Origin of the sequence: Rhodococcus sp. 05-2255-1e (assembly GCF_002259025.1) — a bacterium.
GTDB classification, from domain to species: Bacteria; Actinomycetota; Actinomycetes; order Mycobacteriales; family Mycobacteriaceae; genus Rhodococcoides; species Rhodococcoides fascians.
In genome coordinates this window covers 115,344-173,014 of sequence record NZ_NOZE01000009.1, presented here as the reverse complement: position 1 = coordinate 173,014, position 57,671 = coordinate 115,344, and the positions used below count along the sequence as shown (strand labels likewise).

At 64.7% G+C, this 57,671-nt stretch carries 46 protein-coding genes and 2 pseudogenes (2 of these 48 cut by a window edge); 25 read left to right on the top strand and 23 right to left on the bottom strand.

Going from position 1 to position 57,671, the window contains the following annotated elements:
- Positions 1 to 1,325, bottom strand: the 5' portion of a protein-coding gene (locus CH262_RS04075) for an ATP-binding protein (RefSeq protein ID WP_094716972.1). It extends 1,051 nt beyond the left edge of the window; only the first 1,325 of its 2,376 coding nucleotides appear in the window; its start codon is at positions 1,323 to 1,325; its stop codon lies off the left edge, out of view.
- Positions 1,326 to 1,447: 122 nt separating this feature from the next.
- Here CH262_RS04075 and glgX point away from each other — a divergent pair, with 122 nt between their 5' ends.
- The gene (gene glgX, locus CH262_RS04070) at positions 1,448 to 3,490 is read left to right on the top strand and encodes a glycogen debranching protein GlgX (RefSeq protein ID WP_032373525.1); all 2,043 of its coding nucleotides are present in this window, start codon (positions 1,448 to 1,450) and stop codon (positions 3,488 to 3,490) included.
- Here glgX and CH262_RS04065 read toward each other — a convergent pair.
- Positions 3,421 to 4,887 carry an FAD-dependent monooxygenase gene (locus tag CH262_RS04065; RefSeq protein WP_094716970.1) on the bottom strand — a complete coding sequence of 489 codons (1,467 nt, stop codon included), beginning with the start codon at positions 4,885 to 4,887 and terminating at the stop codon, positions 3,421 to 3,423. The two genes, glgX and CH262_RS04065, sit on opposite strands and share 70 nt — an antisense overlap.
- 103 nt (positions 4,888 to 4,990) lie before the next feature.
- Here CH262_RS04065 and CH262_RS04060 point away from each other — a divergent pair, with 103 nt between their 5' ends.
- Positions 4,991 to 5,548, top strand: a complete 558-nt coding sequence (locus CH262_RS04060) for a TetR/AcrR family transcriptional regulator (RefSeq protein WP_032367856.1) — start codon at positions 4,991 to 4,993, stop codon at positions 5,546 to 5,548.
- Positions 5,549 to 5,565: 17 nt separating this feature from the next.
- On the opposite strand, the gene CH262_RS04055 is transcribed toward CH262_RS04060, so the two are convergent.
- From CH262_RS04055 to CH262_RS04040, 4 genes are all read right to left on the bottom strand, one after another.
- Positions 5,566 to 7,080, bottom strand: coding sequence for an alkaline phosphatase D family protein (locus CH262_RS04055; RefSeq protein WP_094716968.1), 1,515 nt, complete (start codon positions 7,078 to 7,080; stop codon positions 5,566 to 5,568).
- Positions 7,081 to 7,247: 167 nt separating this feature from the next.
- A complete protein-coding gene (locus CH262_RS04050; RefSeq protein WP_094716966.1) occupies positions 7,248 to 8,954 on the bottom strand; it encodes a glycerol-3-phosphate dehydrogenase/oxidase in 1,707 nt (568 codons plus the stop codon).
- Positions 8,951 to 10,468 carry a glycerol kinase GlpK gene (glpK, locus tag CH262_RS04045; protein ID WP_032392883.1) on the bottom strand — a complete coding sequence of 506 codons (1,518 nt, stop codon included), beginning with the start codon at positions 10,466 to 10,468 and terminating at the stop codon, positions 8,951 to 8,953. Before glpK ends, CH262_RS04050 begins: the two co-directional genes overlap by 4 nt.
- Positions 10,465 to 11,319 carry an MIP/aquaporin family protein gene (locus tag CH262_RS04040; protein ID WP_027494674.1) on the bottom strand — a complete coding sequence of 285 codons (855 nt, stop codon included), beginning with the start codon at positions 11,317 to 11,319 and terminating at the stop codon, positions 10,465 to 10,467. Before CH262_RS04040 ends, glpK begins: the two co-directional genes overlap by 4 nt.
- Positions 11,320 to 11,440: 121 nt before the next feature.
- Between CH262_RS04040 and CH262_RS04035 the strand changes: the two genes are divergently transcribed.
- The 5 genes and pseudogenes from CH262_RS04035 to CH262_RS04015 all read left to right on the top strand — a co-directional run bounded on the left by CH262_RS04035 (position 11,441) and on the right by CH262_RS04015 (position 16,220).
- Positions 11,441 to 12,421 carry a sugar-binding transcriptional regulator gene (locus tag CH262_RS04035; RefSeq protein WP_027494675.1) on the top strand — a complete coding sequence of 327 codons (981 nt, stop codon included), beginning with the start codon at positions 11,441 to 11,443 and terminating at the stop codon, positions 12,419 to 12,421.
- 141 nt (positions 12,422 to 12,562) lie between these two features.
- Complete coding sequence (locus CH262_RS04030; protein WP_094716962.1) at positions 12,563 to 13,810, top strand: DUF6745 domain-containing protein; 1,248 nt, start codon at positions 12,563 to 12,565, stop codon at positions 13,808 to 13,810.
- Positions 13,811 to 13,861: 51 nt separating this feature from the next.
- Positions 13,862 to 14,322 (top strand): annotated as a pseudogene (locus CH262_RS04025) (hypothetical protein).
- A gap of 139 nt (positions 14,323 to 14,461) precedes the next feature.
- The gene (locus CH262_RS04020) at positions 14,462 to 15,793 is read left to right on the top strand and encodes an MCE family protein (RefSeq protein ID WP_032373529.1); all 1,332 of its coding nucleotides are present in this window, start codon (positions 14,462 to 14,464) and stop codon (positions 15,791 to 15,793) included.
- A 67-nt stretch (positions 15,794 to 15,860) separates the two neighbouring features.
- Complete coding sequence (locus CH262_RS04015) at positions 15,861 to 16,220, top strand: STAS domain-containing protein (protein ID WP_032368699.1); 360 nt, start codon at positions 15,861 to 15,863, stop codon at positions 16,218 to 16,220.
- Here CH262_RS04015 and CH262_RS04010 read toward each other — a convergent pair.
- Positions 16,197 to 17,354, bottom strand: coding sequence for a PP2C family protein-serine/threonine phosphatase (locus CH262_RS04010; RefSeq protein WP_373453767.1), 1,158 nt, complete (start codon positions 17,352 to 17,354; stop codon positions 16,197 to 16,199). The genes CH262_RS04015 and CH262_RS04010 overlap by 24 nt on opposite strands.
- Complete coding sequence (locus CH262_RS04005) at positions 17,354 to 18,154, bottom strand: alpha/beta fold hydrolase (protein ID WP_032368041.1); 801 nt, start codon at positions 18,152 to 18,154, stop codon at positions 17,354 to 17,356. Before CH262_RS04005 ends, CH262_RS04010 begins: the two co-directional genes overlap by 1 nt.
- Before the next feature lie 56 nt (positions 18,155 to 18,210).
- Between CH262_RS04005 and CH262_RS04000 the strand changes: the two genes are divergently transcribed.
- Positions 18,211 to 19,293 carry an NAD(P)H-binding protein gene (locus tag CH262_RS04000; RefSeq protein ID WP_051364916.1) on the top strand — a complete coding sequence of 361 codons (1,083 nt, stop codon included), beginning with the start codon at positions 18,211 to 18,213 and terminating at the stop codon, positions 19,291 to 19,293.
- 32 nt (positions 19,294 to 19,325) lie between these two features.
- Here CH262_RS04000 and CH262_RS03995 read toward each other — a convergent pair whose 3' ends face one another.
- A complete protein-coding gene (locus tag CH262_RS03995) occupies positions 19,326 to 20,810 on the bottom strand; it encodes an amidase (protein WP_094651593.1) in 1,485 nt (494 codons plus the stop codon).
- A gap of 141 nt (positions 20,811 to 20,951) precedes the next feature.
- Here CH262_RS03995 and CH262_RS03990 point away from each other — a divergent pair, with 141 nt between their 5' ends.
- On the top strand, positions 20,952 to 22,097 hold the full coding sequence (locus tag CH262_RS03990; protein ID WP_094716960.1) for an SGNH/GDSL hydrolase family protein: 1,146 nt from the start codon (positions 20,952 to 20,954) through the stop codon (positions 22,095 to 22,097).
- Between the two features lie 51 nt (positions 22,098 to 22,148).
- Here the strand turns inward: CH262_RS03990 and catC are convergent, their stop codons facing one another.
- From catC to CH262_RS03970, 4 genes are read right to left on the bottom strand one after another with little or no spacing between them, the layout of a single operon-like run.
- Positions 22,149 to 22,433: a muconolactone Delta-isomerase gene (gene catC / locus CH262_RS03985; protein WP_032368702.1), complete on the bottom strand. Its 285-nt coding sequence runs from the start codon at positions 22,431 to 22,433 to the stop codon at positions 22,149 to 22,151.
- A gap of 5 nt (positions 22,434 to 22,438) precedes the next feature.
- The gene (gene catA / locus CH262_RS03980) at positions 22,439 to 23,305 is read right to left on the bottom strand and encodes a catechol 1,2-dioxygenase (RefSeq protein ID WP_094716959.1); all 867 of its coding nucleotides are present in this window, start codon (positions 23,303 to 23,305) and stop codon (positions 22,439 to 22,441) included.
- A 43-nt stretch (positions 23,306 to 23,348) separates the two neighbouring features.
- Complete coding sequence (locus CH262_RS03975; RefSeq protein ID WP_094716958.1) at positions 23,349 to 24,452, bottom strand: mandelate racemase/muconate lactonizing enzyme family protein; 1,104 nt, start codon at positions 24,450 to 24,452, stop codon at positions 23,349 to 23,351.
- Positions 24,449 to 25,378, bottom strand: coding sequence for a LysR family transcriptional regulator (locus CH262_RS03970; protein WP_094716957.1), 930 nt, complete (start codon positions 25,376 to 25,378; stop codon positions 24,449 to 24,451). The genes CH262_RS03975 and CH262_RS03970 overlap by 4 nt, the downstream gene beginning before the upstream one ends.
- 207 nt (positions 25,379 to 25,585) lie before the next feature.
- Between CH262_RS03970 and benA the strand changes: the two genes are divergently transcribed.
- The 6 genes from benA to CH262_RS03940 all read left to right on the top strand — a co-directional run bounded on the left by benA (position 25,586) and on the right by CH262_RS03940 (position 35,767).
- Positions 25,586 to 26,971 carry a benzoate 1,2-dioxygenase large subunit gene (gene benA / locus CH262_RS03965; protein ID WP_094716956.1) on the top strand — a complete coding sequence of 462 codons (1,386 nt, stop codon included), beginning with the start codon at positions 25,586 to 25,588 and terminating at the stop codon, positions 26,969 to 26,971.
- 1 nt (position 26,972) lies between these two features.
- The gene (gene benB / locus CH262_RS03960; protein ID WP_094716955.1) at positions 26,973 to 27,512 is read left to right on the top strand and encodes a benzoate 1,2-dioxygenase small subunit; all 540 of its coding nucleotides are present in this window, start codon (positions 26,973 to 26,975) and stop codon (positions 27,510 to 27,512) included.
- 31 nt (positions 27,513 to 27,543) lie between these two features.
- A complete protein-coding gene (benC, locus tag CH262_RS03955) occupies positions 27,544 to 30,258 on the top strand; it encodes a benzoate 1,2-dioxygenase electron transfer component BenC (RefSeq protein WP_094716954.1) in 2,715 nt (904 codons plus the stop codon).
- 60 nt (positions 30,259 to 30,318) lie between these two features.
- Positions 30,319 to 33,021, top strand: a complete 2,703-nt coding sequence (locus CH262_RS03950; RefSeq protein ID WP_094717351.1) for a helix-turn-helix transcriptional regulator — start codon at positions 30,319 to 30,321, stop codon at positions 33,019 to 33,021.
- A gap of 152 nt (positions 33,022 to 33,173) precedes the next feature.
- Complete coding sequence (locus CH262_RS03945) at positions 33,174 to 34,523, top strand: MFS transporter (protein WP_094716953.1); 1,350 nt, start codon at positions 33,174 to 33,176, stop codon at positions 34,521 to 34,523.
- On the top strand, positions 34,520 to 35,767 hold the full coding sequence (locus CH262_RS03940) for a benzoate/H(+) symporter BenE family transporter (protein ID WP_094716952.1): 1,248 nt from the start codon (positions 34,520 to 34,522) through the stop codon (positions 35,765 to 35,767). Before CH262_RS03945 ends, CH262_RS03940 begins: the two co-directional genes overlap by 4 nt.
- A gap of 76 nt (positions 35,768 to 35,843) precedes the next feature.
- On the opposite strand, the gene CH262_RS03935 is transcribed toward CH262_RS03940, so the two are convergent.
- The 5 genes from CH262_RS03935 to CH262_RS03915 all read right to left on the bottom strand — a co-directional run bounded on the left by CH262_RS03935 (position 35,844) and on the right by CH262_RS03915 (position 42,135).
- Positions 35,844 to 37,019 (bottom strand): 4-hydroxybenzoate 3-monooxygenase, encoded by a 1,176-nt coding sequence (locus CH262_RS03935; RefSeq protein WP_094716951.1) that lies wholly within the window; start codon positions 37,017 to 37,019, stop codon positions 35,844 to 35,846.
- A 66-nt stretch (positions 37,020 to 37,085) separates the two neighbouring features.
- The gene (locus CH262_RS03930) at positions 37,086 to 37,835 is read right to left on the bottom strand and encodes an IclR family transcriptional regulator (protein ID WP_027494689.1); all 750 of its coding nucleotides are present in this window, start codon (positions 37,833 to 37,835) and stop codon (positions 37,086 to 37,088) included.
- Positions 37,836 to 37,930: 95 nt separating this feature from the next.
- Positions 37,931 to 39,433, bottom strand: a complete 1,503-nt coding sequence (locus CH262_RS03925; RefSeq protein WP_094716950.1) for a carboxyl transferase domain-containing protein — start codon at positions 39,431 to 39,433, stop codon at positions 37,931 to 37,933.
- Positions 39,430 to 40,629, bottom strand: coding sequence for a CaiB/BaiF CoA transferase family protein (locus CH262_RS03920; protein WP_094716949.1), 1,200 nt, complete (start codon positions 40,627 to 40,629; stop codon positions 39,430 to 39,432). Before CH262_RS03920 ends, CH262_RS03925 begins: the two co-directional genes overlap by 4 nt.
- A gap of 135 nt (positions 40,630 to 40,764) precedes the next feature.
- Positions 40,765 to 42,135, bottom strand: coding sequence for an SLC13 family permease (locus CH262_RS03915; protein WP_032367870.1), 1,371 nt, complete (start codon positions 42,133 to 42,135; stop codon positions 40,765 to 40,767).
- A gap of 192 nt (positions 42,136 to 42,327) precedes the next feature.
- Between CH262_RS03915 and CH262_RS03910 the strand changes: the two genes are divergently transcribed.
- Positions 42,328 to 43,026 carry a FadR/GntR family transcriptional regulator gene (locus tag CH262_RS03910; RefSeq protein WP_094716948.1) on the top strand — a complete coding sequence of 233 codons (699 nt, stop codon included), beginning with the start codon at positions 42,328 to 42,330 and terminating at the stop codon, positions 43,024 to 43,026.
- Here CH262_RS03910 and CH262_RS03905 read toward each other — a convergent pair.
- A complete protein-coding gene (locus CH262_RS03905) occupies positions 43,003 to 44,418 on the bottom strand; it encodes a hypothetical protein (RefSeq protein WP_143547061.1) in 1,416 nt (471 codons plus the stop codon). The genes CH262_RS03910 and CH262_RS03905 overlap by 24 nt on opposite strands.
- A gap of 87 nt (positions 44,419 to 44,505) precedes the next feature.
- Positions 44,506 to 45,117 carry a TetR/AcrR family transcriptional regulator gene (locus tag CH262_RS03900; protein WP_179274908.1) on the bottom strand — a complete coding sequence of 204 codons (612 nt, stop codon included), beginning with the start codon at positions 45,115 to 45,117 and terminating at the stop codon, positions 44,506 to 44,508.
- A 162-nt stretch (positions 45,118 to 45,279) separates the two neighbouring features.
- Between CH262_RS03900 and CH262_RS03895 the strand changes: the two genes are divergently transcribed.
- From CH262_RS03895 to CH262_RS03875, 5 genes are all read left to right on the top strand, one after another.
- Positions 45,280 to 46,440 carry an acyl-CoA dehydrogenase family protein gene (locus CH262_RS03895; protein WP_094716945.1) on the top strand — a complete coding sequence of 387 codons (1,161 nt, stop codon included), beginning with the start codon at positions 45,280 to 45,282 and terminating at the stop codon, positions 46,438 to 46,440.
- Positions 46,441 to 46,476: 36 nt separating this feature from the next.
- Positions 46,477 to 47,685 (top strand): acetyl-CoA C-acetyltransferase, encoded by a 1,209-nt coding sequence (locus tag CH262_RS03890; RefSeq protein WP_094716944.1) that lies wholly within the window; start codon positions 46,477 to 46,479, stop codon positions 47,683 to 47,685.
- A 35-nt stretch (positions 47,686 to 47,720) separates the two neighbouring features.
- Positions 47,721 to 49,895, top strand: a complete 2,175-nt coding sequence (locus tag CH262_RS03885; RefSeq protein WP_094717350.1) for a 3-hydroxyacyl-CoA dehydrogenase NAD-binding domain-containing protein — start codon at positions 47,721 to 47,723, stop codon at positions 49,893 to 49,895.
- A 28-nt stretch (positions 49,896 to 49,923) separates the two neighbouring features.
- Entirely contained in the window at positions 49,924 to 50,553 is a 630-nt protein-coding gene (locus tag CH262_RS03880) for a TetR/AcrR family transcriptional regulator (RefSeq protein WP_306436770.1), read from the top strand.
- A gap of 134 nt (positions 50,554 to 50,687) precedes the next feature.
- Positions 50,688 to 52,250 carry an acyl-CoA synthetase gene (locus tag CH262_RS03875; RefSeq protein WP_094716943.1) on the top strand — a complete coding sequence of 521 codons (1,563 nt, stop codon included), beginning with the start codon at positions 50,688 to 50,690 and terminating at the stop codon, positions 52,248 to 52,250.
- Between the two features lie 24 nt (positions 52,251 to 52,274).
- Here the strand turns inward: CH262_RS03875 and CH262_RS03870 are convergent, their stop codons facing one another.
- The 3 genes from CH262_RS03870 to CH262_RS03860 are packed head-to-tail and all read right to left on the bottom strand — an operon-like array spanning position 52,275 to position 54,824.
- Positions 52,275 to 53,162, bottom strand: coding sequence for a siderophore-interacting protein (locus CH262_RS03870; protein ID WP_094716942.1), 888 nt, complete (start codon positions 53,160 to 53,162; stop codon positions 52,275 to 52,277).
- 10 nt (positions 53,163 to 53,172) lie between these two features.
- Complete coding sequence (locus CH262_RS03865; protein ID WP_094716941.1) at positions 53,173 to 54,219, bottom strand: ABC transporter substrate-binding protein; 1,047 nt, start codon at positions 54,217 to 54,219, stop codon at positions 53,173 to 53,175.
- 23 nt (positions 54,220 to 54,242) lie between these two features.
- A complete protein-coding gene (locus CH262_RS03860) occupies positions 54,243 to 54,824 on the bottom strand; it encodes a TetR/AcrR family transcriptional regulator (RefSeq protein ID WP_032368713.1) in 582 nt (193 codons plus the stop codon).
- Between the two features lie 102 nt (positions 54,825 to 54,926).
- Between CH262_RS03860 and CH262_RS03855 the strand changes: the two genes are divergently transcribed.
- The 4 genes and pseudogenes from CH262_RS03855 to CH262_RS03845 all read left to right on the top strand — a co-directional run.
- The gene (locus CH262_RS03855; protein ID WP_094716940.1) at positions 54,927 to 55,841 is read left to right on the top strand and encodes a metal-dependent hydrolase; all 915 of its coding nucleotides are present in this window, start codon (positions 54,927 to 54,929) and stop codon (positions 55,839 to 55,841) included.
- Entirely contained in the window at positions 55,838 to 56,947 is a 1,110-nt protein-coding gene (locus tag CH262_RS03850; protein WP_256988702.1) for a PDR/VanB family oxidoreductase, read from the top strand. Before CH262_RS03855 ends, CH262_RS03850 begins: the two co-directional genes overlap by 4 nt.
- Before the next feature lie 15 nt (positions 56,948 to 56,962).
- Positions 56,963 to 57,148, top strand: a pseudogene (locus CH262_RS28060) (FAD-dependent oxidoreductase); the annotation flags it as partial.
- On the top strand, positions 57,109 to 57,671 hold the 5' end (the start) of the coding sequence (locus tag CH262_RS03845; protein ID WP_306436769.1) for a flavin-containing monooxygenase. The gene runs 814 nt beyond the window's last position; the window shows 563 of its 1,377 coding nt (coding positions 1-563); it begins with the start codon at positions 57,109 to 57,111; its stop codon lies beyond the right edge, outside the window. The pseudogene CH262_RS28060 and the gene CH262_RS03845, both read left to right, overlap by 40 nt.

Genomic DNA, 57,671 nt, shown 5'->3' with positions numbered 1-57,671 from the left:
TCGGCCGCATCCACGACGAGCTCGAGCCCCTGCGCCGACGCGACGGCCGAGAACATCGTCGCGCAATCGCGTGTCACCGAGCCGAGGTTCACCGGCTCGGGTCGAGAGACGAGTCGGCCGGCCTCGGCATTGACGATGTCGAGCAGGTCGTCCACCAACCTGCGCAGCCGCATCGACGCGCGATGAACGACGTCGAGTGATTCGCGGTCGTTCGCGTCCAGCACCGAAGCAGCGTTCTCGCGTACCGAATCGAGCGGGCCCGTCAGCAACGTCAGCGGGGTGCGGAATTCGTGCCCGACGTTCTCGAGCAGCCGGGTCTTCGCAGCATCGGCGTCGGCCAAGGCCGCCACCCGGCTGCGCTCCATCTCGAACGCGTGCGAGGCCGTCAGTGCGGTGGACAGGCGTTCGGCGACGACGACGCAGAACGAGGTGAAGGCATCGTCGATCACCCGATGGCTGCTCACTCCGATCAACAGCGCCCCGACCGGCTGTACCCGACCGGCCATCGTCAACGGCACGACGACGGCCTGCGGAACGTTGCCGTCCACCTGCACGGTCGCGCAGGTGACCGTACCGTCGGCAACTCGAGAGATGTCGGCGCACTCCCACGTCGCAGCCTGGTACCCGGCGTCGCCGCCGGTCACGACACACTCCACCGGGCCGTCCGCATTCAGATCTTCGCGGAGGTAACCGGCGACGAGGGGAAACTCCGATGCTTCGGCCGCGAGCACACCCACTGCCGCACGGCAGACGTCCACGGCACCGTCGGTGTCGTTGCCCGTCAGCGTGCCCAGGCTCAGCAACGCCTGCATGCGGCGTTCGCCGAGGAGCTGCTGGGTGACCTCCGACGTCGCGACGAACACGCCGAGGACCGCGCGCTCGGGACCGTGAATCGGACTGTACGAGAAGGTCCAGTACGTCTCTTCGAGGAACCCGTACCGATTCATCATGAACCGTTGGCGAGCACCGTGCACCGCAGTGCCGCCGTCGACGACCTGATGAGCCAATGCGCCGATCTCGTCCCAGATCTCTGCCCAGCAGTCCCTGGCCGGCTGCGCTGCGGCGGCGGGAAACTTGTCACCGAGAAAATCGGTGTACGAGTGGTTGAAGATCTGGACCAGGTGCGGCCCCCACCAGATCAACATCGGAATGGTCGACGGCATGACCGTGCGGATGGCCGCGATCAATTCGTACGGCCATTGCTCCACCGATCCCAGCTCCGTGGAGCTCCAATCCAGCTCGCGAAACCGAGCCTCGGTGGCATTGTCACCGGGAAACAGCTCGTCGAGCCGAGCCGAACCGGGATCGGGTACTGCGGGATTCATGGCCTCGTCCTTAGTCACATGCGGCCGTAGGTCAAGGACGGGCGCAATCTCCTCGTCGATTCTATCCGAGCGCCAGGTGGGCAAGCGTTTCGCTCACCTGCGCCGGGGGTAATCGGACGCTCATGCCCACCTCATCCAGTCTCCCGTATCCCCTGGGCGTCTCGCGTCTGTCCGACGACGGAGCCAACCTCGCCGTCTACTCCGAAACAGCCGACTCGGTGTCCGTCGTCGTGATGAACGAAGACGGAACAGAGCGCAGTACAACGCCGTTGACGCTTCGCACCGGTCACGTCTTCCACGATCTGGTGCCCGACGTCACCCCGGGAACGCGATACGGTCTCCGCGTCGACGGCCCGTGGGATCCCGCCTCGGGACTGCGCCACAACCCGGCGAAGCTACTGCTCGACCCATACGCCACGGCCATCACCGGCCAGGTCGACTGGAACGAGTCGGTGTTCTCGCATCTGCATGCGGAGCCGGAGACCCGCAACGACGAGGACTCCGCGCCGCACATGCCGTATTCCGTTGCAGTGCAATCGAACTTCGATTGGACCGGCGACGAGGCACCGCGCACTCCGCTGGACCGAACTGTCGTCTACGAGGTCCACGTGAAGGGCTTCACCGCCACCAATCCCGATGTCCCCGAGGACATTCGAGGAACATACGCCGGACTGGCCCACCCCGCCGCGATCGCGCACCTGAAGCGTATCGGCGTCACCGCAGTGGAGCTGTTGCCCATTCATCAGTTCGTCCAGGATTCGCACCTGCTCGAAGAGGGCCGCCGAAACTACTGGGGCTACAACTCCATCGGCTTCTTCGCCCCGCACAACGAGTACGCCAGCACCGGCGATACCGGCGGCCAGGTGGACGAATTCAAGGCACTGGTCAAGGCGATGCACGAGGCCGGTATCGAGGTCATCCTCGACGTCGTCTACAACCACACAGCCGAGGGCAACCACCTGGGACCGACGTTGTCGCTCAAAGGAATCGACAACGGCTCGCACTACCGACTCGTCGACGACGACCGCAGCGCCTACTACGACACCACCGGCACCGGCAACAGCCTCAACGTCGGACATCCCGCGGCGCTGGGCCTGATCATGGACTCCCTGCGGTACTGGGTCACGGAGATGCACGTCGACGGATTCCGTTTCGATCTCGCGAGCACCCTGACCCGTCAGGACTCCGGCCTCGACGTCCACAGCGCGTTCCTCGATCTCGTACATCAGGATCCGACGCTCGCACCGGTCAAACTGATCGCCGAGCCCTGGGACACCCAGGGCTACCAGGTGGGCGGGTTCCCGGCCCGGTGGTCGGAGTGGAACGGTAAGTTCCGCGACGACGTTCGTGACTTCTGGCGCGGCGAGGACGGCGCGTTGTCCGCTCTGGCGCAACGTGTCACCGGCAGCCCCGACGTGTACGAGAGCACCCGGCGCCCAACCTTGGCGAGTGTCAACTTCATCACCGCCCACGACGGCTTCACCCTGGCCGACCTCAACTCCTACGACGAGAAGCACAACGAGGAGAACGGCGAGGACAGCCAAGACGGCGAATCCGACAACCGTTCGTGGGGATGTGGTGCCGAGGGCCCGACCGACGACGAGGGCGTCAACGCACTCCGCGCCCGCCAGCAGCGTAATCACCTTGCCACACTGCTCCTTTCGGCCGGCGTCCCGATGATCCTCGGCGGCGACGAACTGGGCCGAACGCAGAACGGCAACAACAACGCGTACTGCCAGGACAACGAGGTCTCCTGGTTCGACTGGAGCACGGTCGATCAGGATCTCGTCGACTTCACCACCCATTTGATCTCGCTGCGCGACGAGCATCCGGCGTTGCGTCCCACCTGGTTCCGGCACGACAGCGATTCCGAGGAGGACGGGGCAGGACCCGATACGGTCGACTTCTACCGCGCCGACGGTCAAAAGATGGTCGACGAGGATTGGTCCGACGGCAACGCACACAGCATTCTGATCCTGATGCGTGCAGGCGAGGGAGACGCGGCGTTCGCCTGGATGGTCAACGCCTCACCTGCGACAGTCGAATTCACGCTGCCGGAGGGCAAGTGGAGTCAGTCGACGTCGAGTGATCCGGATCAGGCGTACGAGGCGGGCGGACCGTCCATTCTGATTCGCGAGCATTCGTTCACGTTGCTGCAGGGCTGATCGGTCCATTGTTCGAGAATCTGTAGCCACTCCTCCGATTCGGAGCGTCCGGCCCACGCGATGTATCCGTCGGGCCGGACGAGGACGGCGGGGCCGCTGTCGGTACGGCGGACGATGTCCGTTCGCTTGCAGTCGTTTTCGCCGATGATAAGGAACGACGCCTCGCGCAGTGCACTGGTGACCGTGCCCTCGGTCAGCGGAATCTGCACGGCTCGGGTGCCTACCAACGGGTGCTCGCCGCGCCGGTGACCGTACGAGATCCCGATGCCGGAGAACATGCCGGCAATCTTGCCGACGGCCCGTGGTCGCCGAAGCACCCGAGCCGAGATAGTGTTGCGCACCGAGCGTGCAATCGCCAAGCGCAGCAACAACATTCGCATCGTCGCGCCGCTGCTGCGCACGACCATCCGCCCCACCGGATGACGTTCGTCGTGGTAGGTGTCGAGGAGCGACTCGTCGGCACCGTTCAGAACGGCCGCCAGTTTCCAGCCGAGGTTCATCGCGTCCTGGATGCCGGTGTTCATTCCCTGCCCGCCGGCAGGTGAATGCACATGCGCCGCATCGCCGACCAGAAAGACCCGGCCCTCTCGATATCGCGATACCTGCCGTTCGTCGCAGGAGAATCGCGAGCTCCAGCGAATCTCACTCCAGCCGTAGTCGGTGCCGAATGCACGGTGCAGGACTCCGCGCAGCGTCGATTCGTCGACCGGATCGCTTTCCGCGGCGTCGTCCGTGCGATCCCAGGCTATGACGCGGAACCACCCGTCTCCGAACGGCGCCACGAATGCAAAACAATCCCTACCTGCGTCGACGTTGATCAGACCGTTGGGCGGGTCCGTCAGCCGCACGTCCGCCAGCATGATGGAGCGAAGCAATTTCCTGCCGGGAAAGTCCATACCGATTGCGGTGCGTACGGTGCTGTGCACTCCGTCGGCAGCCACCACATACCGGGCCGTCCACTGCTGTTCGCGGCCGTCGGCGTCCTGGCCGTGCACGGTCACACCGTCGCTGCCCTGCACCAGGCCGCTCACCGTCACCCCGCGCAAGATGCGGGCACCGTGATCACGTGCATGCGATTCGAGCACACCGTCGACGTTGCTCTGAGGTGTGACCAGGAGGAAGGGGAACGACGACGGGAGCACACCGAGATCGAGCTCCAGTCCATTCCACAGTTTCAGGCCCGAGGCACGAATGCCCGTCGTCAGCACCGCATCCGCCAACCCTCGGCTGTCGAGAATCTCGAGGGTGCGTGCGTGCACGCCGAAGGCTCGGGACAACGGCGAGAGCGCGGCATGCTTCTCCAGCACCGTCACCGACCGACCGGACCGGGCCAGTTCGCCGGCCAGCATGCAACCGGCAGGCCCGGCTCCGACGACAAAGACATCCGACTGATTCATGGCGCGCTCCCGAGGCTTTCGATTTGGCGGTCAACAGTTGTTGACTTCCGACGATAGACCCGTCGAGCGCAGCGGTCAACGGTCGTTGACTTAGAGTACGTACATGGCCGACAGACCTCTCCGATCCGCATCCGCCACGCGCACCCGCATTCTCGACGCGGCCCGCGCGCAGTTCGCTGCCGACGGCTACGACCGCACGACGATGCGATCGGTAGCTGCCGTCGCCGGCGTCGACGCGGCGATGGTCGTCCGATACTTCCGAACCAAGGAAGCGTTGTTCGCCGAGGCCGCGACGTTCGAGCTCGATCTTCCGGATCTCACCGCAATTGCGCTCGACGACATTGCAGAAGTGTTGATGCCCAGGTTCTTCCAGGTCTGGGAGGAGGACGGAACCTTCCTCGCCCTGATGCGCGCTGCGGCCACGAACGCGGCGGCAGCGTCGACGATGCAACAGGTGTTCGCCACACAGGTAGCGCCCGCTCTGGCCGCCATCGCGGTGGACCGGCACGACGAGCGCGCGGCGCTCGTCGGATCTCAGATACTCGGTCTGGTCTTTGCTCGCTACGTGCTGACCATTCCACCACTGGTCGACATGAGCCACGATCAGCTGGTTCGGTGGGTGGGGCCGACGCTGCGGCGCTATCTCACCGAACCTCTGTGACCGACGGACCCGAGCGATCAGGCGGCAGGCAGTACCTTCGTGAACAGCACGGCCCCGGTCGCGTCGCAGAGGTTGACGGTCAGATCGCGCGAGTCCCCGTCGATGAGAACCTCACCGAAATGCTGAAACGCGTCGAGTGGCGACGCGTTCGGCTCCGGTGGCGCGTGCACGAACACTGCTTCGGGGCCGAACGTGCCGTCCAAGTCGTTGGGGCCGAACGCGCCGGCGTTGAGCGGCCCGCTGACGAATTCCCAGAACTCGCGAAATTCCTGGTAGGCCGCGCGCTCCGGCGAATAGTGATGCGCTGCTGTGTAATGCACGTCGGCGGTGAGCCAGACGGTGCCGGTGACGTCGTTCCGGTCGATCGCGGTGAGCACCTGCGCAATGTCGGTCTCACGGCCCAACGGCGCACCGGGGTCGCCGTTGCCGACGCCTTCCTGCGCGTCCTTCCCATCAGGCACGACGAGTCCGAGGGGCAGGTCGTTCGCGATGATCTTCCACGTCGCGGTGGAGCGGGACAGCTCGTCGATCAACCACTGACGCTGCGCCGAGCCGAGGATCTCCCCTGACGCAGCGGTGTTCGCACCGTTCGCGTCCTTGTACGTGCGCATGTCGAGGACGAAGACGTCGAGCAGCGGCCCGTAGGAGATCTTGCGGTACACCCGGCCGTCGACGGCTTCTGTGGGCGCGATGGGCAACCACTCGTGAAACGCCTGCAACGCCCTCTGCGACAGCAGGTCCACATCCTTCACCGTGTATTGCTCCAGGTCGAGGATCTCACCGGGGTACCAGTTGTTGACGGTTTCGTGATCGTCCCACTGGACCATTTGAGCGACAGACGAATTGAAGCGGCGGTAGTTGTCGTCGGTGAGATTGTAGGCGTACTGGCCGCGGTACTCGTCGAGCGTCTCGGCAACCTTGGACTTGGCCTCGCTCATCGTGTTTCGCCAGATTCGGCCGTCGGGAAGTGTCACGCGCTCCTCGAGCGGGCCGTCCGCATAGATCACATCGCCGCTGTGCAGGAACAGATCCGGTTGCCTGTCGGCCATCGCCGAGAAGATGGTCATACCGCCGATGTCGGGGTTGATACCGTAACCCTGGCCTGCGGTGTCGCCACCCCACAACAGGCGGATGTCGGATGGGCCGTCAGGAGCTGTGGAGAACATTCCGGTGACGGGTTCCGACGTCGCGCCGTCCTCGCCCTCGAGCGTGACGCGATAGTGAACCTTTTGTCCCGCAGGCAATCCGGTCAGGCGCAGCACTCCCGTGCCGTCCGACTGCGGGGTCAGCAGTGGCCCGCGCATCGTCGTCACCGAGGAGAACGAGTCCGTCGCGGACGTATCGACGATCATCGTCGCCGGAGTATCGGAACGTGCCCACACCAGCGCTCCGTCGGCACGCACATCACCGCTGGCGACGCCGTGTGTCAGCATCGGCCGGGTGCGAACCAACGCCGGGCTGCACGCCAGCACGGGCGTGGCAGCGGCACCGAGAGCGGCATATCTGAGGAGGGATCGACGGGTGAGCTGCATGTCCTCCACCGTCCAGCATCGACATGAACGGCCCGTAGCGCCCAGGAAGACAGACGATTTCCGCCACAAGCGCGTCGTACCGTGCGACGAGGAACGCGGCCGCAGGATCGGAAAAACACAACCACCGATCCCGACCCTGCGGCGCTACCTCACCGAACCGCTGTGGGTCAGCTCACCCCGGCACGCACGTCCGGTGCCCCGAGCCTGGCCGCGTCGGCAGTCTCGTCGTCGGGCTGTTGCTGTGAATCCCGTTCCGCCAGAACACGAAGACGGTAGTGTTCGATCTCCTCGGCCCGGTGCTGATCGTCCCAGCCGAGAATCGGAGCCACCAGCCGAGCCACTTCCTCGGCTGCTGCTTCACCACGATCGGGAACCTCGATGGAGATACGGGTCCGCCGGGTCAGGATGTCCTCGAGATGCTGCGCGCCTTCGTGACTCGCGGCATAGACAACCTCTGCCTTGAGGTACTCCGGTGCGCTGTCGAGAGGCTTACCGAGTTCGGGATCGGCGTCGATCAGATCCAGCACCTCACCCATCAGGGTGCCGTACCGACCCAACAGATGCTCGACGCGTGAGACCCGCATGCCGGTACGTTCGGCCGTCAGATTGCGGGAGTTGTACGCCCCGAGGTAGCCGTCGGCCCCGACGAGTGGGATGTTCTCGGTGACACACTTGGGCACTGTGCGTCCGAGTCCGTGCACCGCGGCATCCACTGCGTCCTTGGCCATCACGCGGTAGGTGGTGTACTTGCCACCGGCAATGACGGTCAGTCCTCGCACCGGGCTGGACACCGCATGCTCGCGGGAGAGCGTGCTGGTGGAGTCGGATTCTCCGAACAGCAACGGCCGCAGACCTGCGTAGACCCCGACGACATCGGCGCGGTCCAGTGGATCGGCCAGCAGCTTGTTCACGTGCCCCAGGATGTAGTCGATGTCGCTCTGGCTCGCGGCCGGGTGGGCGAGATCGAGCTTCCAGTCGGTATCGGTGGTGCCGATGATCCAGTGGCTTCCCCACGGGATGACGAAGAGCAGGCTCTTCTCGGTGCGCGTGATGATGCCCGTGGCGCTGTTGATGCGGTTGCGGGGCACCACCAGGTGCACGCCCTTGGATGCGCGAACCTGGAACTGTCCACGCCCGCCGACCATCTGCTGGACCTCGTCGGTCCAGACACCCGCGGCATTGATGACCTGCTTGGCACGCACCTCGAACGAACGACCCGTTTCCAGATCGCTCGCCACGACTCCGACGACCTTGTCGTCTTCGCGAAGGAAGCCCGTGACGCGAGTGCTGTTGGCGCACAACGCACCATAGGCAGCCGCGGTCCGCGCAATCATCATCGTGTGCCGAGCGTCGTCGACCTGGCCCTCGTAGAACTTCACCGCACCGCGAATCGCCGACCGCTTACCGGAAGGGAAGGATTCGAGCGTCTTCTTCTTACCGAGGTGCTTGTGATGACTCGGTACGCCGCGTCCGGCACCCATGACGTCGTACACGCCGATGCCGAGCCCCACGTACGGACGGTCGATCACCTTTTCGAGCGGATAGATGAACGGGACCGGCCGAGCGAGGTGCGGGCACAACGTGTTCAGCACGAGCGAGCGCTCTTTGAGGGCCTCGAACACCAGCGAGAAGTTGAACTGTTCGAGGTACCGCAGACCGCCGTGGAACAGCTTGCTCGAGCGACTGGACGTGCCGGCCGCATAGTCGCGCGCTTCGAGCAGTCCGACCTTCAGACCACGCGTCACCGCGTCGAGAGCCGTTCCCGCGCCGACGACGCCGCCGCCGATCACCAGGATGTCCAGCTCTTCGGCTTCCATCCGTGCGATCGCCTCCGCGCGCGCGGTTGGACTCAAAGCCGTTGTGGTGGAACTCATTCTTCATCAACCCAATCGAGAGTACGTGTCACTGCCTTCTTCCAGCCGGCGTACAGCTTTGCCCGCTGGTCTTCGTCCATGGACGGTGTCCATGTCTTGTCCTCGGCCCAGTTCTGGCGAATGTCGTCCTCACTCGCCCAATACCCGACGGCGAGGCCTGCCGCGTATGCCGCTCCGAGAGCGGTGGTTTCGGCTACGACCGGCCGCACCACATCGACGTTCAGGATGTCGGACTGGAACTGCATCAACAGTTCGTTGACGACCATTCCGCCGTCGACCTTGAGCACCTCGAGGTCGACACCGGAGTCGGCGTTCATGGCCTCGATGACCTCACGCGTCTGGTACGCAGTGGCTTCGAGTACGGCACGGGCCAGGTGGCCCTTGTTGACGAACCGCGTCAATCCCACGATGGCACCGCGCGCATCGGCACGCCAGTGCGGAGCGAACAGACCCGAGAACGCGGGCACGAAGTACGCGCCGCCGTTGTCGTCCACCGAACGCGCGTCGGTCTCGATGTCCGCAGCCGAGGAGATCATGCCGAGGTTGTCCCGCAGCCACTGCACGAGCGAACCCGTCACCGCGATCGAGCCTTCGAGCGCGTACACCGTCGGCTGGTCGCCGATCTTGTAGCAGACGGTGGTGAGCAGGCCGTTCTTGCTCATGACCTTCTCGGTGCCGGTGTTGAGCAGCACGAAATTGCCTGTGCCGTAGGTGTTCTTGGCCTCACCGGGAGACAGGCAGGCCTGTCCGAACGTGGCCGCCTGCTGGTCACCGAGAATCCCGGAGATCGGCACACCGCGGAACGGTCCGCGTTCACGGCCGGTGCCGTACACCTCGGAACTCGACCTGATCTCGGGCAGCATCGACATCGGAATGCCCATGTCGGCGCAGATGCCGTCGTCCCACTGCAGGGTGTCGAGATCCATCAGCAGCGTGCGCGAGGCGTTGGTCGGATCGGTGTAGTGCAATCCGCCGTCGGTTCCGCCGGTCATGTTCCACAGCACCCAGGTGTCCATGTTGCCGAAACACAGCTCTCCCGCTTCGGCTTTGGCCCGTGCACCGTCGACGTTGTCGAGAATCCACTTGATCTTCGGCCCGGAGAAGTAGGTCGCCAACGGCAGACCGGTCTTGGCGGTGTACTTGTTGGCATCGCCGCCGCCGAGTGCGGTCGCGATGCGATCGGTACGGGTGTCCTGCCAGACGATGGCATTGTAGATCGGCTTGCCCGTCTCGCGATCCCACACCAGTGCCGTCTCACGCTGGTTGGTGATACCGACTGCGGCGATGTCCTCGCGCGTCAGATCCGCTGCGGCCATGGCACCGGCCGCGACGGCGCGCACGTTGTCCCAGATCTCCGACGCGTCGTGCTCGACCCAACCGGCCTGCGGGAAGATCTGCTGGTGTTCCTTCTGATCGACGGCGACGACGGTGCCCGCGTGATCGAAGATCATGCAGCGTGAGGACGTGGTTCCCTGATCGATCGCGGCGACGTACTTTCCTGCGAACTCGGTCATGGCTTCTCTCCTGTGGTCTGGGTGTCTGCTGGGAGTCGTGATGGCGGCTCGGGCGTCGAACCTTCTTGTTTGCGTAGGTTCTTACCGATCAACAGGTCGTACAGGAACACTCCTATCGGTCCACCTACGAGAGGTCCGACGATCGGCACCCAGAAGTACAGGCCACCGTATTGATCTCGCCACGCTCCACCGTAGCCCGTGATGTACGACGCCAGGCGAGGTCCGAAATCTCGAGCCGGGTTGATCGCGTAGCCGGCGTTGGTGGCCCAGGCGAATCCGATGGCGACGACGATGAGGCCCACGATCAGGGGAGCCATGTTGGCCATCGGTGCGGTGCCGAGCGAATCGGTCACGGCCACGATGAGGAACAGCAGAATGGCGGTACCGATGATCTGGTCGATCAGCGCCGAGGACACACTCACCGGCAGTGTCCCGTTACCGGGCAGTGTCGAGAAGATGGTCTGGGTGGCGGTGGTGTGCCCGGGGTCGACCGCGTTGATCATGTCGTTGTAGTTCCAGCGCACCAGCAGTGCTGCCACGAAGGCACCTGCGGTCTGCGCGAGGATGTACGGCGCAACCATCTTCCAGCTGAATCCTCGGAAGAGTGCGAACGTGATGGTCACCGCGGGATTGAGGTGCGCGCCGGTGATACGGCCCGCGACATAGATACCGAACATCACGCCCAGCCCCCACGCCCAGGCGATCGAGTCGTGACCGCCGAGGCTGCCGGACTCACCACCCGAGACCACCTGAGCGACGACGCCGACACCGAACAGAATGAGAATCATGGTTCCGGCGAACTCCGCGGCCATGTGCGCCGGTAGCCCCCATTCCGGTTCCTTACGTGCCATCTTTCAGCCTCCACACAGTCAGTGATACACGCCACATTGCGTGCCATTTGCCACGGTAGACGGCCTGCACTGCGTTTCACAGCTGATGCACATATGTGCAATTCGGTCGTACACTGGTGCCGTGACGGACACCGGCATCACTCCTGAATCCGACCTGCGGACCGGCCATGCCACCCAGGCGGCGCGGCTGTACTACTTCCAGGACATGACGATGGCGGCCATCGGCCGTGAGCTGGGCGTATCTCGTTCGACAGTCTCACGACTCATCACGTTCGCGCGGGCGTCGGGACTGGTGGAAATCAAGATCTCCACCCCACTCGGTCAGGCACCGCGGATCGAGCGTGCATTCGCCGATCTGTACGACATTCGTGCACACGTGGTGCCGGTCGCGGAGACGGTCGACGAACTGCAGCGTCTCGATCGGGTCGCGACCTTCGCCGGCCGACTACTCACGTCGTTCTTCGAGTCGGACATGGTGATGGGCGTCGCCTGGGGAACCACCGTCAGCGCCGTCAGCCGCAAGCTCGCCCCCAAACGAACCCACAACTCGAGCGTGGTGCAACTGAACGGGGCAGCCAACATGCGCACCACGGGGGTCTCGTATGCCACCGACATCATCCGGACGTTCGCCGACGCGTACGGGGCTGCGGCACAGGGATTTCCGGTCCCCGCTTTCTTCGACTATCCGGAAACGAGGCAGCACCTGTGGCGCGAGCGCAGCATCAGGCGCGTGCTCGAACTTCAGGATCGCATGAACCTCGCCGTCTTCAGCATCGGCGTCATGAGTGGAGCCGTTCCGAGTCACGTCTACAGCGCCGGCTATCTCGAACGCGAGGACAGAGCCGAGCTGCAACGTGACGGCGTCGTCGGCGACATCGCCACGGTGTTCCTCCGATCCGACGGCAGCTACAACCGAATTGCGTTGAATGACAGATCGAGTGGGCCGAGTCTCGATCGGCTCAAGGCCGTCCCGCGCAGAGTCGCCATCGTGGCGGGAGAGTCCAAACTCGACGCCCTCACCGCCGCACTGCGCGGTGGCCTGATCACCGATCTGGTGATCGACGACATCAGTGCCGCGAAATTGGTGTTGCGCTCGCGCTGACCCATGTGAGTGGAAACTCGACCCCTGCTACGAACTTCCGCGCACGTGGGCAACCCTTGCGCTCGGCCGAATCTCGTGTCACTCTTGGTTCATGACAACAGGAAAGGCGGACACCGCCTCACCGAAGTGAGCGCCGTGCCGATGCCGTCGACATTCCCCCGTCGAGGCACATTCTCCGAAGATCCCGATTCCTACGCCGAAGACATCCGCGCGGTCTGTGCGCAACGCGACCGGTGGCTCGATTACGGACTGAAAGCCGGCCCAGCCGACAGATCTGTCGCGGAACATGCTGTGGCACAACTGTATCGATCTGCCGGGTTCGACGAGCCCGAGTTCCATTGGGTGCCGTCGCCTCGGGCTGCAGCGACCTTCATCGCCGGCAGACACTTGGCGAGAACACCGTCGATATCCACCGCCGGCACCGAGGTGGACGCCGCGATCGCGACCATGTTGTCCGACTCCCGGCACCGCATGGACCGCATCATCGAGCGCCGCCACATCGAATGGCCGCGGGAACACCGGTGGGCGACGGTCAACGGCAGCAACGACTTTCGAGTCCGCGGCGTCATCGCCCGCGGTACCCCGATCGAGGCGGCCCTCGCCGGGATCAGCCCGGATCCCATCATCGACCGGACCGTCCGTACGTCGTTGCACACCAGCCTGTTCGACGGAATTGCCACTGCCATCCGCACGACCACTCCCCGCCCGTTCGGCTCCATCACCTGGTACGGCCAACAAGAAGCCCATCGCGTCGCCTACTACGACGCTTTCCGTCGCCACGGCCTCGCACGGTTCTCTTTCGAGGACGTCGAACTACTCGACGTCCAAACCGCCCTCATCGAGTCGACGGGGTGGTGGTGGGCGTTCGAGAACATCGCAGTGATGGCAGAACGGCCCACCGCCGTACACGTCGAACCGCTACCCGATTCGCCGCACGGTGAAGTGCGGCTGCACAATTCGGAGGGTCCGGCCGTGAAGTTCGCCGACGGCAGCGCAGTCCACGTACTGAGCGGCACCGTCGTTCCGAGCTGGGTGATCGACAACCCCACGGTCGACCGCATCACCGTCGAACGCAACGTCGAAGTGCGACGAAGCGCCATCGAACGAATCGGCTGGGACACCTATCTGGAGCAGGCGGGCCTACGCCTCGTCGACACCGGCCACGATCCGGGGAACCCGGGCTGCACCCTGGAGCTGTACGCAGCACCGGAGGGCTGGCAGGACGGGGGACGAATTCTGCTCGCCGTCAACGGTTCTCGTGAACGCGACGGTCGACGGCGCCGCTACGGGCTGCGGGTCCCCGCTGCCTTCACCTCCGCCATCGACGCGGCAGGCTGGACCTACGGTCTGGCCGGAGCCGACTACGCCCGGCTCCTCCGGCGTACCTGACTCACCGCACCCCCATTCGGCACCACCCCACAACTACCCACAGGTGACCCCATGAACTCGAACATCACGCTGTCCACTCTCACCAGCCGCACCGGTCTGGATGTCTTCGACTACCTCGACAAGGAGATATCGGTGCCCGTCGTCAACGGGTCGCAGGCCCAGGGAGATCTGATCGTCGTCCCGCTCGCCGTACTCGACGGCATCGTCGTCACCACCGAACGGACACGACACGACACGAGACCGTGCCGTTGTCCGGCATCGAACTCCTCCGCAGTGCGGCGGGCGGCAATCCGCACAGCCTCGTCGCCGACGGCCGCGGGTGCACGTGGTCGAGTCCGGTGCACGACGTTCGACGCCTCGCTCTGGGCATCCTGAGCAACTCGGAGACCGCTTACCTCATTCACCCCGAACACGGGGCCACCGGAATTGCACCCGGCCGATACGTCATCGGTCGTCAGCGCGAACGCGGCGGAGACGGCTGGTTCTCTTCGACGCAACTGATCGCAGACTGACACACCGACTGCGTGTGATCTGTATCGCATCACCCGGGCATTGATAGGTGCATCTCAGAAGGGGTGTCGGAGCAGTAAGTGTGACTCTATGTAGCACTAAGGTTCGCGTCATGACTGCTGTTGTCGCACAGACCGTCGCATGACCGGCGCCCCTTCGCCGGTGCAGAACCGTCTCCTCGGAATCGGACTGGTCGTGCTCATCGTGGTGTTCGTCGGGTGGAGTGTCACCTCGTACAACAAGACATTCGTCGACGTCGTGACCGTCTCCCTCGAGACCGACAGCGTCGGCAACGCGCTGCCCCGCAATGCCGACGTCAAGGTGCGCGGCATGATCGTCGGCGAGGTCCGATCGGCTACGACCACCGACGGCGTCGTCACCTCGGAACTGGCGATCGAGCCGGACAAAGCGCCGATGATCCCCTCGAACGTCACGGCTCGCCTGCTGCCCAAGACTCTCTTCGGTGAGCGGTACGTCGCGTTGATTCCGCCGGACGGCAAGCCCGGTTCGCCCATCACCGAGGGCACCGTGCTGAAGCAGGATCGCAGCGGAAATGCCATCGAGGTGGGGCAATTGCTCGACGGCCTGCTGCCGTTGCTCCAAGCCGTGCCGCCACAGGATCTCTCGAACACCCTCGGCGCACTGGCACAGGGGCTCAGCGGCCGCGGAGAACAGCTGGGCCTGACGATCGATCGGCTGGAGAACATCTTCTCCGGACTGAACACCGAACTCCCCGCCATCCAGCAGGACCTACGCGGATTGGCGGACTTCTCCCAGACCTACGCCGATGCAGCTCCCGAGTTGGTCAGCGCTCTCGACAATCTGCGGACCACCGGCAACACCGTCGTCGAGAAGCAATCCGCGCTCGCGACGCTGTACACGTCGGTGTCATCCGCCTCGAACACGACGGCCGGCTTTCTCGAGGCGAACTCGACGCAGCTGATCGGTCTCGCCGCGAATTCGCGCGAGGCACTCGAAGTGCTGGCCGAGTTCTCCCCCGCCCTGGGTTGCACGGTCGCGCAGTTCGCCGAAGGGGCCCGACGCGGCAGGATCGTCACCGGCGTCGGCGACGAGTATCCCGGCATCAACGTCTCGATGCCGTTCGTCAATCCGAAGGGTCGATACCTGCCGAACCAGGACGAGCCACGGCTGTTCGAGCAGACCCGCGGACCGAGCTGCTACACCCCGCTCGACCGCAATGCGGGCGAATACTTCCCGCAGTACCCGGGTGGGTCACCCAACGACGGCTCGTACCAGGTACCGACCAGAAACCCGGGCGAGCAGAACATCCCGGTGCTCTCGGCTCCGCAGCTCTCTCCTGTTCCCGCGTCGTACGCGGGCTCGGTCACCGAGCAGCAGACCCTGGCCGTCATCTACGGCGGTGCCACCGGAATCGCACCGGAGGCCGTCCCCTCCTGGACCACCACGGTGGGCGCGCCTGCACTTCGAGGAACTCAGGTCACGCTCCGCTGACACCGCCTGATTGAATGGTCCGCATCCCCCGTCGACGAGCGCGGCGGGTAACGATTCAGGAGTACAGATGCCAGTCGACACGAACGCCGCAGGATTCTCGATCCAGTCCTCCAACGACGGGCGCGCGGCCGTCATCTCGGTAGCGGGCGAGCTCGACGTCACCACCGCTCCGGCACTGTCCGAGGCCATCACCGCACAGACCGCGACCGGCCCGGCTGCACTGATCGTCGACCTGAGCGGAGTGTCGTTTCTGGCCTCGGCGGCCATGACCGTTCTCGCGACGGCGCAACAGGATCACGGAGACTCCCTGTCGTTCTCGGTCGTCGCCGACGGACCGACCACCAGCCGGCCGATCAAACTGATGGGCTTGGATCAGGAATTCACCCTGCACGCCGACCTGCCGTCAGCCCTCGCTGCCCTCGACTGAGTCGGGGGCCGGGGATACGCCCAGTGCCATGACGGCGGCGTCGTCGGCCAGACCGTCGCCGAAACTGCGCAGCAGCAACCGCAGATCGTCGACGATGGCTGCCGGAGTCGCCGGAGCGTGTGCCGTCGCGAATTCCAGGAGAGCACCGTCGTCGTCGTATCGGCCCCGGCCGACTCGCGCTTCGGTGAGACCGTCGCTGTAGAGCATCAGGGTGTCCCCTGCTTCGAGCGTGACGGTCGCCGGAACGAAGCGAGCGTGCCGAAGTATTCCGATCAGCTGGCCGCCCGTCATGGTCACGTAGTGGGCGGTGCCGTCGGCACGAAGGACCAGCGGTGGGGGGTGCCCGCCACTGGCCATCGATACCTCGAATCCGGTGTCCGTTCGGCTCAGAATGCCGAAGACCGCAGTGCAGAACTGCGCATTGGCATCCCGAAACTCTTGTCGCAGAACAGAATCCAAATTCTGCAGCACCGCGACGGGGTTCTCGTCGTACACCGCTGCCGCGCGCAACGTGTACCGCGTCAGCGACGTCACAGCGGCCGCCGATGCACCTTTGCCACAGACGTCGCCGAGAAAGAAGCCCCAGCAGTCGTCGGACAACGGAAACAGGTCGTAGAAGTCGCCACCCACCTCGTCGCGGGACGCTGCCCGGTAGTGCGCCGCGGCGGTCATCCCCGACGGCGGTAGCAGAGCAGGCGGCAACAGCGACCGCTGCAGCGTCTTGGCCAACAGTTCTGCACGCGTGCGTGATTGCAGCAATTCGCGCTCGTAGGTACGGCGATCGCGAGCGTCGAGCGCCGTGATGCGGATCAGTACCGGCCGGCCCTCTGCGTCGATCTTGACGTTCGCCGTGATGAACACCGGCAGCCGTCGGCGATCAGCAGTCACCAGGTCCAGTGCAATGCCGTCGAGCTTGCCGTTCATCAACAGCATCGGCCCGAAGTGGGTCTCGTAGTGGATCCGTCCACCGACGGTGAGCAGCTCCCCGAAATCGGTGCCGACCAGCGCGTCGACCTCGAAGCCCAGCCAGGTTGCCAGCGTCGAGTTCAGTCGCGCGATCCGCATGTCGGGGCGTACGGACAGGTACCCGCATGGCGCATTCTCGTACAGGTCCTCGACATCGAGGTCATCGATCACGACGGTCTCACGAAGTCCGCGATGGTCTCGGCCGTCAGTTCGGGTGCGGTGATCTGCGGGCAATGGCCACTGACGTCGAGCGTGATGCGGACGCTCCCCGGTATCTGTTCGTGCACGAACCGGCCGACCTGAGGCGGTGCGAGCGAGTCGCGCGCACTGTCGATGATCAACGTCGGCACCGGTACTGCAGGCAGATCCGCCCGATTGTCGGACAGAAAGGTGGTGCGGGCGAACACCCGCGCGCACGCCGGATCGGTTCGGCACACGCTCGCGGTCCACATGTTCTCGAGTTCCGGTCGATCGGGTGCGTTCACGACCACCGATGCCATCGATGCAGACCAACCGAGGTAGTTGCTGTCCAGCGATTCGAGCAGTTCGTCGATGTCCTCTGCACTGAAGCCGCCGCGGTAGTCGCCGTCGTCGATGTACCGGGGGGACGGAGTCAGCAGAATCAGCTTGGTGAATCGATCGGGCGCAGCGGTGGCGGCCAGCACGCCCATCATCGACGCCACCGAGTGACCGACCAACGTGACGTCGGTCAGGTCGAGTTCCTGCGCTATCTCGACGATGTCGGCGGCGTACGTGCTCATGTGGGCGTATCTCTCGGCGTCCCAGGCCGCGGGGTCGGCTGCCCCAGCCCCCACGTGGTCGAACAGGACGATCCGGAATCGCGAAGCCAGGATTTCGGTGACGCCTCGCCACAACGTCTGGTCGCAGCCGAAGCCGTGCGCCAGCATCACGACCGGGCCGTCGGCAGCTCCGACGACTTTCACGTTGTTCCTGATGCGCGCACTCACCTGCACAGTGTGTCATCCGGCACCGGAAGCGGGGAGTGAGACTGCCCGGACAGGGTATGACCCCTGTCTACAGAAACGAGAATCTCATGCGAGTGCTGGTCACCGGCGCAACCGGATACATCGGATCTCGGCTGATCCCCGTGCTTCTCGAACAGGGCCACGAGGTACACGCCGCGATGCGTGACCCCAAGAAGAAGTCGCGTTTCGCCTGGGGTGCGCACGTGACGGCAGTGCACTTCGACCTCGACGATCATGACAGCTTCGACTCCGCTACCGAGAACGTCGACGCGGTGGTCTACCTGGTCCACTCGATGGACGAGGGCGATTTCGTCGAGAAGGATCGCCACGCCGCGCAGTCGATGGCCGCTGCTGCGGAACGCAACGGTCTCCAGCGAATCGTCTATCTGTCCGGACTGATTCCCGACGACGGCACTCCTCTGTCGGATCACCTGCGCTCACGGCTGCAGGTCGAGGAGGCGTTCCTCGACAGTTCCGTCGATGCCACCGTCCTTCGGGCCGCCATTATCCTCGGTTCCGGATCCACGTCGTTCGAGTTGGTGCGGCGCATGACCGAGCGACTGCCGGTGACGCCGATTCCGACGTGGATGCGGAGGCAGGTGCAGCCGATCGCCGTCGTGGACGTCGTCGCCATCATCGCCCGCGCCCTCGGCGATACAGCCCGTCCCGGATCGTTCGACATTGGCGGCACCGAGACGATGAGCTACCCGGAACTCCTGCAGGCGTACGGCAGCGTCGCCGGTCTGCGCCGAGCACAGATTCCGGTGCCACTGCTGCCGACGGGGCTGGTCGGCCGCGCGGTCGCAGTCATCACCGCGATGCCGCCCGGCACCGTGATCTCGTTGGTGGAGAGCCTGACCCACGACATGGTCGTGCGACGCGGTAATGCCGCGACGGAGGTGTTCGCAGAACCGGATACGACGTTGCTCAGTGTGCGGGAGGCCTTGGAACGCTCCATCACGGTGGCAGCCGAGGAAGGTACGGACGCACACGCCGATCCTCAGGCCGCAGCCGACACCGATCCGGACTGGGCAGGCGGAGTCGTCGACATCGTCGACGGCACCGTGCGACAGCGTCCGTCCGGCATCGCAGGCAAGGTCCAGCTCGGAGCGACCCGCTAGCCGGTGTCGATGTCTGTCAGCTGATGTCGCTGTCAGCCGATGTCGCTGTATCGATGAGCCCAGGGCACTGCTCGTTCCAACTGCGCTGCGAGTTGGACGAGCAGCCCCTCCCCGCCCAGCGGGGCGAGAAAGTGTGCGCCCATGGGCAGACCTGCGCTCGTCCAGTGCAGCGGAACGGACAGGGCGGGACGCCCGGTGACGTTGGCGGTCTGGGTGTACGGGATCCACGAGATGTTCTCGTCGATCATCTGATCCACGATGCCGGTGTACTTGAGCATTCCCGCAGTTCGGCTGCGCAACAGCAAGTCCGATGCCAACTGCAGCGGCTTCGCGAGCTCGAACGCCCCGATTTTCGGGGGCAGCTCGGCCAGAGTCGGGGTCAGCAGCAGGTCGTACGTCTCGAAGTAGGTGGCCAGGGCCCGCACGTGCACGTGTCGGCCCTCCACCGCATCGAGGTAGTCGACTCCGCTCGCGGATCGGCCGAGCGCGGCCATGATTCGGGTGTCCCGCTCGAATGCGTCGTCACCGCACCCGGTTCTGCGCTTGACCTCTTCCATTTCCCACGCCAGGTACGTGAACCAGGCGAGCAGGAATTCGCGGTTGAGCGCTGCGTCGTCGAACGGCGGGGCCTCGAGTAGTTCGACGGTATGGCCCAGTTCGCCGAGCGTGGTCGCCGCCGATTCCATCGCAGCGATCGCCTCCGGGGCCGGAGACGGATTCACCGAGGTCGCGGCGTACATGCCGATCCGTAACGGCCGCGGGTCGGTGTCCATCCGAGACAGGAACCCGTCGGGCGGCGGCGTGGACGAGTATCCCGACGTCGGCTCACCACCGGCGAGTACATCGAGCATCGCGGCGGTGTCGCGGACCGATCTCGACACCACGCCCTGCACTGCGGCCCCGTGCATCGGCTCGCCGAACGTCGGTCCCGACGGCACCAGCCCGCGGCCGGGCTTGAGCCCGACCAGTCCACAGCACGCCGCCGGAATGCGGATGGAGCCGCCTCCGTCGTTCGCTCCCGCCACCGGCGCGATTCCGGCCGCGACCGCCGCGGCGGAACCACCCGACGAACCACCGGGAGTTCTGCTGCGGTCCCACGGGTTTCGAGCCGGGCCGAACACTGCCGGCTCGGTGATTCCCTTGGCACCGAACTCCGGGGTGTTCGTCTTACCGAAGATGACCAGGCCTGCGTCGAGCCAGCGCTGCACCACCGTCGCGTGTTCGGGCATCGGCAGCTCGGTGAGTGCGCGCGAACCACTGGACGTGGGCAGCCCCGCGTAATCCTGCGACAGGTCCTTGATCAGAAACGGCACCCCGGCGAACGGACCTTCCAGCGTTCCGGCCAGCCGCTGCTCGGCCTCCTCGCGCATCGGGCGCACGATCGCGTTGAGACCCGGGTTCACCGACTTCGCCTGCTCCAGTGCGCAATCGAGAAGTTCACGCGGGGTGACATCGCCTGTGGAGACCAACTCGGCCAGCCCGAGGCCGTCGTACGTCCGATACTCGTCGATGCGCATGTGGCCACCTTAATTACGTGCGGCCCATCCGTGTGCGAAACGGTTTGCCTAAATGCATTAGGCAAATATACGGTTCATATAGGAAGGCAAGTGCGCCAGCTGCCCTTACCTCAGCCCGACACTCCAGAGATCGAGACCACCATGATCACTACCGACATCTCCGACACACTTCTGCACGGCGCGGCCGAGCTGGAACGAACCGACAACGGCGTGCTTCCCCATCGCCTGCCGCGCGCAGCTCGTCAGCGCTTCACCGACCCCCAGCTCACGATGGCGGAATCTCAGCCGTCCGGAGTTCGGTTGGTCTTCACCACGACCGCCACCATTGTCGAGATCGAGGCAGTGGCGACCCGTCGCGCATTCCTGGGCCTGCCGCCGCGGCCGGCCGGACTGTTCGACCTGCGAATCGACGGCGTCCTCATCGAGCGCGTTCCGACGACGGGTGGCATCACCACGACCATCGACATGGCGACGGGGTCGGTCACCGATCAGGTCGAGCCGACCGGTGTCGCGCGGTTCTCCGGGCTGTCCGCAACCGACAAACACGTCGAAATCTGGTTGCCGCACAACGAAATCATCGAACTGGTCGCGCTGCGTACCGACGCCGCTGTCTCACCCGTTATCGACACCCGACCGATCTGGATCGACTACGGCAGCTCCATCAGCCAAGGGTCCAACGCCACAGGGCCCAGCACCACCTGGACGGCCCTCGCCGCCGCGACAGCCGGTGTGCAACTGCGCAATCTGGGTTTCGGCGGAAGCGCACTGCTCGATCACTTCGTAGCGACGGCCATTCGGGACGCGCCCGCCGACCTCATCAGCCTCGAGATCGGAATCAACCTCGTCAACTCCGACGTGATGCGGCTACGCGCATTCACCTCCGCGGTGCACGGATTTCTCGACACCATCCGCGACGGTCACCCCCGCACCCCACTGTTCGTGATCTCCGCGCTGCTGTGCCCCATCCACGAGAACACCCCCGGCCCAGGTGCATTCGATCCGGCGGCATTGGCGTCGGGCACGGTGAAATTCGCGGCGACGGGTGATCCCGCCGAGGTGCGTGCCGGAAAGCTGACTCTGACCGTGATCCGCGAGGAACTCGCCCGCATCGTGTCCGAGCGCGCCACCGCGGACCCTCACCTTCATTACCTGGACGGCCGAGAACTGTACGGAGACAACGATGTCGAGGACCACCCGTTGCCGGATAGGCTGCACCCCGACCAGTCGACGCATGAGCTGATCGCCGACCGCGTCGTCGACCGGATCTTCCCGCGAACTCGAAGTTAGGGACGGATTCCGCGGATATTCCGTCCACAACTTCGAGTTCGGCGGGGTCGATCACCCCGCGGAAATGTCCGACGGGTGTTGCGCGAGCGGGGACACCTCGATCGTCATGTACGGGAACAGCGGGAGATTCCACAGGATGTCGTGAAGCCGCTCATTGTCCCGGACGTCGAAGATGCTGAGGTTGGAGTACTGGCCGACGATGCGCCAGATGCTCACCCACTCCCCGTCCCGCTGCAGTTGCTGCGAGTACGCCTTCTCCCTGGAGAGGGTGTCTGCTCGTACGTCCGCATCGAGGTCCTGCGGCAATGCGACGTGCATCTTCACGGCAAAAAGCATGTGACTCAGTCCTTGTCGAGTACGAAGTCGTACGTCACTTCTTGGCCGCCGTCGACTTCCCGAGGATCGAGGATCAGTTCGGGCTTGACGGCGTTGGCGACGTCGTCGTCGTTGTGTGCGTCGCCCGGGAAATAGAGCTGGGTGGTGATCTGCTGATGCCCGGCAGCCGCAACTTTGAGGTGCAGGTGTGCAGGACGCCACGGGTGCCAGCCGGCCGCGGAGATCAGCTTGCCGCAGGCCCCGTCGGTCGGGATCTGGTACGGGGCGGGCTTCATCGTGTGGATCCAGAAGTTGCCCTGATCGTCTGCCGTGACCGTGCCGCGCAGATTCCACTCCGGGATTCCGGGCGCGAACTGCGAGTAGAAGCCGTCGGAATCGGCGTGCCAGATCTCGATGACCGCATGCGGCAGCGGGCTACCGTCGACGCTCGTGACCTGACCTTGGAACAGCAGCGGAGTGCCCTGTTCGCCGTCGCGAGTGGGCAGGATCGCGGCCGACCCGAGTTCCGGGGCATTCGGAACGTAGTACGGGCCTTCGATGGTGCCCTTGCTGCCCTCGCGGGATTCGCCGGCAACTTCTTCGACGACGTGCTCTACCCAGACGTCGAGAAACAGCGGCCACTCACCGGTCTGACCGACGTCGATCAGCCAGGCCTTGAGTGCGTTGTACTCGTCGTAAGTGACCTTGTGTTCGCGAATCGTGTCATGGATTGCCGAAATGACCTGTCGAGCAAGCAGACTGACTCGCTCCGGCGGGGTGTCGGCGGCTGCCTGCTTGTCGGAGGTGAAACGCTCGGTGGCGTTCGCCCCCGACGCGGCTGCGGTGGCCACCTCGGTAGCGGATTCCGTCGAGGGTGCGTGGTCGATGCTCATGGAGAACTCCTTGGCTCACAGTTGCGTTCTTCGGGGCTGAAGATCAGTGGTCGGTGCGGTATTTCGCGAGTTTGTCGGGGTCGATACGCACGCCGAGGCCCGAGCCCGGCAGTACGTGCAGTTCGCCGTCGCGGATGACGAGGCTTTCGGTCAGCAGGTCGTCGCTCATGTCGAGGAAGTTCGACAGCTCGCCTGCTCGGCGTGAGGTGAGCTCGAAGGCCGCGCCGAAGGCGACGGTGCAGGCTGTGCCGAGCTGGCCGTCGATCTGGTTTCCCATCACCACGTCGACACCGAGCCCTTCGCACAGGTGATGAGTGCGGAGCGAGCGGGTGAATCCGGTGCGAGCAGTCTTGATACTGACGGCCGTTGCGGACCCACCGAGGATCTCGCGAGTGACCTCCGCCGGGGTCGTCGCCGATTCGTCGGCAACGAACGGAACATCGAGTTGCTGTACCAGCCAACGACGCCCGAGGACGTCGTCGGCCGGGCACAGTTCCTCGGCAAGAGTGAGCCCCAGATCCGACATCTCTTTCATGGCACGCGCAGATTCGGCAGCGGTCAATCCGCGATTGCCGTCGACGTACAGTTCGACCGTCTCACCGAGCCCCTCTCGCAGTGCGCGGACCACGGCGGTGTCGAGCTCTACGGGCCTTCGCCCGACTTTGACCTTGAAGACTCCGATGCCGTATGTCTCTCGCATCCGACTCGCCTCGTCGACCATCGCTGCAGGCGTGTCGAATCCGAGCATGTGGCTCACCCGCATACGGTCGGTGTAGCCGCCGAGAAGTTCGGTGACGGGTAGGTCGAGTGTCTGCCCGAGCGCATCCCAGATGGCCATGTCCACGGCAGATTTGGCAACCGGGTTACCCACTGTACGAGCAAGTTTGGCATTGACCACCTCCCTCGAGGTGAGCGGCAGTCCCACGACGGCCGGCGCGAACAGGGTCTCGATTACCGCCACCACCCCGCGCTGGGTCTCGCCGTACGTGAACGGCCGAGGCGGAGCGTCGGCGACACCGACGATGCCGTCGTCGGTATGTACCCGAACGAGTACGTGCTCGGCCGCGCTGACCTCGCCGCTGGCGAACTTCAGCGGCTTTCGGTACGGAATCGAGTAGGGGATCGCATCGACTGCGACGATCTTCATGACATGTCCTTCAGCTGAGCAGACGGAACGGATGGTTCGAGCCGAGGGAGCACTCCCGCGTCCTCCAACGCTGCGACCAGCGCATCGACGAGCGCCGACGGCCGATCTCGGCACCAGGCCAACGCCAGATCGATAGTGCTCGCGCCGGCGATATCGCGGAACACGACGCCGGTCAACTGCAGGGCGCGGACAGATTCGGGAACCAGCGCAACGCCCAACCCGGCCGCGACGAGCGCGAGCAGCACAGAGGTGTCCGGGGCCTCGTGTTCGCGCCTCGGGCTGAAGCCCGCGGCGCGACAGCTCGTCACCACAGCTTCGTTGACCACCGAATGCGTGTCGGCGTACATGACGAAGTCCTCGTACGCGAGGTCGGCGACGTCGAGCGCCGGTTCGGTGGAGAATCGGTGATCGACGGGCAGTGCGAGCACCAACGATTCGGTGGTGATCTTCCGCAGCACGAGATCGTCGCCCGCGACAGGTGGCCGCAGAACCGCAACGTCCAGATGTTCCGAGCGAAGACCGTCCACCTGCGCGGGGGTGAGCAGGTCACCGTGAATTTCCAGGGCGATACCGGGCAGTCTCTGCTTGATCGCACGCGCTATTGGAGGCAGTTGATCGAAGGCCGCAGTACCGGTGAAGCCGATGCGTACCAACCCGTATCGGCCGTCGGCGATCCTGCGCACTCCTCGCGCGCTTTGCTCCAGATTGTCCAGGTTGCGAAGTGTCTCTCGATAGAAGAACTCGCCTGCCGGAGTCAGGCTCACTTGACGGGTCGTTCTGGCCAGCAGTGTCACACCCAGCTCGGCCTCCAACTGGCGAACCGATTGCGACAACGCCGGCTGAGCCAGATGCAGCCGCGCAGCGGCTTGGCCGAAGTGCCGAGTCTCGGCCACGGCCACGAAGTGGTGAAGGTGCCGAAGTTCCATGACCGAGCCTTTCTGTGGGTGATGGGGTGACCCTGACCACAGTAGGGCTGGAATCCATCGTTGACAAAGACCTATTTTGCGCTGATTGATAAGTGACAGCGATCAATGGTCACCCAGGTTGGGCCTAGGTAAAGCCCTGGTGTGACGACAGCCACTCCCTGACACAGTCGCTTGTAATCGAACTCGAAGCGCCTGGAGGAACCCGATATGACCGACATGCTGGATCACGTACAGAACACGATCGACGGAGCGGTGATCGACGACGTCGCTGCCGGCATCTACCGCGCCAATCGGAGCATCTTCACCGACGAGGAGGTCTTCGAGCTCGAGATGAAGCACATCTTCGAGGGCAACTGGATATACCTCGCCCACGAGAGTCAGCTCCCGAACAACGGCGATTACTTCACGGTTCACATGGGGCGACAGCCCGTTGTCATCACCCGTGACAAGGACGGCGAGCTGCACTGCCTCATCAACGCCTGCGCGCACCGCGGTGCGATGCTGTGCCGACGCAAAACCGACAACCGCACCACTCTGACCTGCCCCTTCCACGGTTGGACGTTCCGCAACGACGGCACACTGCTCAAGGTCAAGGACCCCGACGGTGCCGGCTACCCCGACACATTCGACGTGGACGGATCGCACAACCTCACCAAGGTCCCCCGTTTCGAGAGCTACCGCGGCTTCCTCTTCGCGAGCCTGAACGACGACGTCTCGACCCTCGCCGAGCATCTCGGTGACACGACGAAGGTCATCGATATGCTCGTCGACCAGTCTCCCGACGGACTCGAAGTTCTGCGCGGATCCTCGTCGTACACCTTCGACGGAAACTGGAAAGTGCAGGCGGAGAACGGGGCCGACGGCTATCACGTCAGTGCCGTGCACTGGAACTACGCCGCGACCACCTCGCGCCGAAACAACGGCGGATCCAAGAACACCACCAAGGCACTCGACGCCGGCGGCTGGGGCAAGTCGGGCGGCGGCTACTGGTCGTACCCCAACGGCCATCTCTGCCTGTGGACCTGGGCGGCAAACCCCCAGGACCGCCCGCTCTGGGACCAGATGGACGCACTGAAGGAGAAGTTCGGCGACGCCAAGGGCGAATTCATGGTGAAGGGTTCACGCAACCTGTGCCTGTACCCGAACGTCTACCTGATGGATCAGTTCAGCACGCAGATCCGGCACTTCCGGCCGATCGCGCCGAACAAGACCGAGGTCACCATCTACTGCATCGCACCCAAGGGTGAGAGCAAAGAGGCTCGGGCACATCGGATCCGGCAGTACGAGGACTTCTTCAACGCTTCCGGCATGGCGACACCCGATGACCTGGAAGAGTTCCGCTCGTGCCAGCTGACGTTCCAGGCAACCAATGCGCCGTGGAACGACATGAGCCGCGGCGCGGAGCACTGGCTCACCGGCCCCGACCCGGTCGCCGAGGCACTCGATATGCCCGGTGTCATATCTGCAGGCGTCAAGAACGAAGACGAGGGCCTGTTCCCCGTCCAACACGGCTACTGGCGCAAGACCCTGCTCGCTGCCCTCGACAAGCAGCGCGCAGCCGACTCCGCACCCGTTGCAGCACAGGGGGTCTGACATGACTGCCACCGTCGACAACACCGACGCCGCACAGGCTGCCTCGTCGCGCCTGATCACCCAGACGTCCATCGAGCAGTTCCTCTACCGCGAAGCGCGCTACCTCGACGATCGCGAGTTCGAGAAGTGGCTCACGTGCTACGCGGACGACGTCGAATACTGGATGCCCTGCTGGGACGACAACGACTTGCTCACCGAGGATCCCCAGACCGACATCTCGCTGATCTACTACGAGAACAAAGGTGGGCTGGAAGACCGCGTGTTCCGCATCCGGACCGAACGGTCCAGTGCCACATCGATACCGGAGCCTAGAACCAGTCACAACATCAGCAACGTCGAGGTGATCGAGCGTCGGGGAGATATCGTCGACGTGCGATTCAATTGGCACACGATGTACTTCCGCTACAAGACCATCGATCCGTACTACGGAACCTCGTTCTACACGATCGACTTCTCCGGCGACTCGCCACTCATCCGGCGCAAGACCGTGGTGCTGAAGAACGACTACATCCACCACGTCGTCGACATCTATCACTTCTGATCGACCGGCCGTAATCCCGAGGAGTTCCATCGTGAGTCATTCCGTCGCACTGTCCTTCGAGGACGGCGTCACCCGCTTCATCACCTGCGAGGACGAACAGACCGTCGCCGACGCCGCCTACCGATCGCGGATCAACATTCCTCTCGACTGCCGGGACGGTGCCTGCGGCACCTGCAAGGCGCTGTGCGAATCCGGTGAGTACGACGGCGGTACCTACCTCGACGACGCGCTCTCGCAGTCGGAATCGGACGAGGGCTACTGTCTGCCCTGCAGCATGAAGCCCACTTCCGATCTGGTGCTGCAGATTGCCAGCACCTCGGCGGTGGCCAAAACCCAAGCGGCGACGCATGACACGGTCGTGGCCGCCGTGGAGAAACTCTCTCCCACGACGGTCAGGCTCGCTGTCGAGGCACCGGCAGGTGGCACGCTCGCCTTCCTCCCCGGTCAGTACGTCAACATCACCGTCCCCGGCTCAGAGGAAACCCGGTCCTACTCCTTCAGTTGCGTCTCCGGATCGGAGGAGTTGGAGTTTTTGGTCAAGCTCACCCCGGGCGGACTGATGTCCACCTACCTGAGCGACACCGCGGCCGTGGGCGACAAGATCTCGTTCACCGGCCCACACGGCAGTTTCTTTCTGCGCGAGGCTCAGCGACCTGCGCTGCTGTTGGCCGGCGGCACCGGATTGGCTCCCATCCTGTCGATTCTGCGCACGATGGCGGCCGAATCGAGCTCTCGTTCCGTGCATCTCGTGTACGGCGCCAGCACCGACGACGATGTCGTCCAGCTGGACGAGCTCGCTGGCCTGGCCTCGACATTGGATGGATTCACGTGGGATCACTGTGTTTCGGACCCCTCCACCACCGCTGCCAACAAGGGATACGTCACTGCTCTTTTGACACAAGCGCATCTCAACAGCGGTGATGTCGCGGTGTACCTGTGTGGGCCGCCTCCCATGGTGGAGGCCGTCCGAACGCACTTCACCGAGGCAGGCATCGAACCGACCGGCTTCTACTACGAGAAGTTCGCGCCGTCCTCGGCCGCTGCGAAGGAGAGTCTCGACGACGACACCGGTTCTGTGACAGCGGTTCTGGCGAACGACGACCGGACATCGACCATCGACGCGGCAGTCGCCAGAGCCGATGCCGACGTCGTACCTGCGGCATCGTCCGACCTCGAACCCGCTGTCGATGGCAGGAGCATCTTCGGACGAGCCGTGTTCGGCAGTCGGGTGGCTGAGCCCCTGCGCTCGCACGGCACCGGCATGTCGGCAACAGAGGAGGCAGACACCATGCGCGCGATCGCGGGTCAGCGCGTTACGGTCGCCGGATCGGCCGCCGACCGGACCGGGTTGGACGACAGCTCCGATCTGCTCCTCACTCCGGAGGCACACTCCGTTGCAGCACAGCGCATCTGGCCTTCGCGGGATATCGAGCCGCTCATCGCGCGCAGTCCCGAACCTGTCCCGGCTTCGAGTTCGGGGTACGAGATCGGCGAGGAGCATCCCTCGGTACACGAGTCGGACGCGGTGTTCGAGGCCAGGCGCGCCCTCGAACTCGGTGCTCTCGAACTCGTGATCGGCCGACTGTCCTCGCAACAGATCTCCGGATACCGGCTGTTGGCCGAGACCACCACTCGCTACGTCGACGGCGATCGGTTCGTCGATGCCGCCGCGTACACCGAGACCAACGCTGCTTTTCACGACTACCTCTTCACACAAACAGGCAACGAGCATTTGCTGCAGGCCTATCGGGCTCTCGGCGTCAAGGCTGCCATGGAGGACGTTTTGCGCAACGCGACCTGGTGCGATCCGCTCTGCGCCCAGGACCATTTGGACATAGTCGACGCGTTCGAGGCCGGGGATCGCGAGCGCGCACGGACATTGATCGCCGATCACGCCGACCGTTCGAAGGCGACCATGAAACGCGCCATGCACGAATCCCGGACGAACAAGAGACCCAAGTTCGTCAGCCCAGGTCGATTCGCAGGCAAGGTCGTGCTGATCACCGGCGCGGCCCAGGGTATCGGGGAATTCGTGGCCCGACGGATCGGAGCCGAAGGCGGAGCACTGATTCTGGCCGACCGGTCCGAGTTGGTCGAATCTCTCACCGAGGAATTTCGGCAAGACGATGTCGAGTCCACCCCAGTGATCGCCGACCTCGAAACCTGGGAGGGTGCTTCGTCGGTGGTGGACGCTGCACTCACCGCGTACGGACGCGTCGATGTGTCCATTCACGTCGTCGGCGGCACCATCTGGGCCAAACCGTTCGCCGAGTACCCGCCGGAGCAGATCGAGAAGGAAATCTCCCGGTCGCTGTTCCCGACCCTGTGGTCCTGCCGCGCGGTGATCCCACACATGATCGAACGCGGTGCCGGCACCATCGTCAACGTCTCCTCGGTCGCCACCCGCGGGATCCACCGGGTCCCCTACGCAGCCGCGAAAGGGGGCGTCAACGCCATCACGGCGACTCTGGCCCTCGAGGCGGCTTCGCACGGTGTTCGAGTGGTCGCCACAGCCCCCGGTGGTACCGACGCACCGCCGCGACGCGTCGCTCGTGGGCCCGCGCCGTCGACGGAACAGGAAAAGGATTGGTACCAGGCGATTGTCGACCAGACTGTGGAGTCGTCACTGCTCAAGCGCTACGGAACTCTCGACGAGCAAGCCGCAGCGATCTGCTTCCTCGCCTCCGACGAGGCGTCGTACATCACCGGCACCGTGCTCCCGGTGGCCGGCGGCGACCCGGGCTGAGTCATGAACGTGTTGGTTCGATCGCCGGACGCACCCGCGCACCACGGATACGGTGACGTCATGTCCCCTTCACCGTTGATCGGCCGCGGTGAACTGCTGGACGTCCTGATTCGGGCGGTCGAAGCCTCGGCGACGATGTCGGCCTTCGTGGTGCTGACCGGCCCGGCAGGCATCGGAGCATCGTCGATTCTGCGTGAGGTCGAACGGACGGGCGGCAGCGAGGGGGAGCAGACAGTGGTGCGCCGCGCAGCTGCGGTGCCGTGGGAAACACAGGTGCCGTTCGGCCTCGTCATGCAACTCGTCCCGGGAGTCCGGATCGATGGGACGAACCCGGTCGAGTGGGGACACCGCGTCGCCGACGCGCTGTCGACTGACGGCGTGACGATCCTGCTGATCGACGACGCGCACGACTGTGACCCGGACTCGCTCCGTGCCCTCGCCTCCGCCGTTCGGCACCATCGATCCGCGAGACTCGCGGTCGTATGTACTCGAAAGCCTTTGCCCGACGGCTGTGTCGAGTCGCACCGGGTTCTCGATCGCGCTGCCGACCTGTCCGTGGCGGTACCGCCGCTGACGGTGTCGGCCGTAGCCGAACTCGCCGCTCTGCAGGGGATCATCCTGTCACCGTCCTCGGCTGCTCACCTGACAGGTCACACCGGCGGACGTCCTCGGCACGCCGTTGCGCTGCTGGACGAGGTGCCGCGCGAGACATGGAAGGGCGTTCGGCCCGACCTACCTGCGCCCGCCTTCGTGGAAGCAGACGTTCGGACCGCTCTCGCTCTCTGCACCGACGATGCGCGGCGTCTGGTCTCGGCTGCCACCGTTCTCGAAGACGGCCGACCGCTGACCACGGTGTGCGAGGTCGCCGGCATCGACGATCCCTGGCCTGCTGTCGATCTCGCCGAACAATGTGCCCTGGTGACCGTCCGACGCAGCTCCGCGGCGACCATCCTCGAGGTTCACGATCCAACGGTCCGCGCCGCGGTGCTCGCGACGATGGGCAGGGTCGAACGCGCGCAGGTGCATCGAGCCGCTGCCGCAGCCGAGGCCGATCCGGCCGATCAGCTGGCGCACCTGGTCCACGCGTCGCCACTGCCCGATCCACTGGTCTCGGACCGCTTGGACGCACTCGCAGCGACACGTGCAGGAATCGGCGAATGGGCCACGGCGGCAAGGCTGTACCTCCTGTCGAGTCGATCGACCCAGGAACCGCATGCGCGCGAGGATCGGCTCGTTCGCGCGGTGGACGCCCTCATCGGCGCCGGTGACATGCGGACGGCGTCGGACTACATCGCCGAGATCGAAAGTCTCCGCGAAACCCCCACGCGCAATGCCGTACTCGGCTATCTGGCCATCCTGCGCGGGCGCCCCAACGAGGCCGAAGCTCGACTCACCCGGGCATGGCAGCTGGTACGGACGCGGCACGACCCCGAGGTGGCCGCTGTGATCTGCCATCGGCAGGTACTGCACAATTTGGCGCGCTGCGACGGTGCCAACCTCGTGCTGTGGGCCGATCGCGCAGTCGAACTCGTCGGAGCCGACCACGCAACCGCGGTGGAGGCGCAGTCCATTCGAGGCCTCGGTCTGGCGGGCACGGGGCGTGTCGCGGAAGCGCTGAGCAGCTACCGAGACCTGTGGGGACACGCCAGTACCGGGGCCGTCGGACAACGGGTGCAGATGGGTGCGGGCTGGCTCCACTTCGCAACGGACCATATCGATCTCGCGCGCTCGGAACTCGAAGCCGCAGCACCCACCGACTTCCTCGGCGGTTCGACGCGAATCTCGTTGTGGGCTCACGGTTGGCTGGCGCGCATCTATTTCGTCACCGGCGAGTGGGATGCGGCGCTTCGGTTGGTGGGAGCTGGTTCCGACCTGGCCGACCGTTCCGGTGCCGCATTGATCGTTCCGCTGCTCCAGTGGACCGCGACTCAGATCCACGCGCTCCGCGGAGACTGGGTGGCCGCCGCAACCAGCGCACACCGTGGTGATTCCGGCGCACGTGACTACGAAATCATGAGGGTGCCATCGGCTCTCGGTCGTGCGGCCATCGCTGAGGCTCGAGCCGACTATGCCGGGGTTCTGCGGGCCCTTGCCCCGTTGACCGAGCAGTGGGCTCAGTTCGACGTATCCGAACCCGGCTTCTGGGCGTGGCCCGATGTGTACGCCAATGCGTTGATTGTCGAGGGCAGGCTCGACGAGGCGGACGAATTTCTGATGCGACACGAGGCCAGAGTGCGCGATCGTGGTCATCGCTCCGCACACGCCCGCCTTGCCTGTGCTCGTGGCCGACTACACGGCGCAATGGGCGATCTCGATTCTGCCCGAGCATCATTCGAGGACGCACTGGCCTCGTTGGCACCGCTGCCCCTGACGTACGACCGCGCTCGAGTCAACTACGCCTACGGGCAGACCCTGCGCAGGGCCGGCAAGAGACGCGAGGCCGATGCCGTCGTCAGCGCGGCCCGCGAGGGCTATCTCGCACTGGGAGCAACCACGTACGTTCGACGGTGCGATCGTGAGCTCAAAGCGGGTGGCGTGCACGCTGTTCTGAAGAACCGCGCACACGATGCTCTGACCCCGCAGGAGGACGCTGTCTCCGGCCTGGTCGCCACTGGAATGACCAATCGTGAGGTAGCAGCCGAGTTGTTCCTGTCGGTCAAGACCGTTCAGTTTCACCTGACCAGGGTGTACGCCAAGATGGGTATCCGTTCCAGGGCCGAATTGGCCGCTGCCCGTCCGACCGACGAATCCTCGGCAACATGATTGAAGCACAACACGTTTCACAATGTCGAGGTAAGCACTAGGCAAAGCCCTGATGTGACACGGCGCACAGATTGGGACAGTTATCCCACCCGCTCGGCCATCAGCGCCGATTCAGCTTCCATGCGGTACTCCCTGACCGAAAAGGACACCCGATGACTGCACCGGACTCCACCGCCAACACCAGTTGGGCAAGCGAACGACACCGCCGAAGCGTGCTGTGGATCGTCGCACTGTCCACGGCGGCAATCGTTTTCGACGGCTACGACCTCGTCGTCTACGGCACCGTACTACCGACCCTGCTCGCCGATTCCGCCCAACTCGGAGCACTGGATCCGGAGACTGCAGGCGCGCTCGGTTCCTACGCTCTGATCGGAGTCATGGTCGGCGCGTTGACGGCCGGAGCCTTCGGAGATCGGATCGGCCGTCGCAGAACGATGTTGACGTGCATCGTCTGGTTCTCGCTCGGAATGGGGGCGACCGCACTCGCACAGAACATCACCATGTTCGGCATACTTCGGTTCCTGACGGGCATCGGAGTCGGCGGACTCGTCGCCACCGTCGGTGCCATGATCGCCGAATTCGCACCACCCGGACGGCGAAACCTGTTCAACGCCATCGTCTACAGCGGCATTCCGGCCGGCGGTGTGCTGGCGTCCCTGGCCGCGATCACCCTGCAGGATTCGATCGGCTGGCGCGGCCTGTTCTGGATCGGCGCACTCCCGCTGTTCGTGCTGTTGCCGCTGGCGCTGCTTCGGATGCCGGAGTCACCGCGGTGGCTGTTGGCGCACGGACGCATCGCCGATGCACAGGAGATCTGCGCTCGGACCGGCATTCCGATGCCCGAGGCCGAGCCCGTTGTCGCCGGCGATCGCGTCGGATTCGCAGCACTCGCCCGAAAGCCGCTGCTTCGCCCGACGGCTCTCCTCGGACTGATGAGCTTCTCCGGCCTACTGCTGACCTACGGCCTCAACACCTGGCTGCCGCAGATCATGTCCGAGGCGGGTTACAACGCCAAGGGCTCACTGTCATTTCTGTTGGTGCTCAACGGCGGTGCCATAATCGGCGGGCTGATCGCATCCCGTGTCGCCGACCGCACCGGACCCCAACGCGTCATCGCGGTCACCTTCTGCCTCGCGGCACTGTCGTTGGTTCTGCTGACCCTGAACTTCCCCCTCGGCGTCCTGCTTGTGGCCGTGGCCGGTGCCGGCATCGGTGCCATCGGTACTCAGGTGTTGATCTACGGATTCGTCTCGAACTACTATCCCACCACCGCCCGCGCGGCAGGGGTTGCGTGGTGCGCCGGATTCGGCCGGCTCGGCGGCATCCTCGGACCGCTGCTCGGCGGAATTCTGCTCGGGGCCGGCATCGCGTCGTCCACCGCGTTCTATATCTTTGCCGTCGTGGGGCTGCTCGGCGCTCTCGTCACCACCGCGGTTCCGGCCGTGCGGGCCCTGCGCCGATCCGATCCAGTACCCAGCGAGGCAGTGAAAGTGGCTGAATGACCAATACTTTCGAGCGTCTCACCTCGATCGAGCTTCCGGAGCGTCGCCCGCCGAGTCTGCGTGCTTTGCGCGCCGACTTCGGCGGGCAGTACGTGGGCGCGGGGGCCACCGGTGTGCTCTTCAGCGCGACCGGTCCCGTTGCGGTGATCATGAGCGCTTCGGCAGCCGGCTCACTCACCGCCGCACAGACTGCGTCCTGGGTCTTTGGAGTGTTCGTGCTCAACGGCCTCCTCACCGTGGTGGCGAGCTGGGTGTACCGGATGCCGCTCAGCTTCTTCTGGACCATTCCGGGCACCGTTCTGGTCGGGCAATCGTTGGCGTCGCTGACCTGGCCGGAAGTCGTGGGGGCCTACCTCGCTACCGGAGTCCTCGTTGCCGTTCTCGGAGCCACTGGGGTGGTCACGAGGTTGATGGAGCTTCTGCCGCACAGTGTCGTGATGGCGATGGTCGCCGGTGCGTTCCTGTCGTTCGGAACCGGACTTGTCCAGTCTGTTTCGTCCGATGCGATCGTTGCCGGGGCCATGGTGGTGGCATGGCTGGCGCTGACCCGGTCTGCCACGTGGTCGAAGCGGGTACCGCCGGTGCTCGCTGCATTGGTTGCCGGTCTCGTTGCCCTCGCGGTCACCGGCGGATTCACCCGAGTGAGCGGTCCTGCGGCAGACCTACCCTTGATCGGCTTACCGGAACTCGTCGCGCCGGCGTTCAGCGGTGCAGCAATGGCGCAGTTGGTGATACCGCTCGCCATCACCGTGGTGGCGGTTCAGAACGGTCAGGGTGCTGCAGTATTGAACGCTGCGGGCCATCGGCCCCCGATGACCCTCGTTACCATCGCCTGCGGGATCTGGTCGCTTCTCGTGGCGCCGCTCGGTGCGGTGTCGACGTGTCTTGCCGGTCCGACCAATGCCTTGCTCGTTGCTGTGGGTGAACGATCGCGGCAGTACACCGCCGGAATGACCTGCGGCGCATTGGCCATCGTCGTGGGTGTACTCGCGCCGCTGCTGGTGCGCGGGCTCGCCGTGGTACCCACAACGTTCATCGCCGCTCTCGCAGGTCTGGCCATGCTCGAGGCACTGCGCGGTGCATTCACTGCCGCGTTCTCGGACTCGACCGGCCGGCCGGCGCTCGCGCCCCTGATCACCTTGCTGGTCACCATTTCCGGTACCGATGTCGCAGGACTCGGCGCTCCGTTCTGGGGATTGGTCGCCGGTGTCGCAGTCACCTATGTGCTGGATCGGCGGAGATAGTTGCCGCCGAACTCGAAGTTAGGGACGGAATCCGCGGATATTCCGTCCCTAACTTCGAGTTCGGCAGTATGGGGTGTCAGAAACCGATCGGCAATCCGGCGTAGTTCTCCGCCAGTCCCATGGCACCCGCCTCGCTGGACGCCACCCATTTCAGTTGCGAGAGTTGCAATTGCGCGTCGAAGGGGTCGTCGCCGGTATGCAGCATCGTGGTCATCCACCACGAGAAGTGGGTGCAGCGCCAGACGCGTCGAAGGGCGTCGTCGCTGTAGCTGTCTGCGGCCCGCGAATCGTTTCCCTTCAGCTTCTGCGCCAGGGCAGGCGCGAGCAGAGCCACGTCGGCTACCGCGAGATTGAGACCCTTCGCCCCGGTGGGCGGCACGATGTGCGCAGCGTCGCCGGCCAGGTACAGGTTGCCGTGTCTCATCGGCGTCTGCACGTAGCTGCGCATCGGCAACACGCTCTTCTCGGTGATGGGGCCGGGGTTCAGAGTCCACCCGTCCTGACCGTGACCGAGCCTGGTCGCCAACGCATCCCAGATGCGGTCGTCGGACCACGTGTCGATATCGGTTCCGTTCGGCACCTGCAGATACAGCCGGCTGACCATCGACGACCGCATCGAGTGCATCGCGAAGCCGTCCGGGTGCCAGGCATAGATCAGTTCGTCGGTCGAGGGGGCGACATCGGCGAGCACACCGAGCCAGGAGTAGGGATAGACCCTTTCCCAGGTGTTGCGCACCGAATCGGGCATGGCCGCCCGGCTCGGTCCGAAGGAACCGTCGCATCCCGCAACGACTGTTGCGTCGATTCGCACCGCGTTGCCCGACGCGTCGGTGAACGTGACGTAGGGGGCGTCGGATTCGACGTCGTGCAACGCCGTGTCCGAGACGTCGTAGTAGATCTGTTGGCCGGCCTTCTCGCGTGCCACGACGAGGTCCTTGGTGACCTCCGTTTGCCCGTACACCCAGACACTCCGGTCGACCAGATCACGAAAGTCGATGTGGTGCCGCTCTTCCGGCCACTGCAGGTAGATACCTCGATGCTCGTCGCCCTCGCGGTGCAGACGCTCACCGAGTCCGTGTTCGTCGAGCAACTGGACCGTCGAGTGTTCGAGGACTCCGGCCCTGATTCGGGAGAGCACGTATTCCTGAGTACGTGACTCGATCAGAATGGAGTCGATCCCCTGCTCGTCGAGCAGGTGGGACAGCAGCAGACCCGCGGGCCCTGCACCGATGATGGCAACCTGTGTACGCATGCATGCAGTAGACCCCGGGATTTCGACCCGAACAAGACCGCACTTCCACTGAGTGAAAACGGCCGACTACCCGCCGAGACTTCGTCCGATCCCCTGGGCCGCAACCTGAAGCGCGGCAACCAGTCTCACTCGATCGCGGCCCAGCTTGGGAACCACGATTCCCAATGCGGCGACCACACTGTCGCCGGCATGGACCGGCACAGCCACCGAACACGCACCGAGTGTCATCTCCTCGACCGTCTGCGCGAAACCCTCGCGACGCACTCGACGCAACTCGCTCTCCAGCTGCCCAGGATGCGTCACCGTGTACGGGGTGAGGCGATCCAGGGAGCGCATCACCTGCTCCTGCACCTCCCGCGGCGCGTACGCCAGCAGCACCTTACCGACGCCGGTGGCGTGCAGCGGCAGCCGAGCGCCGACGCGACTGACCGCGGGAACCGATGCGTGGCCGGCCAACCGGTCGAGATAGAGCACTTCGCACCCGTCGCGGATGGCCAGGTGCACCGTCGCAAGGGTCGCTCCGTAGATGTCGTGCAGAAACGGTGATGCGATGTCGCGAAGATCGGACTGATCGGGTGCGAGCAAGCCCAGTTTCCACAACCGCCTACCGACGACGTAGCGCCCGTCGTCGCCCCGGACCAACGCGCCCCACTCCACCAGTTCTCGCACCAGCCGATGCGCAGTGGCGATGGGTAGGTCGGCACCGGCGGCCAGGTCGGTCAAGGTCAGCGACGGAGCCTTCTCGTCGAACACACCGAGCAGGGCCAGCAGGCGCGCAGCCACCGAGACTCCGGGGTCCCGAGCATTGCCAGCCACCCCAAGGACGATAGCCGCCCCCACTCGCCGCCGAACTCGAAGTTATGGATGAAAACGGACTCGGTTCCGTCCATAACTTCGAGTTCGGCGGGAAATCAGACAGTGGCAGCCGCAAAACCGATTCGATTGAAACGCTTTTCGCGCGCGATCATGCGCATCGAGGGGTCCTGAGCGATCAGCTCGGCAAGTTCTCGGTGCAGTACCGCGCCCACTCGATCACAGAATTGCTGTGATTCGTCTGCGGCGTCGGGCAACTCGGGAACGATGATGTCGACGACACCGGCCCGGAAGAGATCGAGCGAGCGCACTCCCTGCTTGGTCGCCATCTCGGCGGCGTGGGTGGTGTCGCGATGCACGATGGCCGAGGCACCCTCAGGCGGCAACGGCGACAGCCAGGCGTGCTGAGCAGCGAGAACTCGATCCGCGGGCACCAACGCAAGGGCACCGCCGCCGGTTCCCTGCCCCAACAGCAAGGAGAGCGTAGGGGTTTCGAGGTCGACCATGTCTGCGATGCACCGTGCTATCTCGCCGGCCAGGCCGCCTTCCTCCGCCTCTTTGGACAGCGCGGCACCGGCAGTATCGATGACGGTGACGAGGGGAAGCTTCAAATCCTGCGCCAGCCGCATGCCGCGTCGGGCCTCACGCAGAGCCGCGGGGCCGAGTGGCGTCTTCGTCGTCTGACTCCTCCGGTCCTGCCCGAGCAGAACGCACGGCATGTCGCCGAACCGGACGAGCGCCAGAATGAGGCCCGGATCGGACTCGCCCTGACCGGTTCCGTTGAGCGGTAACACGTCTGCCGCTGTGTTGAACAGCAATTCGCGTACCCCAGGCCGATCGCTCCTGCGTGAGGCCAGAATGGAGGTCCATGCCGGCACGTCCTCGATCTCCCACTCGAGAGCATCGGAATGCCGGACGCGACACGACGGCACGTCGGTCATGATGCGTAGTGCCCGGTCGACGATCTCACCGAGCTGCTCGGGCGGACGGATGGCGTCGATGAGTCCGTGCGCCTGCAGGTTCTCCGAGGTCTGCACGCCGGCGGGGAATTTCGCGTCGTACAACGCCTCGTAGACACGGGGGCCGAGGAACCCGACGAGCGCACCGGGCTCGGCAACGGTGACGTGACCGAGCGATCCCCAGGATGCGAAGACGCCGCCGGTGGTGGGGTGCCGCAGATAGACGATGTACGGCAGGTTCGCCGCCTTGTGTGCGGTTATCGCTGCGGTGATCTTGACCATCTGCAGAAACGCGACGGTGCCCTCCTGCATGCGCGTTCCACCCGAGGTCGGCAACGCGAGCAGCGGCATTCGCTCGGCGGTGGATCGGTGCACCGCACTGACCAAGCGTTCACCGGCGGCCACTCCGATGGATCCGGCCAGAAAGGCGAACTCGCCCAGCAGGATTGCCACCTTGCGTCCGCGGATGGTGGCCGATCCGGTGAGAACGGATTCGTCGAGACCCGTCTTCTCACGCGCCGCAGCCAGTTCGTTCGCGTACTCGTCGTCGATGACGTAATCGGCAGCCGGGCTGTCCCACGACTCGAAACTTCCGGGATCGATCACCAGATCGAGGAGTTCGAGCGCGGTCATCCTCGTCATCGGATCGCTTCTTTCAACCAGTCGCGGACGAGTTCGTCGTCGGCTCCGAGAACCGGCGGTGCCAGATGCCGGTTCTCGGTGACCTCCGTCCCGTCGGATTCGAAGAATCGCAGCGGCGGCCCGGGCAGGGTCACCGTGCCCAGCGTCTCGTGTTCGACGTCGATGAGCAGTCCCTGAGACTTGGTCTGCTCCCACTCGTACACTTCCTGCACGTTGCGTACTTTGCCTGCCGGAACGCCGATTTCGTCGAGAAGCGCCAACAACGGCTCGGTCTCGTAGGTACGGAAGATCTTGGACACGAGTTCGACGACGTCGTCGCGACTGTCGACGCGTTGCGGGTTGGTCGCCATACCCTCGAGGTCGGGATCGATACCGAAGCCCTCACAGAAGCGATGCCACAGACCCTCGCTGCCCACCGAGATCTGCACGGCTCCATCGGAAGTGGGAAAGAGGCCGTACGGACAGATCGACGGGTGGTGGTTGCCCTGCGCCTCACCGATCTCGCCTGCCACGGTCCATTTGGTGCCTTGGAAAGCGTGCACCCCGACGCCGCTGGCCAGCAACGACGTTCGAACCACCTTGCCTCGGCCGGTGCGGTCACGCTCGCGCAGCGCAGCGAGAACACCGAACGCTCCATACATTCCGGCGAGCAGGTCCGCGATCGGAACCCCCACGCGCTGAACATCGTCGGGACCGGAGCCGGTGAACGACATCAACCCGGCCTCGCCCTGAGCGATCTGGTCGTAGCCGGATCGGCCACCCTCGGGGCCGTCGTGTCCGAATCCACTGATCGACAGCACGACCGTGCGCGGGTTGATCTCGGCGATGCGCTCGGGCGAGAAGCCGAGCCGATCGAGCACTCCCGTGCGGAAGTTCTCGAGCAGAACATCCGCGCGTTCGATCATGCGCTCCAACGCTTCTCGGCCATCGTCGGTTTTGAGGTCGAGCGCGATCGACCGCTTGTTGCGGTTGGCCGAAAGGAAGTACGTCGATTCGCGCTCCGCGTCACGCGGGGTGACGAAAGGCGGCCCCCACACCCGGGTGTCGTCGCCGCCCTTGGGGGTCTCGACCTTGATGATGTCCGCACCGAGATCTCCGAGCATCATCGCCGCGTGCGGGCCGGCCAGGGCGCGCGTCAGATCCACCACCACGGTGCCGTCGAGCGGTCCGGTTCTGCCTGTCGTGTTGAGGGGCATCGAATTGATCCTTACGTCGAAAGCGATGAGGGGTGGCAATTGGCATATTGACTCAGTGGCCTAGCCAATTTAATTGGACCAGCGATCCGAGGGGAAGTCAAGATCGAGTTCTCGGACGTCCGCGCAGCTCGAGAGCTAGAGCCAGCCGGGCACGACCAGTACCGCCCAGGCGATCAACGGGCCGATGACGACGACCAACGCGCTGTATTTCAGGATTTGCTTGTAGAAGACGTCCCGATCGATGTCCTGGGCGTTGGCCAGCACCAGAGCGCCGTTGGTGGAGAAGGGACTGACATCGACGATCGTCGAGGCGATGGACAGGGCCACGATCACACCGATGGCACCGACCTCGCCGGCGAGCAGGAACGGAACGGCCAGCGGGATGGTGACACCGAGGATGGCCGTCGACGACGCGAACGCCGAGACGATGGCACCGATGTAGCACAGCAACAGAGCCACGAGCAGCGGAATGCCGATGCCGGCAACCGCATCACCGACGTACTCGACCGTGCCGGCTTCCTGCAGCACGCCGACGAACGTCAGCACGCCGCCGATGAGCAATACCGTCGACCAGCTGATCTGGTTGATCGCACCCTTCTGCGCCTTGGGCGACGCCAGGGCGAGGACCACGGCGACCGTCATCGACACGAAGCCGACATCGAGATCGAGGACGAGTGAGAACAACGCCAGCGAGGCCAGCCCCACGAGCGTGAGGATCTGATCGAACGTGATGGCCTTGACGGCAGTGGCCAAAGGTGGCGCATTCTCGACCGTGACCGTCTGACCGGACGGCGTGGGCGTCGACGATCCGAAGCCGCGCATCACAGTCCTCGAGCCACCCCCGCCCACTCCGCCCGAATCTCCCTCGGGGCGGGTGCCGTCCTCGTCGTGCACGCTACGTCCGAGAAGTGCGCGTCCGCCCAGGAACATGAACAGCAACGCACCGATTGCCGCGTTGAACAGCATGCTGCCCAGGAACAAGGTGAGTGGGCTGTTGACCAGACCCGCCTTCTGAGCGATGTTGTTGACCGTGACGCCGTAGATGCTGATCGGCGAGAACCCGCCCGCCTGTGCGCCGTGAATGACCATCATGCCCATGAGCAGGGCATTGATCTTGTACCGCGCCGCGAAGCCGAGTGCGATCGGTGCGACGATGGCCACGGCTGCCGGTCCCAGCGCTCCGATGGAGGTCAGCACGCCGGTGATACCGAACATGACCCACGGAATCAGGGCGACCCGGCCACCGACCAGCCGCACCGCACCGCGGACCAGGAGGTCGACCGTGCCGTTGTTCTGGGCGATCGCGAAGAGGTAGGTGATACCGACCAGCGTCAGGAACAAGCTGCTCGGGAAGCCGGCGATGATGTCGTCGGTGCCCATGCCCACGGCAATGGTTCCGACGAAGAACGCCGCCACGAACCCCAGCGCGCCCATGTTCACCGGGAACACGGTCGCAGCGAGGAACATGACGACGAGCGCAATGATGGGTATCAACTCGGTCGACATCGAAGGTCTCCGGTTCGTCTGAGGTTGTCCCCCGAGCGGGCGCTCGGGTTCCGTGGCCAATTGGACTAGCCACTGAGTCTTTACAGACTGAACCAGTGAAGTGGATCACTTGTCAACAGTTGCTATGACCCGGGCCACTACCTACCCGACGGTTAAGGTGGGGGTCCAGAGGAGCAGAGAGCGAGTGACACAGTGGCTGAGCAAATTCGCCCGGTGACCCGACCACGGCTGTACGAGGTCATTGTGGAGCAGCTGTGCAAACACATCGCCGATCGCGATATGAAGCCCGGCGATCGACTCCCGCCCGAGCGTGAACTGGCGGGTCACCTCGGCGTCAGCAGAGCCTCGCTGAGCCAGGCCCTCGTTGCACTCGAAGTACAGGGCATACTGGCCGTCCGCCACGGCGACGGAGCGGTACTCGTGCGACGGCCCGTGGGAGACATGGCCATTCGCGCCCTGCGCGAGCACGCCGATCGCCTGCCGGAGGTGATCGAAGCCCGTGAGGCACTCGAGGTCAAACTCGCCGAGCTCGCCGCAGCCCGCCGCAGCGACGCCGAAATGGCGGCAATCGATCACGCCCTGTCGGTGATGGCCTCGGAGATCACCGACGGAAATCGCGGCGACTCCGGCGACGAGCTGTTCCATCACGCCATCACCGAGGCCGCGCACTCGCCGCTACTCGCCCGACTGATGGGCGAAATCGCCGGCCTGATTCGCGAAACTCGAATCGAATCATTGTCGCAGTCGAACCGTCCGCAGACCTCATTGGAACACCACCGCCGCATCGCCGACGCTGTGCGACAACAAGATCCGGCCGAAGCAGGGCGTGCAATGGCCGAGCACATCCGCCTCGTCTCGGACGTAGCGCTACTGCGCTCGGTCGATAGCTAGCTCGTGTGAAGCGCGGTCCCTGTCTCTATCGCTCAGCCGTCGATCGCCGAGGACCGTCAAGCCCGCTGTGACCACGGCAATGACGACAAGGCTCAGCCGCTCGGTGGTCCCAGACCAGATCGCGATTCCGGCGACGGTGTGTCCGACCAAGGCACCGCCCACTACCGCAAGGGTGTGCCGCTGTGTCCAGACCGTCGATTGCGCGCAATAGCGCAGTGTTGCAACCGCAACCGCAAGGACGGCCACAGCTGCCGTCATGGGGATCAGCACCTGTACGCCATGGGTATGGGCCGGCTGCGACGATCCAAGGGTTCGGAACGTCAGCCACATCACGACGACCGCTGTGGCGCAGGAGCCGAAATAGAACCACGGAAGTGAAACGAGCGGACGGTGCCACGATCGAGAAGCCCGTTTCGGAAAAATTCTCAGCGAAACGATCCCCAGGATCGCAATGGCGACAACACAGCCCACTACGAACCCGATCGGAGCCTGATATCCGGGGTCCTGCGAGGGTGGCACGGTGAAGCGCAGTGCTGCAACACTTGCCACTACGGCCGAGGCGATCACTGCAGTCCCCCGAACACCGAGGTAGGGACGGCCGCGGTGTTCGGGGAAGACCAATTCGGTCAGGACGATGGGCACCGCGACCGTGAAGACAGCATGATACAGCACATTGGCTTCCCAGTACGTGACGTTGACTCCGAGGAATCGGACGCCCCAGTCTGCGGCCCCGTAGAGGTGCGGACTGGTGAGGGCTTGCAATCCGATCCCGTCTTCGGCGATCTCGAAAGCGATGGCGAGTAGCAGCACACTCGGCCACCCGCGTCCGGACCGAACGACCAGCTCGCGGATCAACAGAACGCCGCACCCGTAGAACGGGGTCCACAGAACGATCAACCACGCCAACGTGATCGGGGTGGACCCGAAAGCAAGTTCGGCGACCACCGGGGTCGCTACCGCCAAAAACAGCGCAGCCTTGGGATGCCCGGTTGCAACTTTTCTCTTGTAGCCGAACAGTTCCCGCACACTGGGGCGGGTAGAGGCCACGAACGTCGCCACAACGACGACTGCCTGAACCAGGTACAGCACGCGCAACCACGCCGGATAGTCTCCGCCGACCGTGAGCCATCCGACCGAAAGCAGTTGAAGCGCTGCAATGATCAACACACGGCGATAGCTACGCCGTCGCCCGGACCTCAGGCGTCGCACCAACAGAGGGAACAGCACAGCAATACCTGCAGCGGGCCCGGGGCGAGACCACAGCGCGGTCGAGAGGGTGTCGCGCATCGCGGCATAGTCAGTACTGGTCGGGTCCGCACCGGCGAGCTGATAAGTCAGTATCCGATCATGAAAGATCCACGTGCATATCGCGGCGATCAGCCCGATCGCCATGCTGACGAACATGATTCGGACGAGTCGGTCGAGAGCAGGTGAACTGCCTCTCGGTGTGGTGTTATCCGGGCGCTCGGGCATCGAGGATCAGCCTCTCGTAGCACGACGGAAGGTCGCGACCAGTTCGTCGGCATAGTGCTCCAGGTCCAGGTCTGGATGCGTCCGCAGCAGGTAGGCGATGCCGTCGAGTGAGCGTTGAACGGTGGCGGCCATGATCGACGTGTCGAACTCGGTGAACTCTCCGGCGCTCTGACCATCGGTCAGAATTTGCTGGATCGGCGACATCGCGGCCGACTCCTCGGCGGGTCCATAGGACGTCCACCCGCCTTCGGGGTGATGCTCGAGAAAGATGCTCATCAGCGCCTGCATGGACGATCCGTGTGCGGAGTTCAGAGCAACCGTAGTTCTGATGGCCCCCTCCAGAGCATCGCCAGCCGAATCGAACGGACCTGCCGACCTACCGGACATGAAGCTTCGGACGGTCGCCAAGACACTGTCGACCACTGCCTCGATGAGCTCGTCGCGGCCGGCGAAATGGTAAGAGATGGTCCGCGTCGACTTGATCCCGGCGCGTGCGGCTATGGCATGGAACGTGGCTGCGCGATATCCCTCGGAGGCGATCACCTCGATGGTGGCGGCGACGATCTGTTCGCGCCGCGCCCGGTTGGTGACCGTTTGCCGCTCTGTCGGTACTTGCATGAGTAAGAAAGTACTCGCGCAGGTACTTTTGTCAACGCTTCCACGTCCCTCTTCAGCTGGACTGCGCGGACCGCGCAGTATTGACATCCACCGAAACGACGGGCAATCTTTATTGGCACAGCGCCAACAAACGACAGTTGCGCTTCGAGCCGAGGACCCACCATGACTGCACTCGCAGACCGCACCAGCGACGACCTCACCACCGAGCTCTCCGACGTCCGACAGCTCGCCCGGGATTTCTTCGAGAAAGAGGTCGCGCCCCACCGCGAGGAATTCGCGGCAGCCGGACGCCCCAGCCGCGAGGTGTACCGAACCGCAGGCAGCCTCGGGCTGCTCGGCATGTCGGTACCCGAGCAGTACGGCGGCGGCGGTGGCGACTTCCGCCACGAGGCTGTCCTGTTCTCCGAGCAGGTTCGCTCCGGCGACTCGGCCATGCAGCTCGGCGTACACAGCGGCATCGTTCCGCACTACCTCTTGGCCTACGCCTCCGAGGAGAAGAAGAAGCAGTGGCTGCCGAAGCTGTGCTCGGGCGAGTGGATCGGCGCGATCGCGATGACCGAACCGGGCACCGGATCCGACCTCCAAGGCATCACCACCCGCATGGTGCGCGACGGCGACGACTACGTGGTCACGGGCGGAAAGACGTTCATCTCCAACGGAGCTCACTGCGATCTGATCATCATCGCCGCCAAGACCGATCCGGCCGCCGGAGCGCGGGGGCTGTCGCTGCTCGTCGCCGAGGTCTCCGACGACACCGAAGGTTTCCACCGCGGACGCGTGCTACACAAGATCGGCCAAAAAGGCCAGGACACAGCAGAACTCACCTTCGACGGGCTTCGCATTCCCGCCGCGAACCTGCTGGGCGAAGCAGAGGGTCGCGGCTTCGCGCAGTTGATGCAGCAACTCCCCCAGGAACGCCTGATCTGCGGCATCGCCGCCGCCGCGATGATCGACGCCGCCGTCGCACAGGCCGTCGAATACACCAAGTCACGCAACGCGTTCGGCAAAACACTGTTCGACCTGCAGAACACCAAATTCGAGCTCGCCGAATGCGCCACCATCGGCCGTGTCGTCCGCACCTTCGTCGACGACGCAATGGCACAGCACATCTCGGGCAGCCTCGACGTCACCACGGCAGCAATGGTCAAGTACTGGACCACCGACCGCCAGTTCGAGGTGGTCGACCGTTGCCTGCAGCTCTTCGGCGGCTACGGCTACATGGAGGAATACCCCATCGCCCGCATGTTCGTCGACGGCCGCATCGCACGCATCTACGCCGGTGCCAACGAAGTCATGAAAGACCTCATCTCCCGCTCCCTGTAGAACTCGGCAATCTTGTTGCCCCAGATAGGCACCACCATGGAGGCGTTCCTCTACGACGCAGTGCGCAGCCCACGTGGCCGCGGTAAGAGCTCCGGCTCACTGCACACCATCAAACCGGTCGATCTGGCTGCGAACACATTGTCCACGTTGCTCTCTCGACACTCGCAGCTCGATCCGGCCCTTATCGACGACGTCGTGCTCGGTGTCGTCACCCCGGTCGGCGATCAAGGCTGCGATATCGCCCGAACCGTCGCGATGGTGGCCGGCCTGCCGGACAGTGTCGCCGGAGTTCAGCTCAACCGATTCTGCGGATCGGGCCTCGAAGCCGTCAACACTGCGGCGCAACGGGTTCGATCCGGCTGGGACACCCTGATCGTCGCCGGTGGCGTCGAATCGATGTCCCGCGTTCCACTCGGGGCGGACGGCGGCGCATGGCCGTGCGACCCGCTGACCAACTACGGCAGCTACTTCGTTCCGCAGGGCATCAGCGCAGACCTCATCGCAACGATCGAAGGGTTCGACCGCGGTGAAGTCGACGCCTATGCCGTACGCAGTCAGCAGCGAGCGGCGCACGCCTGGTCGATGGGCCACTTCGAGAAGTCCGTCGTTCCGGTCTTCGACGCCAACGGCCGACTGATGCTCGATCACGACGAGATCATGCGACCCGCCACCACCACAACCGATCTCGCTGCCCTGAAGCCGTCGTTCGCCCAGCTGGGTGCACTCGCCGGGTTCGACGCCGTGGCCATGCAGAAGTACACCGAGGTCGAGCGAATCGATCACGTCCACCACGCAGGCAACTCGTCCGGCATCGTCGACGGCACCGCCATGGTTCTGATCGGCTCCGCAGAAGCCGGTCGCGCAGGCGGATTGACCCCGCGCGGACGCGTGGTGGCCGGTGCCGTCGCCGGATCGGACCCGACGCTGATGCTCACCGGCCCGGTTCCGGCCACGCACAAGGTGCTGGCCGCGGCGGGGCTCACTCTCGACGACATCGCGGTGTTCGAGGTCAACGAGGCATTCGCCTCGGTAGTGCTCAATTACGCGAAGAAGCTGCACATCGACCACGACCGCATCAACGTCAACGGCGGCGCGATCGCGATGGGCCACCCACTGGGCGCAACCGGAGCCATGCTCACCGGAATGGCCCTCGACGAACTCGAGCGCCGCGGCGAGCGCTACGCACTGATCACCCTGTGCATCGGTGCCGGAATGGGCGTCGCCACCATCATCGAGCGCCTGTGAACACCCTGCGAGAGAACAACAACCCGAGGACCTCGATGACCACATCCGCTGCTCTACAGACTCCCACCATGACCGGCGAGATCGGTACCGACCGTATCGTCGTGCTGACGATCGACGATCCTGCGCATTCCACGAACACCATGAACGCGGCATTCGGTGAATCGCTCAAGCAGACCGTCGACTGGCTCGAGACCGAACTCGATGCGTACGACGGCATCATCGTCACGTCGGGCAAGGATTCGTTCTTCTCCGGTGGCGACCTCGAATTGCTGCGCGACGCCGGTCCGTCCGACCATGCAGCCATCGCGGGTGCGCTCGATTTCACGAAGGACAAGTTTCGGCGGCTCGAGACGCTCGGCAAGCCAGTGGTGGCCGCACTGGGCGGCACCGCACTCGGCGGCGGCTTCGAGATCGCCCTGGCCTGCCATCATCGAATTGCCCTGAACAACAGCAAGGCTCGATTCGGGCTGCCCGAGGTGACACTCGGGTTGCTGCCCGGGGCCGGTGGCGTCACCCGAACGGTTCGGATGTTCGGCATCGTCAAGGCTCTGACACAGGTGGTGGGCCAGGGCCAGCGATATCGGCCGGCGCAGGCCCTCGAACTCGGACTCATCGACGAGGTCGTCGACACCCACGAGCAGATGATGGCGCAGGCACGTTCCTGGATCACCGCCAATCCCGGGGCACTCCAGCCCTGGGACAGAGCGGGATTCACGATTCCCGGCGGTACGGCGTCAGCACCGGCTGTGGCCGCGCAGCTGCCGGCACTCACGGCAACAGTGCGTAAACAGGTCAAGGGCGCGCCGATGCCTGCCCCCATCGCAGTGGTTGCCGCGGCAGTGGAAGGATCGGTACTCGACTTCGAGGCCGCCTCGCTCGTCGAAACCCGCTACTGCACGTCGCTCGCCTGCGGGCCGATCTCGGGCAACCTGATCCAGTCGATGTTCTTCGATCTCGGCTCCATCACCAAAGGCGCTTCCCGCCCTCCGGCCGAACCACATCGAGTTCCCGAGAAAGTGCTGGTGATCGGGGCCGGAATGATGGGTGCCGCCATCGCCTACGTCGTCGCCTCGGCCGGGGTTCCGGTGATCCTCCGTGATGTCTCGATCGAATCCGCCGAGCGCGGGAAGAGTTATGCACGTTCGGTTCTCGGTAAAGCTGTCGAGAAAGGCCGCGCAAGCCAGGCCGATGCCGATGCGGTGCTCGCGCTCATCACCCCCAGCTCCGACGCGGCGGACGCCGAGGGTTGCGACCTGGTCGTCGAGGCAGTGTTCGAGGATCCCGCCGTCAAGCAGGGTGCCTTCGAGGCCGTCGACAAGTACTTGACCGCCGACGCGCTGCTGTGCTCGAACACCTCCACCCTCCCCATCACCGCACTCTCGCAGTCTGTTTCGCGGACCGGCGACTTCATCGGCACGCACTTCTTCTCCCCCGTCGACAAGATGCCGTTGGTGGAGATAGTGGTGGGAGAACACACCAGTGATTCCGCTCTTGCCCGCGCATTCGACTTCGTCCGCCTGATCGGCAAGACACCCATCGTCGTCGGCGACAGTCACGGCTTCTTCACCACCCGCGTCATCGGCCGATTCATGGACGAGGCGATCTCGCTGGTCGCGGAGGGCGTGCATCCGGCCACCGTCGAGCAGGCCGCACTCCAGGCCGGCTACCCGTCCGGCGCACTGGCTCTGATGGACGAGATTTCGTTGACCCTGTCGCGGCACATCCGCGAGGGCATGGCCGAGGCCGCTCGCGCCGACGGTCGCCCCTGGATCGTCTCGAATTCGTACGCCCTGGTCGATCGCCTCGTCGACGAGTTCGACCGTCCGGGCCGCAAGGCGGGGCGCGGGTTCTACGAGTACGCCGAGGACGGCAGCAAGGTCAGGCTCTGGCCGGGCCTGGTGGAGCACTACCACCGCCCCGATCACGGAATTCCGTTCGAGGACATGATGGATCGCATGCTCGTCGCCCAATCACTGGATTCGGTCGCGTGCCTCGACGAGGGCGTTCTCCGAACCGTCGCCGACGCCAATGTCGGTTCCATTCTGGGTATCGGCTTCCCCGCCTGGACCGGCGGTGTGCTGCAGTTCGTCAATCAGTTCGACGGCGGTCTCCCGGGATTCGTGCGCCGAGCCGACGAGCTGCGGGCGCGGTACGGCGACAGGTTCGTCGTACCAAGGTCGCTGCGAGCGCGCACCGAGCGGTACCTCTGAGATCGCGCTCGCTCGGTTCGGTGCGATCATGACAACCATGCCGGCTGCAAGCACACCCAAGTGGAATCGACTGGAACCGGACGAGCGACGGACCCAGATCCTGGCCGCCGCCGTTCGCTTGTTCGGCGACAAGCCGTACGCCGAGGTCTCCATGGCCGACGTGGCTGCGGCTGCGGGTGTTGCACGCGGGCTCATTCATCACTACATCGGCAGCAAACGCGATCTGTACCTCGAGTGTGTACGTTTCCTGGTCACCGTGCCGCCGATCGAGGACGTGCACTTGCCCACGGGCTCGGTCGAGGAGAGGGCTCGCGGGAGTGTGCACTGGCTGGTGGGCGTCATCGAGGCACACGGAACGGCGTGGGTGTCGGTGGCGAGCGGCTCGGGCGTGGACCAGCAGGTGGCGCAGATTCTGGACGAGGCGGACGACCTTGCGGCCGAGCGTGTCTTGGACGCAACGGCTTTCGAGACACACCGCGGCGACAGACGCATCGCAACGTCGGCAGTGCGGGCGTTCGGCGGCATGGTGAAGGCGGCAGGTCGCGAGTGGCTGGTGCGCGGCACGCTGACCCGGGACCAGGTGGAAACACTTCTGACAGACGTGCTCGTCACCGTTCTCTCTACCGCACGCTCTCTCGACGACGCCCCAGAACGGTAGCTGGGCAATCCTTTTCACGGTTCACATCCCGTCGATCACCCACGGCTTCACTATTGACACCACGCCAACAAGGTGGAACTGTGACCGTATTCACTCGGGCGTACCGCGCCCCCTCTCGCACAAGGGACCTCGCCATGTATCTCACTCAAGGCCTGCATCGCTCCGCAGTCACCACGCCCGATCGCGCTGCAACGGTGTTCGGCGATCGCGTGCGCACCTTCTCGGAACAGATCGATCGTGTGGCGAGGTTGGCGGCCGGTCTGCATTCCGTCGGAGTCGAGAGCGGCGATCGAGTGGCAATGCTGGCGTTCAACAGTGACCGCTACTCCGAGTACTTGCTTGCGGTCCCGTGGGCCGATGCCGTGCTCAATCCGGTCAACATTCGGTGGTCACCCGTCGAAGTTGCGTATGCACTCAACGACTCCGCCACCCAGGTACTCATCGTCGACGACACCTTCGGCGCGATGGTTCCGGCTCTACGCGCGTCGTGTCCCGACCTGGCGACCGTCGTCTACTGCGGGGACGGCTCCACCCCTGACGGCATGGTGTCGTACGAGGATCTGGTGGCATCCCACGATCCCGTTCCCGATGTACGACGCAGCGGCGACGCCCTGGCCGGCCTCTTCTACACCGGCGGCACCACCGGATTCCCCAAGGGCGTCATGCTCTCCCACGCGAATCTGGTGACCTCCGGCCTGGGGACGGTGGCCACCGGACAGCTGCTCGACGACGCGTCGGTATTGCTCCACGCCGCACCGATGTTCCATCTCGCCGATCTGGCTGCATGGGTAGGGCAGGTCATGCTCGGTGGCACCCATGTCATGGTTCCGTTCTTCGAACCGACAGCGGTACTGGGCGCGATCGCACAGCACTCCGTCACCGATGTGTTGCTGGTTCCCACCATGATTCAGCTGCTCGTCGACCACCCCACGTTGAGCGAGTTCGACACCTCGTCACTGAGCCGTGTGCTCTACGGAGGATCCCCCATCTCCGCCGGTGTTCTCGAACGGACCCTTGCCAGGCTTCCGCAGGCCCGCCTCACGCAGGCCTACGGCATGACAGAACTCGCGCCGGTCGCATCTCTGCTGTGGCCGGAACATCATGTTGGACAACGTATCGGCTCGGCGGGACGCGCAGCCCCACACTCGGAGATCTGCATCCTCGGCCCGGATGACGAGCAGCTCGCCACCGGTGACGTCGGTGAGATCTGCGTCCGCGGCGGTCATGTGATGCTGGGCTACTGGAACAAGCCGGAGGAGACCGCGGCCGCCGTTCGAGACGGCTGGATGCACACCGGCGACGTGGGCTACCTCGACTCCGACGGATTCCTGTTCGTCGTCGACCGCTTGAAGGACATGATCATCACCGGCGGCGAGAACGTCTACAGCGCCGAGGTGGAGAGTGCGCTCAGTCGTCATCCCGCCGTTCTGGCCTGCGCCGTGATCGGCGTTCCGGACGAGGAGTGGGGTGAACGAGTTCATGCGTGTGTCGTTCTGGCCGAGGGACTCTCACCCACGACAGCCGAGTTACGCGAGCACACTCGCACCTACGTTGCCGGGTACAAGACTCCCCGCACCATCGAGTTCGTGACGGCGCTACCCATGAGCGGAGCAGGCAAGATCCTCAAGCGCGACCTGCGTGACGCCTACGTGGCCAAGGAATCGGCCGACGCAGTTTCTGTGATCACGCGACGGTGAATGCTCGTCCGACGAGTCCCTGAGTCACAGTCCGGCGCGCTCGAGAATCTCGTCCCAGTGGATCTCGGCCTCTGCCTCACCCATGCCAGCGGACGCGATGCGCTCGTAGTCGCCGATCAGTGAATCGGCGACCCGCTCATAGCGTTCGATCCATGCTTCCTTGTCGTCTCGCCAGTATCCGACGACGGCCATGCGGCGGGCAGGGAATGCGATCTCACTGCGGAAGTACTTACGTACGCCTCGACCCGCCGACGCCTCACCGCCGAACCAGACGTACCCGTTTCCCGTCGGAACTCGAAACGTGCGCACAGCATCGACGAGTTGCGATGGTGCGCGCCCGTTTCCGGCCACCCGCCAGTCGATGGTGACCGAGGCAGCCGATCGAACCTCAAGTACATCGTCGTCGTGCGCCACCTCGACGATCGCATGCGCGCGCAGGCCCGCGGGCAGTTGTTCGAGGGCACGGCACAGCGCGGGTAGCCCCGGTAGATCGGCGATCAACAACATCCACTCCGTGTCGGCGGGCGGCTCGTACCACGACCGAGTTCCCCACATCCCCAGCGCCGTACCCGGCTCGGCCGAGCGGGCCCAGGCCGCAGCCACCCCGCCGAGATGGTCCACGAAGTCGATCGTGATCCGGTCGCCGTCCCAGCGCCGAACGGTGTAATTGCGGCATTCACGAACCACGTCGTCGTGATGCGCGAGAACGCCGTCGCGTCGGATCATCTCGGGCGGTACGTCCTCTCCGTCGGCCGGAAAGTACAGGTGCACGATTTCGTCGGGCACTCCACTCGACTCGAACCCGCGCGCATCGGAAGCATCGAACACGACGCGAATCAGCGACGGCGACAAGCGTTTCGCTTCGATTACTACCGCTGTGAGATAACCGCCCTCGTCACGTCGGCCGGCCATGACGAGGCCTTCAGCTCTGCTCTGCCGGCTCGATGAACATCTTTTCGATGTCGTCCATGATTGTGCCCAGGCCGATCGGGTCCGATGAATTCCACACGCTCGCCGAGACCCAGTGCACCCGATTCTGCTGTACGGCAGGCAGTGTCGACCACAACGGTGCAGCACTGATCGCGTCCCGTTCGCTGTCGGCACCCTGGTCGGTGTACACGAACAGGGTGTCGGCGGAGTTCAGCGTGTTCAGCGTCTCGTCGGTGATGTCGATACGAAACAGGCTCGGATCCTGCTGACCCTCCGGCTGCGCCATGCCCAGACCACGGAAGGCGATGCTCTCACCCGTTCCGACGCGAATCGAGTACTCCCCGCGCTCGCTCAATCGAACAGCGGACACCGGCTTGTCGGCCAGGTCCGCGTCGGCAACTCGCTGCTTCAGCGCGGCCATCCGGTCCATCAGATTCTGCATGAGGTCCGTTGCCTCGCTCTGCTTTCCGAGCACATCCCCTATGGCCGCGACTCCGTGCGAGACGTCCTCGAGCGACACCCCGTCGTTGTAGGCGAAGCCGTAGGTCGGCACTCCGCTGGCGGCGAGCTTGTCGTAGATCTCCTTGTTCCACGCCTTCTCGCCTTCGCCGTCGTACCCGGCGACCACCACGATCAGGTCGGGGTCCTGAGCCAGGATTCCCTCGACGTTGGGATCGAAGCCGCCACCCTCACCCGCTATGTTTGCGATGTCGCCGATGCGCTCGTCGACGTGCGCGGGTAGCGCCAGCGGGTTGAAGGACGCGGCCACGGGATTCACCTCGAGCGACAGCATCAGGGCCAGTGAGATGGGGTCGGCGGCGACGACCCGGGCGGGTCGCTCGGGAACCTCGACCGGGCCGAAGTAGTCCTGCACCGTCCTGGTGCCGGCGGCCTCGGCTGGACCGGACGGTTCCGACGTGGCGCTCGAGCATCCGACCAGAGCCAGAGAGAGTGCGCCGACGAGCGTGTACAGCCCGGCAGAGGCGGAACGTCTCATCCGGCCGGTTGCACGGCCGTGGAACACGAAGAATCGAGGCATGACTGGGCAGCCTAGCCTAACTCCTAGCCGCGGTGGTCATCGCCGACAAGCAACGGCACGATGCTGCGGTGCGCGAAGGCCAGCAGATCGTCGTACGTCTCGAGTGCAGCGCCCGCTGCCGGCGTCAGCAGAATCGAATGCACGACGCGGACCACGATTTCCGGGGCGTCGGGTACTGCGAAACTGTCCGAGTCCAGCCCTCCCCGGGCGATCTGGGCGGCAGCGTCTATGGCAGACGCGAGCAGGGTCGATGCATTGGTCGTCAACTGTTCGAGTACCAGCGCACTCTCGGAGTCGAACATCTTGAGCAGGACGGGGTTGGTTCGCACCGACTCGATCGTCGTCGCGAATCCGTGTGCGGCACGATCCGCCCGAGACGATTGTTCGGCGGCCGCTGCCGCCACCGCGACGAACAGTCTCGTCGACTCACGTGCCATGACCGCGCGCACCAGCTCGTCCTTGGATCCGATGCGGCGATAGACCGTCACCCGGTTGATCTTGGCGCGCTTGGCTACGTCCCCGATGGTCGTTCTGGGGATGCCGACCTCACCGAACAACTCCAACGCGGCATCGAGGATCGGCCCGTCGTCACCGTCTGGATGCATCGTCCGATCTTAACGGCACCCTCGATAGTCGAATGCAACATTGCAACACTATCTGTTGCTATGTAGCATCACTGCATCAGCATCTCGACGAATGGAGCTCGAATGTCTCGTGACCGAGCGATCGACCCGAACGCGCGCCACCTGGACGAGTCCTACGCGATTGTGGCCCGCGCAGTGACGTTCGACTGGACCGGCGTTCCGCTGCAGTACATTCCGCACGAGTGGTACGCCACGCACTTCTGGAACGTGATGCACCTGGTGCTGCCCGAGGGCGAACGGGCGATGGCCGACGTGTTCGCCCTCGCGCTCCCGTACATCGACGACCGCAGACTGCACGAGGAGGTCGTCGGATTCGTCGGACAAGAAGCAACCCACGCGTCCTCCCACGAGAGCTTTCGTACGTACCTCGTCGCGCACGGCGTCGACATCGAGCCAATCCTGCAGCGCATTCGATTCGCGGTGGGCGTCGTGTTCGGCGATCACGGACTCACCGGCCGCGCAGGCAAAGCGTGGCTGAACGAGCGCCTCGGGATCTACGCCGCAGCCGAACATTTCACCGCAGTAGTGGGCGAATGGCTGTTGGACAACACCGAATTCGATCGCCTCGGTGTCGATCCGACGATGCTGGACCTGCTTCGCTGGCACGGGGCCGAGGAACTCGAACACCGCAACGTTGCCTTCGACGCATTCCAGTACGTCGACGGGGGTGCGTTTCGCCGCGCCCGCACCGCGATGATAGCCAGCGCGGGGTTGGCCGTGCTCTGGTTCAGCACCGCCGCGTACCTGTACAAGAACTCGGTGGCCACCCCGCGCACCGGGAAGCGCCGACTTCGCACCCCCTGGCCTCTCGCCTTCGCACGAGCATCCCGCAAGCAACTGATACCTGGCCTGTCGTTTCTGTTCGTCCAACTCGCCCTGTACATCCGACCGGGTTTTCACCCATCGAAGATGGGCGACATCGACAAGGCCGTGCGATACCTGGCGACGTCACCTGCAGCACTGGCGGCCCAGCAGTGACCACCGAAACAGCCTCGAGGCACAGCCATCTGGGTGAGATCACGGTGACCGACCCCGGCCGTGGCCTCCGAGCCATCGCTGCGGCGTCTCGGGTGTACGCAAGACTGGTCACCGACTCGTCCGTCGTGACCGCTCTCTCCCCGGCGCGACCGCGCCGATGCGTCGGCTACGAATTCGAGACCACCATCGACGAGATCGTCGACGAGGCCGAGGACGTGCGCTCACTTCTACTGCGTCGCAGCGACGGAAGCGCAATGCCGACCTGGTTGCCCGGTGCACACATCGACGTGACCACACCGGCAGGCTCGGTTCGGCAGTACTCGCTCGCAGGTCGGCCGGCAGGAGGAGATCGATATCGCATCGGTGTCCGCAGGATCCCCGGCGGCGCGGCCTCCACCGAGATACACGGTCTCGTTCCAGGAGACACCCTCCGAGTCCGTGGACCCCGCAACGCATTTCCCATGGCCGCCGCCGAGCACTACTTGTTCGTCGCGGCCGGCATCGGCATCACGCCCATTCGGTCCATGATCGAGCGCGCCGTCGCCGACGGCACACGGTGGACCCTCTACTACCACGGGAGATCTCGCGCGAGCCTGCCGTTCGTCGCCGAACTGCAGCAGTCGGCTCTCACCTCCCGCGGTCACGTGATCATCAAAACCGATGACGTGGACGGACTTCCGAGTCCGTCGGACATCGTCGATCTCGGGACGGGATCCTCCGCACTGTACGTCTGCGGCCCCGCGGCACTCTCGCGCCGGCTGCGCGAGGAGGCCACCCGAAGTACCGCGGTTCGAGAGTTCCACACCGAGCTGTTCGCGCCCGCCCCCGTCGTCGACGGCCGTCCGTTCGTGCTGAAGCTCGCACGGTCCGGCGACACCGTCGAAGTCGGTGCACAGGAGACCGCCCTCGACGCCCTCCGACGAGTCCGTCCCGATCAGCCGTTCTCGTGCCGCCAAGGTTTCTGCGGTGCCTGCGTCGTCGGCCTCACCGGCGGACGCGTCGACCATCGCGATCGCGTGCTGAGCAGCACCGAACGCGAGAACTCACTCACCCTGTGCGTCTCACGCGCCGCGGTGGACGGCGACGTCGTCGTTCTCGATCTGTAGAAGGAGCCACACATCATGACCGACAACGACTCTGCCGCGCCGCACATCGACGTCGCCATCATCGGTGCCGGCTTCGGCGGTCTCGGAGCTGCGATCAGGCTCGAACAGGAAGGCCGCGGCAACTTTCTGATCTTCGAGCGTGACAGCGCGGTCGGCGGGACGTGGCACGTGAACACCTATCCCGGCGCCCAGTGCGACATTCCCTCGGCGCTGTATTCGTTCTCGTTCGCACCCAACCCGGACTGGACCCGCCTGTACCGCTGCAGCCAGAGATCGAGCAGTACCTCAACGACTGCACCGACCGGTTCGGTATCCGGGATCGAATCCGGTTCGGACACGAGGTGCTCGACGCGACGTGGGACGACGATCGGGCACGCTGGGTCGTACGAACGAGCGGCGGAACATGGACTTCTCGGATTCTGATCGGAGCCCTCGGCCCGTTCAGCGAACCCGCCACTCCGAGTATCGACGGTCTGGACTCGTTCGCGGGCAGCGTCTTTCACTCGGCTCGGTGGAACCACGAGCATTCGGTCGAGGGTAAGCGTCTTGCCGTCATCGGCACCGGCGCATCGGCGGTGCAGTTCGTACCCCGACTCGCTCCGTCGGCCGCACATCTGACGCTTTTTCAACGCACGCCCACGTGGATCCTTCCCCACCCGGACCGTCCCATCTCCGAGTCCGGCAGATCCGCGCTCAGGAAGTTTCCGGCGGCTCAGCGCGCCAT

Excerpts from the sequence above, each read along its gene's own strand:
- glgX (WP_032373525.1), top strand. The coding sequence starts at position 1,448 with ATGCCCACCTCATCCAGTCTCCCGTATCCCCTGGGCGTCTCGCGTCTG.
- CH262_RS04065 (WP_094716970.1), bottom strand. The coding sequence starts at position 4,887 with ATGAATCAGTCGGATGTCTTTGTCGTCGGAGCCGGGCCTGCCGGTTGC.
- CH262_RS04060 (WP_032367856.1), top strand. The coding sequence starts at position 4,991 with ATGGCCGACAGACCTCTCCGATCCGCATCCGCCACGCGCACCCGCATT.
- CH262_RS04055 (WP_094716968.1), bottom strand. The coding sequence starts at position 7,080 with ATGCAGCTCACCCGTCGATCCCTCCTCAGATATGCCGCTCTCGGTGCC.
- CH262_RS04050 (WP_094716966.1), bottom strand. The coding sequence starts at position 8,954 with ATGAGTTCCACCACAACGGCTTTGAGTCCAACCGCGCGCGCGGAGGCG.
- glpK (WP_032392883.1), bottom strand. The coding sequence starts at position 10,468 with ATGACCGAGTTCGCAGGAAAGTACGTCGCCGCGATCGATCAGGGAACC.
- CH262_RS04040 (WP_027494674.1), bottom strand. The coding sequence starts at position 11,319 with ATGGCACGTAAGGAACCGGAATGGGGGCTACCGGCGCACATGGCCGCG.
- CH262_RS04030 (WP_094716962.1), top strand. The coding sequence starts at position 12,563 with ATGCCGTCGACATTCCCCCGTCGAGGCACATTCTCCGAAGATCCCGAT.
- CH262_RS04020 (WP_032373529.1), top strand. The coding sequence starts at position 14,462 with ATGACCGGCGCCCCTTCGCCGGTGCAGAACCGTCTCCTCGGAATCGGA.
- CH262_RS04015 (WP_032368699.1), top strand. The coding sequence starts at position 15,861 with ATGCCAGTCGACACGAACGCCGCAGGATTCTCGATCCAGTCCTCCAAC.
- CH262_RS04000 (WP_051364916.1), top strand. The coding sequence starts at position 18,211 with ATGACCCCTGTCTACAGAAACGAGAATCTCATGCGAGTGCTGGTCACC.
- CH262_RS03995 (WP_094651593.1), bottom strand. The coding sequence starts at position 20,810 with ATGCGCATCGACGAGTATCGGACGTACGACGGCCTCGGGCTGGCCGAG.
- CH262_RS03990 (WP_094716960.1), top strand. The coding sequence starts at position 20,952 with ATGATCACTACCGACATCTCCGACACACTTCTGCACGGCGCGGCCGAG.
- catC (WP_032368702.1), bottom strand. The coding sequence starts at position 22,433 with ATGCTTTTTGCCGTGAAGATGCACGTCGCATTGCCGCAGGACCTCGAT.
- catA (WP_094716959.1), bottom strand. The coding sequence starts at position 23,305 with ATGAGCATCGACCACGCACCCTCGACGGAATCCGCTACCGAGGTGGCC.
- CH262_RS03975 (WP_094716958.1), bottom strand. The coding sequence starts at position 24,452 with ATGAAGATCGTCGCAGTCGATGCGATCCCCTACTCGATTCCGTACCGA.
- CH262_RS03970 (WP_094716957.1), bottom strand. The coding sequence starts at position 25,378 with ATGGAACTTCGGCACCTTCACCACTTCGTGGCCGTGGCCGAGACTCGG.
- benA (WP_094716956.1), top strand. The coding sequence starts at position 25,586 with ATGACCGACATGCTGGATCACGTACAGAACACGATCGACGGAGCGGTG.
- benB (WP_094716955.1), top strand. The coding sequence starts at position 26,973 with ATGACTGCCACCGTCGACAACACCGACGCCGCACAGGCTGCCTCGTCG.
- CH262_RS03950 (WP_094717351.1), top strand. The coding sequence starts at position 30,319 with ATGTCCCCTTCACCGTTGATCGGCCGCGGTGAACTGCTGGACGTCCTG.
- CH262_RS03945 (WP_094716953.1), top strand. The coding sequence starts at position 33,174 with ATGACTGCACCGGACTCCACCGCCAACACCAGTTGGGCAAGCGAACGA.
- CH262_RS03940 (WP_094716952.1), top strand. The coding sequence starts at position 34,520 with ATGACCAATACTTTCGAGCGTCTCACCTCGATCGAGCTTCCGGAGCGT.
- CH262_RS03935 (WP_094716951.1), bottom strand. The coding sequence starts at position 37,019 with ATGCGTACACAGGTTGCCATCATCGGTGCAGGGCCCGCGGGTCTGCTG.
- CH262_RS03925 (WP_094716950.1), bottom strand. The coding sequence starts at position 39,433 with ATGACGAGGATGACCGCGCTCGAACTCCTCGATCTGGTGATCGATCCC.
- CH262_RS03920 (WP_094716949.1), bottom strand. The coding sequence starts at position 40,629 with ATGCCCCTCAACACGACAGGCAGAACCGGACCGCTCGACGGCACCGTG.
- CH262_RS03915 (WP_032367870.1), bottom strand. The coding sequence starts at position 42,135 with ATGTCGACCGAGTTGATACCCATCATTGCGCTCGTCGTCATGTTCCTC.
- CH262_RS03905 (WP_143547061.1), bottom strand. The coding sequence starts at position 44,418 with ATGGCGATCGGGCTGATCGCCGCGATATGCACGTGGATCTTTCATGAT.
- CH262_RS03900 (WP_179274908.1), bottom strand. The coding sequence starts at position 45,117 with ATGCAAGTACCGACAGAGCGGCAAACGGTCACCAACCGGGCGCGGCGC.
- CH262_RS03895 (WP_094716945.1), top strand. The coding sequence starts at position 45,280 with ATGACTGCACTCGCAGACCGCACCAGCGACGACCTCACCACCGAGCTC.
- CH262_RS03890 (WP_094716944.1), top strand. The coding sequence starts at position 46,477 with ATGGAGGCGTTCCTCTACGACGCAGTGCGCAGCCCACGTGGCCGCGGT.
- CH262_RS03885 (WP_094717350.1), top strand. The coding sequence starts at position 47,721 with ATGACCACATCCGCTGCTCTACAGACTCCCACCATGACCGGCGAGATC.
- CH262_RS03880 (WP_306436770.1), top strand. The coding sequence starts at position 49,924 with ATGACAACCATGCCGGCTGCAAGCACACCCAAGTGGAATCGACTGGAA.
- CH262_RS03875 (WP_094716943.1), top strand. The coding sequence starts at position 50,688 with ATGTATCTCACTCAAGGCCTGCATCGCTCCGCAGTCACCACGCCCGAT.
- CH262_RS03870 (WP_094716942.1), bottom strand. The coding sequence starts at position 53,162 with ATGGCCGGCCGACGTGACGAGGGCGGTTATCTCACAGCGGTAGTAATC.
- CH262_RS03865 (WP_094716941.1), bottom strand. The coding sequence starts at position 54,219 with ATGCCTCGATTCTTCGTGTTCCACGGCCGTGCAACCGGCCGGATGAGA.
- CH262_RS03860 (WP_032368713.1), bottom strand. The coding sequence starts at position 54,824 with ATGCATCCAGACGGTGACGACGGGCCGATCCTCGATGCCGCGTTGGAG.
- CH262_RS03855 (WP_094716940.1), top strand. The coding sequence starts at position 54,927 with ATGTCTCGTGACCGAGCGATCGACCCGAACGCGCGCCACCTGGACGAG.